This window comes from Pollutimonas harenae (assembly GCF_004153685.1).
In the GTDB taxonomy this organism is placed as follows: Bacteria; Pseudomonadota; Gammaproteobacteria; order Burkholderiales; family Burkholderiaceae_B; genus Pusillimonas_C; species Pusillimonas_C harenae.
This window is the reverse complement of sequence record NZ_SDQD01000002.1, coordinates 1206296-1256821: the sequence shown is the minus strand read 5'-3', so window position 1 is coordinate 1256821 and position 50526 is coordinate 1206296. Positions and strand designations below refer to the sequence as shown.

Below are 50526 nucleotides of genomic sequence, written 5' to 3'. Positions count from 1 at the left end.
GTCTGTGAAAGTAGGTCATCGTCAGGCTCTTATTGAAAGAAAAACCCCCGCACTACTCGTGTGGGGGTTTTTTATTGCCCGCCAAAAACACAATACAATTCCCTCTTGTAAAATAGACGTTTCCGCACGCTAACCGATAGCCATGCCCTCAGCCATAGTTCTGCATCAGAGCGGAGCTCCCGAGAATCTACAATTCGAACCCGTGACTGTTCGTGATCCTTTACCGAACGAAGTCCGGCTCAGGCATATGGCTGTCGGTGTCAATTTCCACGACATATACGTACGTTCTGGTTTGTATCAGACTCTCGCTCTTCCGGGTACGCCTGGTATTGAGGGCGTTGGTTTTGTTGTGAGTGTGGGTGCCGGGGTTCAAAACTTGAAGGCAGGAGATCGTGTCGCCTACATCTATACAGGCTACGGTGCTTATGCCGAGGAGCGTGTGCTGCCCGCCGATGCAGTCATCCGTGTTCCTGACGGCATAGACGATCATGTCATCGCTGCCTCTTTGCTGAAAGGGCTGACTGCCCACGTTTTATTGCGTCAGGTATATGCCGTCAAGCCCGGAGACTGGGTGCTGGTCCATGCTGCCGCAGGAGGCGTTGGTACCTTGCTCAGTCAGTGGGCAACTCATATGGGAGCTCAGGTGATAGGTACCGTGGGTTCAGCACATAAAGTACCGCTGGCAGAGCGCAACGGATGCGCTCATATCATTCAGTATCGACAAGAAGACTTTGTCACTCGGGTCAAGGATATTACTGGTGGTGCCGGGGTGCAGGTGGCATACGATGCAGTCGGTAAAGACACATTTTTCGGGTCTCTTGAGTGTCTGGCATCATGCGGGCATCTGGCTAACTATGGACAGGCGTCGGGCCCGGTGCCACCATTTGAAGTATCGACCCTATTTGCCAAGTCGAACTCTGTGTCGCGACCCAGTGTGTTTCATCATCTGCGCTCAGACGAAAAAAGACAGGCTGCCGCAGTGGCTTTTTTCGAAGCCTTGAAAAGTCGGGCGCTGAAGCCTGACAACATTACACCCTTCCCCTTGGCCAACGCTGCGCAGGCACACCAGGCTATGGAATCCAGATCTCGGCATGGGTCAGTCATATTAACGATATAAGCTCACGATGAGCTATGTACGGCATCGCCATGCCTGGAGTGGCACATGAGGTGACGAGGAATAACGGACTGTTTCACCTGCGCAAGGTACGATCATGGATTCATACGCAAAGATTTTTGTATCCAAACTTCAAGGGGAAAATGATGTCTCGATCCTTACGCGCACTGCTGGTGGGTTCCGCTGTTTGTCTAGCCGCATCCACACCTGCTTCGGCAGACTTGCTGGGTGATCTGAGCAGTAAAGCCAGTGAAAGTCTTGGCGGCGGTAGCCAGGGTGCGGCTACGGCTGGTGCAGGCTTGGGCTCCATGGGTAATCTGGGATCATCGCTAGGTTTGCCCAGCCTCGGAGGCGACATGGCTAGCAATGCGGCTGGAGTTTTGCAGTATTGTGTAAAGAACAAACTGGTCAATGCAGGTAGTGCCGAGAATATTAAAGGGCAGTTGATGGGCAAGCTTGGCATGGAAGACTCATCGGCTGAGCAGGACAGCGGCTACCAGCAAGGCCTGGGTGGCGTGCTCTCGGGGAGTGATGGTTCAAGCCTCGATTTGAACAAGCTCAAAGGTGATTTAAAAGAAAAAGCTTGCGATTACGTCCTGGATAACGCCTCTTCCTTGCTATAGTCGTTTTTTCGTGGTGCTGCGCGTATTGGTAATAATTCAGCACCCTAAATCTCTAAACTTCAGTACACTCAGTCACTTCGAATCACTGTACGACGTCATGTGCCGTCGGACTCTTCATGAACCTTGGACTGAGCCTGTTGCTGCTTGCTGCACTGATCGTCGCAGCTGCTTTTTTTTCGATTTCTGAAATCGCGCTTGCAGCTTCACGCCGGCTACGTCTTAAACAGATGGCAGACGACGGAGATCTGCGCGCCGAGAAAGTCTTGCGTGTGCAGGAGCAGCCCGGCCACTACTTCACGGTGGTCCAGATTGCTGTCAATGCTTTGGCCATTCTTGGTGGGATCGTGGGCGAAGGGATGCTGAGTGGATATGCCACCGATCTGTTTGCCCGATGGATGCCCGCCGCGACTGCGGCAACACTGGGTTTTCTGGCGTCCTTCCTGCTGATCACCTCAACCTTCATCATACTGACAGATCTGATTCCCAAACAGGTTGGTATGGCCGAGCCCGAACGATTTGCAGTGCGTGTGATTGAGATCATGCGTTTCCTGATGAAGGTCTTCAAGCCATTCGTCTGGTTTTATTCCCGGCTGTCGGAAGTATTGATCCGATTGCTAGGGCTGCCTTATCAGCGCGATGACCGCGTTACTTCGGACGATATTCTTGCCCTGGCAGAAGCCGGCGCCCGTTCGGGGGCTCTTGCTTGGGGAGAGCAACAGGTCATTGAAAACGTGTTCGAACTGGACACCCGTACTGTTCCCAGTGCCATGACGCAGCGGGACCGCATTGCGTGGTTCCACCTAGATGAGCAGGAAGACATCATACGCGCCAGAATTGCCGCTGAGCCCTATGCCACCTATCCGGTCTGCAAGGGTGACCTGGACCACGTGATTGGCTATGTCGATGCTCGAGTCCTGTTTCAGCGCCTTCTTAATAGCCAGTCGATATCCTTGCAAAACCAGTCACTGATTCAGAAAGTATTGGTTATTCCCGACCGCCTGACGCTGGCCGAGGTGCTGGCCCAATTTCGGCAGGCTGGTGAAGACTTTGCTGTTATTGTCAACGAATATAGTCTGGTCGTTGGTGTCGTGACACTCAATGATGTGATGAGCACCGTCATGGGCGATCTGGTGTCACCATGGGATGAAGAGCAAATCATACGTCGTGATGAAAACTCATGGCTAATTGATGGGGCGGCGCCCATACAGGATGTTTGCCGGATGCTTGAGATCGACGACATACTGGTGGAAGACGATTACGAAACGCTGGCTGGCTTCTTGATGACCATGCTGCGACGGATACCCAGACGCACGGATACCGTGAGTTGGGGTGGTTATACCTTCGAAGTCCTGGATGTCGATACCTATCGGGTCGACCAAGTGCTGGCTAGCCGAATTGCTTCTGAGCAGGCGGCAAAGCCAGGAGTCTGATGAAAGAAGGCCGCTGCTATGGAGTAGGGTGAATCATTTAATGCAGAACCCAGCGCGTGCGGCACTTATCCGGATGCTTTATGTGTGAGTAGGCTGGCGGCTATTGGGCAGCACAAAAACCTTGTCAAAGAGCAAGGTGAAAATGAATGTATAAAGCAGGAAAAACAGCAGAAGCGCAGCCACCATCGTGAATGCTTTGTACGCTCCTACGTTGTACCAAAACATGTATAGAGGCAATGTGATTGCAAGCAGCCCACCTTCAAAGCCCATTGCGTGAATGGAACGGACCAGCAAAGTTCGGTCAGTGGTTCCGCTTCGCCTCTCCCAGGCTTCAAAGAGCGTGTTATAGATATAGTTCCACGCTACGGCAATCGCCGAAACGGCAATCGCGATAGGTAGTGATTGTTGAGCGTTTCCACCGCTAAGAGCGGCCAACATCAAGGTTGCAAATAAGACTGCCAGAATCTCGAACAGCGTCACGTAGAGAACGCGCCGTTTGATCGGGGATAGGTAAAACAAAATAACTCCAAGTAAGAGGGCCTGCATGGGCTCGCATCAAGAGCCGGACCGTCCCGGTTATTGCTTATTATTGAGATGGAGGTTTTCTCATGCAGAGCCACGGTTTCCGCCTGCAAGACTAAATTTTAACTTAATCGGCGGCTTCTTGTTGCCTCTGCCGGGATGCTACGACATCAACGTGCGTTCTTGCGTCACGTTTTGTTAGGGACATGGGCCTCATGGCGGTTTAAGGTAAGATGCTTTTCTACATTCACAAGGAGACGCTTATGAGTTATGACAAGGTTGATTGGTCCGAAGCTCCCGAGGCTGCGCAGTGGTGGGCAGTAGATGGGGAAGGTTTTGGTTACTGGTTGTGTGAACCCAGGGCAGATGACTTTTCGCTTGATTGGGTTCAAGAGAGTTTTGATGCCCCCACGTTCGACTATGACGGTGACTGGCGCCAATCGCTTACCAAGAGGCCATAGGGCTCAATGTGGAGATTAAAGGGATGCCAGGAGGAATGCTAGCAAGATCGAGCGTGAAAGGCGTCGCTAAACTATCGAGCAAGCACATAAGCGAAGTTTTTTTGACGAGCTCTCTCGTCCAGGAATTAGGCCTGTCCGCCCTAGATGTGGGCACGAGGGCTTTATTGCGCTGCTCGACGATGCGATGCCAATGCTGATAAACCGCTAGCCATAATTGCCAGCGAATCCAAAAATTGCCGTACCGCAATTGGTGTTCTTCCGGCCAGCGCAGTGTGGGACGAATAACGGACCATACAATCTTGTCAGTTAAAACCAAGACATTTGAATATGGATTATTGCCTTGAGCGAACTAGATACACCTCACCGAATTACTGATCTTCAAGCCCTTGAGGCGCTCTATGGCTCTCCTGCGTCAGCCTCCCTTAAGAAAGAGGTGGATTACATTCACCGTTATTACCGCAAGCTGGTCGAGGCCTCGCCTTTTGTCGTACTGGCGACTAATGGCCCCGATGGATTGGACGCCTCACCCAGGGGTGATCCCACTGGCTTTGTACGGGTTTGCGATGAAGAAACCTTGCTGCTTGCCGATAGACGCGGAAACAACAGAATAGACAGTCTGCGTAATATTATTCATGACCCAAGGGTGGCACTGCTTTTCCTTATACCCGGCGTAGGCGAAACGTTGCGGATAAATGGCGAGGCAACGATTTCCACCGACCCGACATTGCTCGAACAGTTCTCCTTGCAGGGCAAGCTGCCTTCGACCGTGCTGATCATCAAGGCCAAGAAAGTGTTTTTTCAATGTTCGCGAGCCATCTTGCGCTCACGGCTTTGGGATCCAGCCTTGCATGTGGAGCGTGCTTCATTGCCAAGTACCGGGACCATCCTCGAGACCTTGAGCAATGCGGAAATCGATGGGAATAAGTACGATGCCGACTTGCCCGAGCGCGTGCAGAAAACTATGTATTGAGTGAGTCGTTTAGTCGCGTCGTACAGCCAGGCCGTGTCGCCTACAATCTCGCTATGGCGAGTAAGAAGAAGTCCGTAGTCCGTAAACGACGTAGCAGCAGCAAGAAAGTCCAAACCAGTCGCTTCAAGCGGTTTTTCAGGGCGCTGGCAGTTTCAGCCGTTACATCATTTGGCGCAGCCAGCTGCGTCCTCAATCCGCAACTGCGCGAGCAGATCCCGCTCGAACCCATGCTGTCGCAGCTTGGGCTGCCAGGTCATGAGCAGATCGCGCCCCAGGTGGTAGCCACCGGGCCGCAAGTACAGACCAACTTCGCTCAATGTCGCCAGTTCTTTCCGAACGGCCGGCCACCGATAGTACCTGCGGGCCGGGCGCTGCGGGAGTTGTGCTTCTCGTCGTTTGCCATTCTGCATAGCGGCGAGACCAAAACGCCGGTGTTCGTGGTCCAGCGATTGAACCGCCGAATGCTGCTGCAGGGCAAAGGGATAGAACGCACAGACCGGTTCTATCCCGAAGCACGTCTGCCATCAGCCGAACGCGCCGAGCTCGATGATTATCGTGGCTCTGGCTACGCACGCGGTCACATGGCGCCTGCCGGCGACATGCACACCAGCGACGCCATGGCGCAAAGCTTCAGCCTGGCCAACATGGTGCCGCAGGATCAGCGCCAGAACTCAGGTCCCTGGAGCACGATCGAGCAGGACACACGCAAGTACATCTTGCGGGCGAGGGGAGACGTATACGTGTTCACGGGGCCGGTATATACAGCGAGGTCGGAGGCAGTAGGAGCAGGGCGGGTGGCGGTACCGACGTACCTGTACAAGGTTGTCTATGATGCTACGACCGGACGGTCATGGGTGCACTGGCAAGCCAATAGTCCGGCTGCGAAGGTTGGTCCGCCGATAAGCTACGAGGAGTTTGTGAGGCGTACAGGGAAGAACCTGCTTAATATTCGATAGTGCTGATTGCCACTTACCTGCCGGGGCACTACTCCGGCGTGTATTAGAACGATTGAAAAGGTGGCGGTAAGTGGCTCGCCAATTCCCTCCATGAGCTACAGCGGTGTTGGTGAGTGATGTTGCCGAATCTGATTCGTCAGGGGTAAATTGACGCTTTGAGCTCTCAGTGGAGGCAACGCCATGAAACCGAGCATTAGCGTCATTACTCTGGGTGTCGAAGATCTGGGCCGCGCAGTAGCTTTTTATCGCGATGGACTTGGCCTTGAAACGGAAGGCATCATTGGCCAAGAGTTCGATCACGGAGCCGTCGCTTTCTTTAAGCTCCAATCAGGTGTGCGTTTGGCAGTCTGGCCGAGATCCAGTCTCGCGCATGATACGGGCTTGCCGGCAGGCGAGCCTTGCGCAACTGAAATAACGCTAGGGCATAACGTATCGTCAAAAGCTGAAGTAGACGAGGTTATGCGCGAGGCCGAAAGCGCGGGAGCCACTATCCTCAAGCCGGCAGGCGAAATATTCTGGGGCGGCTATGCTGGATATTTCCAGGACCCCGACGGTCATGTATGGGAGCCTGCCTGGAATCCCGCCTGGGAATAAGGATTAGCGTGCCGGTTGCCGCCCGGCAGATCACACCTTCCTGCATCAGTCGGCAGGGCCTGTGACCGGCTTCCCGTTTCCGGCGCTCTCTCGCCGGGGTTGTAATTGATGGCCCTACCCGCACTCAAGCGGGTAGGGGTGGCCTTGGTTTGGCTGGCCGGGCAGAAATATAATGACTATGGACTCATGCATGAGGAAGGCCGATGATCGACCATACCGGAATCAACGTTTCGAACCTCGCAAGGAGTGAGGCCTTTTACCGCGCCGTCCTAGCTGCTCTGCACTACGAGGCGCGGAAGGCTGAAAGCGATCTTGTGATCTTCGGGTCGAAACTCAGAACGACTGGGGACGATCCAGCCGGAGACTTCTATATCGCTACAGGCGACCCGCTGACACCTCGATCACACGTTGCCTTTCGTGCGACAGATCGGTCGCAGGTAGATGCGTTCCATAAGGAGGCGTTGGCTGCCGGAGGTCGAGATCACGGTGTGCCTGGTCTACGGCCCGAATATCACGAGCATTACTACGCTGCGTTCGTGCTTGACCCAGATGGGTACAACATTGAGGCCGTGTGTCACGTCGAACCGAGATAGATCTTTGTGGAGCTGGCATGGGCGGACGACCGGGCCTGGCTGGACGGGCCGAAGGGAATACGGGCTTTATTCTGTGATCTGGCTTATGCTGTCATGTTGGCTGCAGGAAATGCAGCAGCATATCAATAGGATTGAGTTGCTATGGAAAAGAAAGATGATGACCAGGCGGTCGATAAGCCTGAAGTAGCAAAGCCGGCAAGCTCCAGGCCCGCGCTGAAACAACCCCGATGGCCCGGCCTGGGCGGCAATTCAGGCATGAAAAACTCGAAATCAGTACATGGCCGCGTGCCTACAGGCAGAGGATCGGCACGAGGCCGGTAGGGCCGGGTTACTTAGGCTGAGCTACCGGAGCAATTGGTAACTGGGTAGGCGTTGGATCGGGTTGCGGGATACGCATCAGCTATTCATAGACTCACATGGGTCTGCAGGAGTGCAGCCAACCATGTTGCCAAAGTTGGGCGAACTTCCAAAAGAAGCGGATTGGCAAGGCGTGGATCAGGAGGCCGAGGCCAGAGTCCTTAAATTTCCCTTGGAGCTTGAGCACGGACAGAGAGGGATTAGGTTTCACTGGGAGATTGTGAGCCCAGATGAAGCTGTGATGTATTGTGTAGAGCTGGCGGGCTCCCTTGGTCTTCAGGCGCTTGCAATTGCCGATACATTGAGGCGGCGCTATGGGTTAGAAGCGCTTAATCTGGCGATAGATTGGAATTTTCGTGAGAGCCTGGGCCGCCCAAGCCGCTAGGCCAGTAGATTGGCATTCATGAAAAGTGTTTACAAAGTGCTTACATGGCGCCAGAACGCAAAAAGGCCAACTCCGAAGAATTGGCCTAAGTGCTTGAATTTCTTGGCTCCCCGAACTGGGTTCGAACCAGTGACCTGCGGATTAACAGTCCGTCGCTCTACCGACTGAGCTATCGGGGAATTAAAGAAGCGAAACTATAGCATATTTTTTCACTGCAGGGCAAATCAAGGGCGCGCTACATACACGCCTTTTTGGAATGCGACGGGCCGTATCGCCCGTCCAGCACGTTTTCGTCATGATCTAGTGAGCGCCCGATGCGGCTCCTGCCGTCGCATTCGAGCTGGGCCGCGCAATCCAGATCAGTGCAATCAGCAGTAAAAATAGAATTGCCGAGGCATAGAAGATATCAGTTGCCGACATGGTGAAGGCCTGTTCATTGATCAGGTTGTTGATGATGGCTGCTGACTGCTCATGGCCAAGTCCTCGCTGCTGCAGGCCACCCATGATGGCGTCGAAAGCTGGCTCACCTGGGCGGGCGGCTTCAGTCAGCTGGGCGTGATGCAGTGTTGCCCGATTTTCCCATAGGGTTGTGGTGATCGATGTGCCAAAGGCGCCGAAAAGCAAGCGCACAAAATTGGACAGTCCGGCCGCTGCAGGGATCCGATGCGGATCCAGCCCCGACAGGCTCAGGGTGGTAAGCGGTATGAAGAAGGTGGCCATGGCTGCACCCTGTATGAAGGTGGGCAGCATGATGGTATAGATATCAACCTGAGTATTGAAGTCTGATCGCATGTAGCTGATCAGCGAAAAAACCAGAAAGGCAAAAGTGGCGATGGTGCGTGGATCGTACCGCGACAGCATTTTGCCGACGATGGGTGACATGATGATGGCCAGGATGCCAACTGGGGCCGAAGCAATGCCGGCATCGGTGGCGGTATAGCCCAGGGTACTTTGCATCCACAGGGGCAGCAGCACGACCGTACCAAAGAATACGCCGTAGCCCACCGAGATGGATATGACGCCGGCAGTAAAGTTGCGGTGGGCGAACAGTCTCAGATCGACCACAGGGTGTTCGGCAGTGAGCTCCCAAATGATGAAGAACGCCAGGGCGATGATGGCAACAATAGCCATGACGGTGATGGTCGTGCTGGCAAACCAGTCCAGCTCTTTGCCCTTGTCCAGCATAAGTTGCAGGGCGCCTACCCATACGATCAGCAACGCCAGGCCCATGGTGTCTATAGGCAGTTTGGCGCGTGCTGTCTCGCGGTGCTTGTATAGCTGCCACGCGGCCCAGCCTGCCAGCAACCCGACCGGAACGTTGATATAGAAGATCCACGACCAGCTGTAGTTATCGGATATCCAGCCGCCCAGTAACGGGCCGGCTACGGGGCCGACCAGAATGGTCATGGACCATAGCGCGAGTGCCATGCCCGCTTTTTCTCTGGGATAAGTGCCTAGCATCAAGGACTGCGACAACGGGATCATGGGGCCAGCTACCGCGCCTTGCAGCACCCGAAAGGCCACCAAAGATTCCAGGGACCAGGCGAAGCCGCATAGCCACGATGAGATCACGAACAGCATGACCGACATGACAAACAAGTGTACTTGGCCGAAACGCTGAGTGAGCCAGCCTGTCAATGGCACTGTGATCGCGTTGGCAACGGCAAACGAGGTGATGACCCAGGTGCCTTGCGTAGCGCTGACGCCCAGATCGCCGGCTATGGTTGGAATGGACACATTGGCGATCGATGAGTCCAGTACATTCATGAAGACCGCCGCCGACAGGGCGATGGTACCGAACACCCGTGCACGTCCCTCCAGGGGCGGATGGCTTACCGGAGCGGCTGCCGGTGTTTCACTTACGCTGTCGGTTTGGCTCATGAACTCAGGTTGTCACTGATGATGCGTTCGATCAAAGTATTGGCGCCATCGCCGTTGTCTTTGAATACGGTGGTCTTGAAACCACTGTTCATGACGGAGGCATCGGTTTGCTCCGGTTCGGATAAGTCCACTTCCACATGCATGGACAAACCAACGCGCAAGGGATGGACGGCGAGTTCTTCGGGATCGAGCGCGATGCGCACGGGAATGCGCTGAACCACTTTGATCCAGTTGCCGCTGGCGTTCTGGGCAGGCAGCAGGGCGAAGGCGCTGCCCGTACCGGCCGCAAGGCCTTGTACGGTGCCGTGGTAGACGACGCTGCTGCCGTACATATCAGCAGTCAGGGTGGCGGACTGTCCGGCCTGCATGCGTTGCACCTGGCCTTCCTTGAAGTTGGCCTCGACCCACACTTGCTGTAGGGGAACGATCGTCATCAGTGGAGTGCCGGGCGCGACATGCTGACCTACCTGTACAGACCGTTGGGCAATCATGCCGTCCACGGGAGCGGGCAGCCGGGTACGTGAGTTCGCGAGCCAGGCCTTGCGCAATTGGTCGGCGGCCTGCATGACGTCTGGATGGGCTTTTATGCTGGTGCCCGCGGTCAATGCCAGATTGGTCTGCAGCTTGGCTTGCGAGGCGGCATGAGAGGCCTTGGCCTGTGCCAGGCCTGACTCTGCAGCCTTGACAGCGGTCTGTGCGTGCAGAATTTCTTCTCCGCTGACGCCACCCGAGCTGGCCAAGGTCTGGCGGCGCTTCAGGTCATTGCGTGCTTTGGCCAGGTCAACCTCGGCACGCTTGATATTGGCAAGCTGCATTTCAATATCGGCTTCCAGTGCACTGTTCTGAACAAAAACCGTACGTGTCCTTCTGACGGCCTGGGCCAATGCGGCCTCGGCCTGTTGCAAGGCAATCCGGGTGTCGCTGTCGTCCAGTTCAAGCAACAAGCTGCCTTTGCTGACTGTCTGGGTGTCGTCGGCGCCTATGGCGATCACAGTGCCAGGAATTTGTGATGTGACCTGTACGAGGTTGCCGTGTACATAGGCGTCCTCTGTGTCTTCGTAGCCTGATGCAAAGATGACCCACCATATTGCATAGGCCACGCCGATAACAATAAAAATGGCGGTGGCCAGGATGAGCAGGGGTTTGCGCCGGGATGTGGCTGCGTTCTTTGTAGTCATGGCAATTCTCGTGTTTCAAGGCGTCGCGCTAGGGATGCCGTAGCCACCGCCCAGGGCAGTGGCCAGCTGGGCATCAAGCTTATAGGCGCGGGTTTGCATATCGGTATTCAAAATGGCTTGTTTCTGTACTTCGTTCTGGGCCTGCAGGACTTGTACAAAGTTGCCCAAGCCGGATTTGTAGCGTTTGACCGCAATTTCGTAAGCCGAGGTGATGGCGCGCAAGCTTGCACTCTGATCCAGTGTTTGCTGCTGCAAGGCTTGAATGGCGCTGGTGGCATCGGCAACTTCTCTTATTGCGGTCAACAAGGTCTGGTTGTAGTTGGCGATAGCGAGGTCACGTTCGGCCTGTCGTGCATCGAGTTGGGCGTTGAGCGCCCCGCCATGGAAAATCGGCAAGGTGATGGCTGGACCGACGCCGTAAGCCTGACTGCCGCCATCAAGCAGATGGCTCAAGCCCAGCGACATGAAGCCCGCAAAGGCTGACAGGTTCACGTTGGGGTAGAACTCAGCCTTGGCTGCCGAGATATCGCTGGCGCTGGCTTCCGCTCGCAGTCGTGCGGCCACGATGTCTGGCCGGCGCCCCAGCAACGCCAGGGGAATATTGGCGGGCACGTTGCCGGGTACTTGCGCCAGCTTGGCGCGCTGAATCTCCTGCCCACGCTGCGGACCGGCACCCAGCAATGCGGCAATCTGATGACGCAGCAGGTCTGCATTGGTCGTGGCTTGGCTGAGCTGTACGCGTGCGGCCGATACGGCTGAGTCGGCCTGATTCGTTTCGACTTCGGTGTCCAGACCTGCCACTACACGCTGGCGGGTGATGTCCAGTACGTTTTCAAGCTGCATGACAAGCTGGCTCAGTACTTTTTCCTGGGCCAGCGAGTTTTGTAGATTGAAATAGCTTTGCACTACTGCACTGACCAGCGTATTACGTGCCATTTGTGCGTCGGCCTGAGTGGCCTGCTGCCGGGATACGGCGGCTGCGTAATAAGATCGGTTGCGACCCCATAAGTCCAGGTCGAAACCAAGGTCCAGCCGCAAACTGGTATCGGTCTGCATGGAACCTCCAAAAGGAGGGGGGTAAATGTAGTTTTCCGAGAAACGTTCACGCGTGAGCTGATAGCCGACATTGGCCTGCGGCAAACGCACGGCGCGGGCTTGGCCTACGGCTGCGTTAGCAAGGCCAAGACGTGCTTGTGCGGCATCCATGGAGGGGCTATTGGCGAGTGCTTGTTCGATCAGCTGATTCAGCTGCGGGTCGCCGTAGCGGTGCCACCATTTTTCGGTGGGCCAGGTGATGACACTTTCTTGCAGACCCAGCTGCGCAGCGTCTGTCTTGCTCACGGTTGGCTCGCCAGGCTTGATGGCCGCACATCCGGACAGGAGGGCGGCAAGCACAAGGGATAGCAGTAATTTCATGCGATTTGGCGGTAATGAGAAATAAGAAGAAATGGCAATGGGAGTTTTGCTTACAGCAAGCTGAATATAATTGACTAGTCTGTATCTGCCTAGGCAATTATATAGCGAATTTAATTAAATTTTCCAATTCAGGTGTACCGATGTGTAAAGAGCCTCAGGACTCGCTCGCCGATGAGGGCGTATCAACAGGAAAATCGCCGTTTGACAGCATGCGTTCAAGCAAGCTGATCAGGCTATGTATTTCTCCCTTGCTGAAGCCTTGAAGGTGGGTGTTGAGGCTAAGGGCAATCGCCGGCAGGATCTGCTCAGCGACCAATGTGCCATTGGCGGTCAGCTCGATTCTGACTACACGGCGGTCATCGGGACAGCGCTGACGGGTAATGAAGTTTTTGGCTTCCAGCCGATCCAGGGTGCGTGTCATGGCACCGGTATCGACATGACTATGGCGTGCGAGCTCGGCGGGGGTATTGATACGGAGATGATGAATCATGACCAAAGGGCGCCACTGCATGGCGGTCAGGCCTAGAGGTGACACGTGCTGCTCTATCATTCGGTTTAATGAGCCCTGGACGCGCTTGATCAATATGCCGACGTTGTTGTTAGGCGCTAGCGAAAGGGGGCTGGGAGTATAAAAAGCCTGCTGCTTGCCAATTGCTGGGGCCGTCTTGGTTTTAGAGGTGCTGTCGGAGGATGCGCGTTTGCTCATCAGTGCATTCTAGTGCTGTTTATCTGCCTAGGCAAATACCTGGGATACATAAAGGTGTGCTTGCGGTGTGGTGTCACGACCAAGTAGGCGCCCATTCAGGATGTTTCAGGCAAAATAGCACTTTCGCCTTTTTTTCCGAGTCTGCAGCATTTTATGAAATCAACGTCCAGTGGTATCGAGCAGTCCAGAAGCCAGGAGTTCTGGATGGGGTTTCTGCTAGCAGGCCTCGGTGCGGTCTTGTTCTCGGCCAAAGCCATTGTTGTCAAGCTGACCTATCGCTACGGTGTCGATGCGCTGACTGTAATTGGCTTTCGCATGATGCTGTCTTTGCCCTTTTTTGCCGCTGTCGCCTTTTTCCAGGCGCGCAAGGCAAAGCGAGGTAAGTTGCCCATACTCACCACCAAGGAGTGTCTGCAGCTGATTTTTCTGGGTTTTATTGGCTACTACCTATCCAGTTATCTTGATTTTCTGGGGCTGCAATATATTTCCGCGGGGCTGGAGCGGCTAATACTGTTCTTGTCACCCACTTTTGTGCTGCTGATTTCGGCCATCGTCTTGAAGCGGCAAATAGGCAAAGGGCAGTGGGTAGCGCTGGGCCTGTCCTACCTGGGAGTCGTGTTTGTTTTTCTGCAGGACTTATCATTCAGCGGCAATGAGGTCATGCTGGGAGCTTTGTTTGTAGTCATGGCAGCGTTTTCGTATGCGTTCTACCTGATCGGTTCAGGGGAACTCATCAAGCGGGTAGGGGCTACCCGGTTGGTGGCTTACGCTATGTCGGTGTCAGCCATTATCACTATGGTGCATTTCTTTGGGGTGCATGGGCTAGGTGGCCTGGACCAGGCTTGGCAGGTCTACCAGCTGTCGATGATCCATGCCGTATTCAATACCGTGCTGCCCACTTTCATGATCATGTGGGCAGTGGCCAGAATCGGAGCACCCATGACGGCGCAGCTGGGCTTGCTGGGGCCGGTGTCAGTGTTGTTTCTGGCCGCCTGGTTGCTGGGTGAACCTCTGACCGCCATGCAGTTGCTGGGGACTGCATTTACTTTGGCGGGTGCGGTCGTCTTGAGCCGTCGCTAAGACCAGTGATCGTGCTGCCTTGGGACCATGCCTAGCTTGCCCCGTGAGGCATTTTTTCTTTCGCCAGCTCCATCAATTGTTCTATTTCTTCACGGTGGATGTCGTGGGTGATAAATCCCGAGGCGTTCTCAGGCATGGCGAGTCGTTCGGGATTGGCCAGCGTCTGGCGGATGTCTTGCAGGCCGCTGTCCCAGTGGCCACGCATGGTGGCCAGCCCGAACTCAAAGTCTTTATAGTGCTTTTCGTAAGTCTGGTTGCGGTAAATTAGGTGAACGACGTTGTAGCGCTTGCTGCAGGCCAGATCTTGCGCCATACGGCAATAAGGGTTGGTGGCGCGAGCCTCTTCCGGTACTTCTGCAAGAATATGTTCCAGTATATGGCGCAGATATTGCGACCAGCGCAATTGATCGGTCACCATGCGAGTGCGACTGGAGTAGCGGATGTCTTTCATGCGGTCAGACACTTCACTCATGTTTCCGGGGGGGCGGCCGCGGGCGCTCCATAGATCGACCTGAAAGGCCAGTGTGTCGCGCATGGGGCGTGAATCCAGGACCTCGGTCAGTGGTGTGTTCGATACCAGCCCACCATCCCAATAGAATTCACCATCGATTTCAACGGCGGCAAAGGCAGGCGGCAAGGCGCCCGAAGCCATGAAATGCTCGGCCCTGAGCTTGATTTTGGTGTTGTCGAAATAAACCAGGTTGCCATTGCGCACATTGACCGCGCCCACCGATACATGCTGTGTTTGGGCGTTGATGCGGTCAAAGTCGCATAAGCGTTCGAGTGTGCTTTTCAGTGCGCTGGTGTCGTAATAGCTGGCGGTTGCCGGGTTGCCAGGTGTGTTGGATGGCGGCGGCGGAAAGCGGGGCTGAAAAAAGCCACTCTGCCCATTCAGCAGCGCGCTGCCGGCGTGCAATGCGCTCAGGGTTTGGCGCATGGTGTCATTAAGGTTGAATAGCGTCTGTTCAATGAACGGGTTCGGAGCTGGCCAGAAATTCGGCTGACATATGGTTTCCCAAAACTCAGCCAAACGGGCAACGCGTGTTTGTGGAGGATTGCCGGCAATGATGGCGGTGTTCAGTGCACCGATGGAAATTCCAGCCAGATAGCTGGGTTCTATGTCGGCTTCCTGCAAGCCTTGAAAGACGCCCGCCTGATAGGCACCGAGCGCGCCGCCGCCTTGTAAAACCAAGGCTATTGTTTCGTAGGGTGGCAGTCCTGTCGGTACGTTTTCGGGTAGATTGGCATTTTTCAGCGCGGCTTCGTCCGTGCTGGCCTTGGTAGGCATGCGTCGGATGCTACTGCGCTTGCGTGTGGCTTGCGCCGCGCTACGACGGGTGCGTTTCTTGCTGATGGCGGGAAAAAGCTCGAGTTGCAGAGTCATTGAGGTTGTCCTGTTTGCGGTTGGGGCTTGGACGCTTCTTTGCTCATCATACTATCGGAAGTTTCAGACAGGCTGGCGACAAAGGCATCGATCAGGGCACCGCGGTAACGTGATTTGTGCAGAACCAGCGACAAACGCCTTTGCAAATCAAGAAATGGTGTGTCGAGCACCTTCAGCCGTCCTGTCGACATGGATTCGATGGCGGCCGCATAGGGCAGGCAGGCGATGCCCAAGCCTGCGATGACAGCTTGCTTGATGGCTTCGACTTGTCCGAGCTCCAGCAGTATCTGACCTGGAGGCAAAGAGTTGAGTACATGCTCGGCCTGTACCCGCATGGCCGAGCCGCGCTCGCGCAGTATCCATTTTGCACCCTTGAAGTGTCTTGGCTTCAGCGTGGATTGCTGTGCCAGCGGATGGGCGGGGGCGGCGCAAACGACCAAGGCGTCGTCACGCCAATGCAGGACTTCGAGCTGTGGGTGATTGACCGGGCCTTCTACACAGCCAATATCAATGCGGTGTTCAAGCAGTGCCATCGTGATGGCATCAGTGTTTTCAACGCTGACTTGCAGTGATACCTGAGGGTGTTGTGCAATAAAGGGGCCCAGTAGCTCTCCTGCCAGATAATTGCCTATGGTATTGCTGGCGCCGACATGAAGATCGCCCGTCAATTCTTTTGGCTGTTGGTTGGTCTGGCGCAGCATTTCCTGGACGCGCTCAATGACTTCCTGCGCCATGGGTAGGACTTCTTTGCCGCGAGAGCTTAAGCGCAGACGGCCGCGTTCGCGATCGAAAAGCTGAGTTTCGAGCTGGCGTTCCAGTTCGGCCAGCGCCATACTGACGGCGGGCTGTGTGACAAACAGGCGCTCGGCGGCGGCGCGTACCGTACCGGCCGAGGCAATTGCAACGAAGACTTCCAGTTGTTTAAGGCTGATTCCTAACATCAATAAAGTTTATAGCATAAATAAATATTAATGAATTTATTTATGATTTGCCAGCTTTTAAAATAGCTTTTGGTTATTTGCATATTTTTGAAAGCACGCCTATCTATGCCATCAACAGCTGCGACCGTATCAACAACACTTGCCAAGAGGCCGGCCATCAGTCAGCTGGATGCCTCTCCGCGTACTCCGTCTCCGCTTTATGGACTGGCGCTGGCGGTGGTGGTAGGCGTCTTCGCCATGATTCTGGGACGCTGGATCCCTATCATTGGCGGACCGGTATTTGGGATCTTACTGGGCATACTCATACGCAATACCGTAGGTGTGGGGCCTGTATTCAGGCCCGGTCTGCAGTTTGCGTCCAAGCAGATATTACAGTGGTCGATTATTGCTCTGGGTTTTGGCCTGAGCATCCAGCAAGTGGCCAAGACTGGTCTGGAGTCCCTGTGGGTCACGCTGATCACCATTATTGTCGCTTTTGTATCGGCTTACGTACTGGGCAAGTGGCTGGGCATCCCATCCAGGCTTAAAACACTGATTGGTGTTGGTACGGCTATATGCGGTGGGTCGGCCATTGCGGCGGTGACGCCTATTATCAAACCCGAAGACCACGAAACAGCTTTCGCCATTTCCACTATCTTTCTCTTCAATATTGTTGCGGTGCTGGTATTTCCCATGATGGGACACTGGCTGGGTATGTCGGATGCCGGGTTCGGCATGTGGGCTGGCACGGCCATCAACGACACCTCATCTGTGGTGGCTGCCGGATATAGCTACAGTGTGGCGGCCGGCGACTATGCCACCATCGTCAAACTCACCCGGGCAACCCTGATCATTCCTATTTGTCTTATTCTTGCCGTGCTGGTTGCTTGGCGCGAGAAAAAACAGGGCAGTGCAGGCTTTAGCCTGAGGCGTATTTTTCCGTGGTTTATATTGTGGTTTCTGGTGGCTTCGGTGCTGCGTTCCAGTGGGCTGATTCCCGAAGCCATGCATGCCAGCCTGCATTTGCTGGCCCAGTTTCTGATCATCGTGGCCCTGACAGCCATAGGCCTGTCATCCGATCTGCGTCGCATGGCCATTGCAGGCATACGACCTATTTTGCTGGGCCTCGGTGTGTGGGTGGCGGTGGCAGGCAGCAGTTTGCTGGTTCAGCACCTATTAGGTACCTGGTGACAGGCTCGCTTCATACAAACCAGGAAAGCGGGTGCTTGTTGATGGCCACGCCTACGATATACGCGAAAATCAAAATGGCCACCAGCGCTGCTATGGCACGGGTTTTGGGTGTTTTGCCACGTTTGATGGCGATGGTACCTACGCCTATATAAGCGATCAGGGCGACGATCTTGGCCAGGATCCAGGGTTGATTGGCGCCTATCATGGCTGCCAGGGCAATACCAGCCAGCAGTAAGACAGTGTCGACGACATGCGGTAGCGTCTTGACGAGTCGATGCTGCAATAGGGATGAGCCTGTAACCGACCAGTAGGCGCGTATGACAAAGAAAAGAATGCTCAGCACAGCGGCTGTCATGTGCAAATGCTTGATGGCGAGGTAGTTCATGTAGGTGCTGCCTAAATAATAATTGCGGAGTGGACGGATGCTATCGTAGCAGGTCTGTCTCGGTGATTTCCCAGGTGCCGGTTTCGTCCCCTTTCAGGATCAGTTGACGGGAATGATGGGCGAACAGTGTGCTGCGATGGCCTACGCTCAGCAAAATAGTGTCTGGCAAGTGTTCGTGAACCAGCCGATACATGGCGTCTTCCAGACCTTCGTCCATGGCCGAGGTGGCTTCGTCCAGAAAGACGGCATCGGGCCGGGCCAGCAGCAGACGGCCGAATGCCAGTCGCTGTTGTTCACCCAGCGACAATATCCTGCCCCAGTCAGCCGCTTGATCCAGTCGATCTGCCAGGTGCCCCAGTTGTACCAGGCGCAGCATGTCCGCTGCGCGTCCGTCCAGCGTGACGGATTCGTCATCATGATTGCCGGGCTGGCCTTGATTCGAGAGCGTAGCGTTGGATTGCTGCGATAAGCGGGGGCGAGCTTGTACGCCGCTGATCAGGTCATCGAGATTGCTGGGTACCCGATGTGTGCTGGCCAGTGCCGCCTGCTCCTGGTGCTGGATGTCGGCAGGGGTATGGCTTGTGTCGTCGGGCAAACGCTGGGGGTAATAAAGGGCTTCGCGCAGGCTGCCCAGCGGCAGATAGGGTTTCTGTGAGAGGAAAAGCGCCTCGTGTTCTGGCCGGATGATGCGACCTTCGCAGTAGGGCCACAAGCCAGCGATGGCTCGCAGCAGAGTCGTCTTGCCCGAGCCGGAAGGCCCGCGTATTAATAAAGGTTCTCCGGGCAGAACTTCGAGGTCGAGATCCTTGAGCAGCGGTGTGCCGGATGGTGTACGCACGGTAAGACGCTGCAATGCAATGCGTGGACCTTCGGCCAGGACTTCGGGCTCGGGTAGTGCGCGGGCATCGCCAATGGCTTTGGTGAAACCGGTCAGACGATCAAGCGTGGCACGGTAAGTGGCGAAGTCATCGTAGGCATTGCGAAAGAATGACAGATTGTCTTGCAGACGGCCGAAGGCCTGGGCGGTCTGCATCAAGTCACCCAGGCTGATCTGCTTCGAGAAAAAGCGTTGTGCCTGGATAATGAATGGAAACACTACGGCAGCCTGGCTGACCGAAAAGTTGAAGCCCAGGAATTTGAGTGACCGGTATACGATGGCCCAGGCGTTGTTGATGACATTGGCAAACCGGCTGCGCAGTATCGCGCCTTCGACTTTTTCGCCGGCATAAAAGGCAATGCTTTCGGCGTATTCGCGCAAGCGCACCAGTGCATAGCGGTAGTCAGCGTTGAAGCGCTCATTAAGAAAGTTCAGCAAAATCAATGGGCGTCCGATCTTGATGGCAAATACAGTAGCGATCAGTACGTAGGCAAATACCAGGAATACCATCCCGCGTGGAATTTCCACGCCGAAAATCGATAGTGGGCCGGATAAGCCCCATAAGATGAGCGTAAACGCGAAGGTCGACACCAGTGCGTTGATGACGCCCATGCATAGCGACAGTGACATCTCGGCGAAGGTGGTGATGTCTTGCTGGATACGTTGATCAGGGTTGTCGACAGGGGTGTCAAGATATTGGCTACGGTAATAAGCTTGCTTGTCCAGCCAGTTACCCAGTAGTTTTTCGTTCAGCCAGACGCGCCAGCGTATGGTAAAGGCATTCTGTACGTAGAAGTCGAACAATGAACGCAGTACATGTATTGTGGCCAGAATGGCAAACAACAGCATGGCTCCCCAAAAACCCGACTCATCCAGGTCTTGCAGAGCGGTGTACATGGTGTTGTACCAATTCGAGAACAGGACTTCCAGCCGTACCGCACATAGTGTCAGGAATAGAATCAGCGCAAGTGTGGCCAGGGGTTTCCAGCTGCGTCGTGGTGAAAAGTAGCCAGCCGCCAGTGCCCAGAACTGTCGGCCCCATACGGTGCGGCGGGCCAGTAGCCCAATGCAGAAAGTTACCACCACCAGTGTGATGCTATAGGCTTGAATCAGCCATATGCCGCTTTCAATTAATGCTTCAGTCCAGTTCATGCTGTTTCTTTTTAGTCGTTTGCTCTGGCGGTCGCCAACACATCAAAGACCACATTCTGCTTGAAATGTTCCCTGTGTGCGGGTTTGATGGCGCTGTTTAGAATTGATTGAGTGGAATTTTCAGGTAATGCACTCCGTTATCTTCAGGCGGTGGGAACTGGCCTGCGCGGATATTGATCTGTATGGCCGGAAGTATCAGGGCCGGCATTTCCAGGGTTTTGTCGCGGGTATTGCGCATGTCTGTGAATTCGCTTGCACTGATCCCGTCACGAATATGGATATTGCCGGCCCGCTGATCACCTACGGTACAGACTTGCGTGGGAGAGCGGCTGTCGGGAGGGTAGTCGTGACATAGGTATAGCAGGGTGTTGTCGCCCAGGCCCAGCAGTATCTGGATGGAACGATACAGTTGACCGGCATCGCCGCCTGGAAAGTCACAGCGTGCCGTGCCGACGTCGGGCATGAATAATGTGTCACCTATGAACACACCTACCCCGTCAATATGGTAGGCGATGTCGGCAGGGGTATGCCCTGGAACGTGTATGACGCTTGCCGAGAGGCGGCCGATCTGGAACTGGTCGCCGTCGCGAAACAGCTGGTCGAACTGCGAGCCGTAAGGCTGCAGTGCGGCTTTGAGATTGAAGAGGTCGGAAAAGGTGTGCTGTACCTGGATAATATGCTCGCCAATACCGGTTTTTCCGCCCAGTTGTTGCTGGATGTGGCCCGCGGCAGAAAGATGGTCCGCATGTGCGTGCGTTTCCAGCAGCCATTGCACCTGCAAGTTCTTTTTCCTGATGAAGCCTACGATTTTGTCTGCCGAGCTTGTGCTGACTCGACCCGATTTGGGGTCATAATCAAGGACGGAGTCGATCACCGCACAGACGCCGTCTTCCGGGTGATAAACCACATACGAAAAAGTCGAGGTTTGCTCATCGAAGAAGGTTTGAACCTGAGGTGATGTCATAAGGCATCCTTGAAAGAGTGGGCTCACTTTCAAATATTACACTCAGTGCTTGTGCAGCCGGCCATCGTACAGCGATAATTGACCTTCAATTGTTTATCCACGCGAGGACTCCATGCCGTACGTTACGATTTCCGCCACCACAGGCCTTTCCACCGAAAAGAAAAAACAATTGCTGGAGCGCAGTAGCGATGCTGTGGTGCAAAGCATAGGGGCGCCGCTGGCCAGCGTACGAGTGCTGCTGAATGAGCTGCCCGATGGGCATTATTTGAATGCGGGCCAGTTTAATACGCCAGGCCTGATGTTTGTGGTGGACTTTATCGAAGGCCGTACCGAAGAGCAAAGAAATGCGCTGATTGCCGCGCTCAGCAAGACGGGTTTTGAAGTCACGGGTATTCCCGAAAGCGAAGTCCGGGTACGCTTGCTTGATTTTCCCAAAGGCAACATGGGCATGGCAGGCGGGGTCAGTGCAAAAGCCATGGGTCGATAGGAAGGCATGGTTATGGCACAACTCCAGCGGGCACAAGCGTTGGTTGACTTCTGGCTCGAGGCCGGATCACGTGCCTGGTTTGCCAAGAACCCTGATTTTGACGCAAGGTTCAAACAGCAGTTTTTAAGCCTGCATCAGACGGCGGCTCGTGGCGAGCTCGATAGCTGGATGGAGCAGGCAGTGGGTAGCCTGGCGCTGGTGTTGTTGCTTGATCAGTTTCCGCGCAATGCCTTTCGCGGTACACCGGCCATGTTCGTCACCGATACCCAGGCTCGCCAGTATGCTCGCAAGGCTATTGACACGGGCCATATCGAACAGGTTACCCCTCAGCTCTCGCTTTTTTTCTGTGTGCCTTTCATTCACTCGGAAGACATCGATGATCAGCGTTACGGCGTTGAGCTCTATCGTGAGTTCAGCCCCGAAGGCTTGAGCTTCGCCGTCGAGCACTGCGACATCATTGCCCGTTTTGGGCGCTTTCCGCATCGTAATGCCGTTCTGGGTCGTCAGAGTACGGCTGAAGAGCTCCTGTTCCTGGCTGATGGTGGGTTCGCCGGCTAGGTCTGGCCGGCCTGTAAATGCCTATTTCAGCCCCAGCTTCCTGGCGAGCTTGTGTAGATTGCTGCTATCGAGCTCCAGTAGCCGTGCAGCTTGTGCCCAGTTGTTGCTGGCCTGAGCCAACGCTTGCTGTATGGCGTGCCGCTGACTGTTTTCCATGGTGACACGCAACGGAATGATCTTGTGTTCGGTGCTCGGCCGAATATGAGACGTAATTGTGTCTGTCGCGACGCCCGAATCAAGGCTGGAAGTGAGTCTGGGTGTATGCGGGTGATGGTGCAAAGTGAGCAGGTCGTCGAGGTCGGCATTTGTGTTGCTGTTGGGGGCGCCATCATCTTGTGCGGTTTCGTGCGAAGTAGGATCCGTGTCCACGTCCAGAACGTCTGGCTCCAGCGTAAGGATCTGATCGCGAGATGCGCCGCGACTGAGGGTTTTCAGGGAGGCGCGACTGATTACGTGCTCGAGCTCGCGTACATTGCCAGGCCAACTGTAGTGCAATAACGCTCTTTCGGCCGCATAGGACAGGCGCAGGCCACGCACGCCCAGACGTGCTCGGCTAAGCTCAAGAAAGTGTCCGGCCAGTATCAGTGCGTCGCGCCCACGCTCGCGCAAGGGTGGTATATGGACCGGATAGACGGATAGCCGGTGATATAGGTCGGCACGGAAATTCCCCGCTGAGGTATTTTCCTTGAGTTGTCGATTGGTGGCCGCGATGATGCGGACGTCGGTCTTGATGATCTGGTCGGTGCCCAGTCGCTGGATTTCTCCGTTTTGCAGGGCACGCAACAGCTTGGCCTGCACCGACAGTGGCAACTCGCCGACTTCATCCAGGAATAGGGTTCCGCCTTGCGCAGCCTCGAAGCGGCCCGCGCGGTCGCTGGTGGCGCCTGAAAATGCACCTCTCACGTGTCCAAACAGCTCGCTTTCGGCCAGTGACTCAGGCAGGGCAGCGCAATTGACGTGAACCATCGGCTGCTGGCTGCGCCGGGATCGGCGATGCAAGCGGCGGGCAAACAGATCTTTGCCTACTCCGGTTTCTCCTGTCAGCAAGACGGGGAGATCGGAGTCGGCGACCACATCAAGCTCGTGCAGCAACTGCGTAATGGCATCGCTTGCACCGAGAATTTCGCTTTCATCGACAATTTGCAAGGCGTCATCGACGCTACTGCCCAATAGCTTCAGGCTGCGATTTTCCTTTTCGAGTGCGGTGACCCGGATGGCCGCTTCAAGCAGGAGGGAGTAACGCTGCAGCTCAGCTAAGGCGGCATCGTCGAATGCACCGATTGCCAGTGCGTCCAGCGTGACGATTCCCCAAGGCCGGCCTTCGGTGTATAAGCTCATTCCCAGGCAATCATGCACCGGTAGAGGCACCCCTTTCTTGTCGTCAAGCAGGCCGTCGTAAGGATCCGCCAGCATGCTACCCGGCTCGAACCAGGTTGGTTCGCGTCGCGACAGAATGGTGGCAAAACGGGGGTGCTGAGCAACCACAAAACGCCGCCCCAAGGCTTCGTGAGCCAAGCCGGAAGCGGCTACCAGGCGCAGGCTGTCATCATCCAGGGTGAGCAGGCCGACGGCATCGCACTCGAAATACTCACGCAAGGTATGTACGGCCCTCTGCAGTCTGACGGCATCGGGAAGATCGGTGATCAAGTCGGCAAGTATCAATTGGTCCATGGGGTAATAAAAACCCTATTAGGGTATAAATAACCATTTATAAGTATGGTTAATTATACCCTATATTTATTTTTCCTTTATAAACAGCATCATAAAGCTGGCATGACTATTGCTTTATGAATCGCATGATCAACGTGTAAAAGGATAAGTAGATGAATGCCTCCGAGCCAGCATCGACGCAGCTTGCCGATTGGCGCAACGCTCCCGTCGAAGATCTGGTTGCCTATATCGTAAAGCGCTTCCACGAGCGACATCGTGAACAATTGCCCGAACTGATCCGTCTGTCGCGCAAGGTCGAGCACGTGCATCAAGCCAGCGCGGCTTGCCCGGCAGGCTTGGCAGACACGCTTGATGGTCTTCAGCAGGCCCTGGAAAGCCACATGCTGAAAGAAGAGCAGGTGCTGTTTCCCATGCTGGTGAAGGGGATGGCGGCAATGGCTCGCGGTCCTGTGGCAATCATGCGCCTGGAGCACCAAGAGCAGGACAAAGCCATAGACGATGTCTGGCGCCTTACCGATGGCCTGGCTGTCCCGGACGCCGCATGCGCCACTTGGCGTGCCCTTTACAGTGGTCTGGGAAATTTTATTGACGATTTATCGCAGCACATCGAATTGGAAAACGAAGTGCTGTTCCTAAATGGCTCGAATGCAGCAAAAGGAGCTGAATATGCGCGAGTATAAGAAGTTATGGTGGGTATTGTTGGCCGTTCTGGCCCTTACCTTTGCGGTTCTTGGTTGGAGCGGTGTCGAGGTTTATCGACAAGTACCGCCTATCCCGGAGCAGGTGATCACGACCTCCAACAAGGTGTTGATGACCAAGGAAGAAATTCTCGATGGCCAAACTGCCTGGCAAAGCACGGGCGGCATGCAGGTCGGATCGGTTTGGGGGCATGGCTCTTACCAGGCACCAGACTGGTCGGCAGACTGGTTGCATCGCGAACTGCTGGCCTGGCTGGATTTGGCCGCCCAGGAAGAAGCTGGTGTTCCGTTTGACCAGCTTCATCCCGACAGGCAGGTCATTCTGAAGAACCAGCTCAAGAACGAGTATCGCACCAACACGCTCGATCCTGAAACCGGCATCGTGACGATCACCGACCGTCGCGCGCAAGCCGTGACGCAAACGGCCGACTACTACGTCAAGCTGTATGGCTCTGATCCGGAGTTCCGTCAAACGCGCGATAACTTCGCCATGAAGGAAGATACCTTGCCAAGCCTTGAGCGCCGCCAGGATCTTACCAACTTCTATTTCTGGACGGCATGGGCGGCTTCCACCGAGCGGCCCAACAGCCAGGTCACCTACACCAACAACTGGCCGCATGAGCCGCTGATCGACAACAAGCCGTCGACAGCCAACGTGCTGTGGTCGATTGCCAGCGTGATCTTCCTGATTGCCGGTATTGCCTTCCTTGTCTGGGGTTGGGCCTTTACGCATCGCGAAGAGCCAGAACCGGTCGCACCCAAGAAAGACCCTCTGAGTATTGGCCCACTGACACCTTCGCAGCGTGCACTGGGCAAGTATTTGTTTCTCGTGGTGGCCTTGTTTGTCTTCCAGGTGTTGCTGGGAGGCTTTACCGCCCACTATACGATTGAAGGGCAGTCCTTCTACGGCATTGATGTGTCGCAATGGTTCCCCTATTCATTGACCCGCACCTGGCACTTGCAGACGGCCTTGTTCTGGATTGCCACTGGCTTCCTGGCAGCCGGCTTGTTCCTGGCGCCCATGATCAACGGCGGCAAGGACCCCAAGTATCAGAAACTGGGGGTCGATATCCTGTTCTGGGCGCTGGTGGTATTGGTGGTCGGTTCATACATCGGCAACTTCCTGGCCATCAAACACATCATGCCCGAGCACCTGAACTTCTGGCTTGGTCACCAAGGCTACGAATACCTCGAGCTGGGCCGTATCTGGCAGCTTGTAAAGTTCGCGGGCCTGGCTTTCTGGCTGCTCCTGATGCTGCGTGGCATGTTGCCAGCCTTCAAGAAAGAGGGTGACAAAAACCTGCTGGCTTTGCTGGCGGCCTCCACCATTGCTATCGGTTTGTTCTACGGTACCGGCCTGTTCTACGGTGAGCGTACGCACATCACCATCATGGAGTACTGGCGCTGGTGGGTGGTACACCTGTGGGTAGAAGGTTTCTTCGAGGTATTCGCTACTACGGCGCTGGCTTTCATCTTCTCAAGCATGGGTCTGGTGTCGAAACGCGGCGCAACCGTTGCCAGCCTGGCATCTGCATCACTGTTCATGCTTGGCGGTGTGCCGGGTACCTTGCACCACATGTATTTCTCCGGTACAACCACGCCAGTCATGGCCATAGGTGCAAGTTTCAGTGCGCTTGAAGTAGTGCCCCTGATTGTGCTGGGTTACGAGGCATGGGAAAACTGGCGCCTTAAAGAGCGCGCTCCCTGGATGGAAGCCGTGCGCTGGCCCCTGATGTGCTTTGTGGCCGTGGCCTTCTGGAATATGCTGGGTGCCGGTGTGTTCGGCTTCATGGTCAATCCGCCCATTTCGCTGTACTACATTCAGGGTCTGAACACCACTCCCGTGCACGCACATGCTGCCCTGTTTGGTGTGTATGGCTTCCTGGCCATAGGCTTTACCTTGCTGGTGTTGCGCTACATCGTGCCTGGTTTCAGCTTCAACGAAAAACTCATGCGTACTGGCTTCTGGGGTTTGAATGCAGGTCTGGTGCTGATGATTGCAACCAGTCTGCTGCCTATCGGCCTCATTCAGTTCTACGCCAGTGTGTCGGAAGGCATGTGGTATGCCCGCAGCGAAGCGTTCATGCAGCAACCTCTGCTGGAAACCCTGCGCTGGGTCCGCACATTTGGTGACGTCGTGTTCATCATTGGCGCCCTGGCCATCTTCTGGCAGGTTGTGCTGGGCGTGTTTCGTCCTAAAAGCTACGCGGCTGGGGTTGGTTACGGCGTAACAGTCGGCGCCGAGTAAGGCTGCATTATCGAGCGCCGAGGCGCTTGAGCCATAAAAGGGTCGCCAAAGATGGCGGCCCTTTTTTTATGTTTGTTATTGGCTCTGTTTTATTTTTTGAAATGATATCTTATTCACATACTATTATAATAGTATGCATATAACATATGCTCTGCAGCGTGATTGTGCGGCAGGGTTCTTGCTACTCTCGAAGGAAGTCCATAAGCATGTTTGCAGTTCTTGAGGCCAAGCGTGCAGGCTTGTTGGGGCGTCAACACTGGTTGGCCAATATCATTGCCGGCATTGTCGTGGGCATCGTTGCCTTGCCCCTGGCCATGGCCTTTGCGATTGCTTCGGGCGTCAAACCTGAACAAGGTTTGTACACCGCTATCGTTGCTGGCATTGCTGTCTCGTTGTTCGGCGGAAGCCGCATACAGATCGCGGGGCCTACAGGCGCATTTATTGTAATTTTGTCGGGTGTCGTGGCCCAGCATGGGGTCGATGGCCTGCAAATTGCCACCCTGATGGCGGGCGTCATTCTGCTGTTGTTCGGCCTGGCCCGCATGGGGGCGGTCATCAAATTCATTCCCGCGCCTGTCATCCTGGGGTTTACCGCAGGGATCGGTGTCATCATCTGGGTAAGTCAATGGAAAGACTTCTTCGGGTTGCCCGAAGTCCAGGGTGTGCATTTTCACGAAAAGCTCTGGCAACTGCTGCAAGTATTGCCGCAGTTGGACTGGACGACCACACTTTTAGGCATCGCATCGCTGCTGCTGGTCGTATTTACTTCGCGCATTCCGCGCATGTCACGTGTTCCTGGCCCTCTGTGTGCCTTGGTTTTGATAACAATAGTCCAGGCAGTGTTCCACTTTGAAAGCGTTGCCACCATAGGCAGTACGTTTGGTGAAATACCCCGGGGCCTACCGTCTTTCGAGTGGCCCGCTATTACATTGAGCCGGCTGGTGGAACTGATTGGCCCTGCGTTTGCCATTGCCATGCTGGGCGCCATTGAGTCTTTGCTGTCGGCCGTGGTGGCGGACAATATGACGGGAACCCGTCATAACTCCAATCAGGAGTTGGTTGGGCAGGGTTTGGCCAATGTGCTGGCGCCTTTGTTCGGGGGCATTGCTGCCACCGGCGCCATTGCCCGCACGGCAACCAATATCCGCAATGGGGGTAACAGCCCGATAGCAGGTGTCGTGCATGCTATCTTGCTGATTCTGGTTTTATTGTTCCTGGCGCCGCTGGCAAGCAACATCCCGCTGGCTACCCTGGCGGCCATTTTGTTCGTGGTAGCCTGGAATATGAGCAACTTGCGTCATGTCGCAAGAATGGTTCAGCGAACTCCTCGCGCTGATGTCGTCATTTTGCTGGTCACCTTTTTCCTGACCGTTTTTGCCGACCTGGTGGTGGCGGTCAATATCGGTGTTGTGCTGGCTATGCTGCATTTCATGCGCAGAATGGCTGGAAGTGTGGTCGTGCATCAGCAAGATACCCACTCTTTGCAAAAAGAGCTCGCCCAGGATGGTATCGTCGATGTGCCGCAAGGAGTACTGGTCTATGTTGTTGAAGGGCCTTTTTTCTTTGCCGCCGCCGATGCCTTCCACAAGGCATTAAGCAAGGCTCATGCTGATCCCAAGGTGCTGCTGATTCGACTAGGGCATGTCCCATTTGTAGATGCTACAGGGCTCGAGGCACTGGAAGAAGCCATCATGACGCTGCAGGGCAGGGGTATACGCGTCATTTTGGTGGAAGCCAACGACCGGGTGCGGGCAAAGCTGCAAAAAATGGGCTTGATCAGCAAGCTGGGCAGTGACAACTTTAGCTCCAGTCTGGCTGAGGCTCTGGCTGGTTTGTAGTGCGCGGGCGCGGGCCCCATCGGCCTTTTACGCTGACTTACCCTTGATCTTTGGGTTGATTGTAGCGCCGGCCTTGCTATAGCTAACACCATGCTCGGCCAGGTAATCACGTATCAATTGCCGCACAACCTGCGACGGGGTGATGTCCTGGCTGGCACAAAGACGCTCGAATGCTTTTTTCTTGTTGGGGTCGATAAGCACCGTCAGGCGGGCTGTCTTGCTTTCCATGGCTGCTTAAAATCAATAATGTTAAGCAAATTATAATGTAATGTGCTTGGTGCGTGCGACATGCACCAGAGATACCGGCCTTTATGGCAGCTGTTTTACTTGTTGTTCCAAAGCATGGCGCAGAGCGGATATCCATGGCTTCGTCCCGGATTCCCGATAATCTGAAATAGCGTGCAAAGAGGCTACCCGTTCACTGTCGTAGCATTTGTTGCTGCCCAGCATTTGCTCAAAGTGATTGGCTAGCGTGCAGAGCTCCCTCATGTTGGCTTGTGCAAGTATCAAGGCGTGGACCAGAACGATCTGGTGATTTGAGCCCGATGCTGCTGTTGGGTGTCTGCGCCACATTTGTGCCGTGCCGGCAATTTTACGTGCCTGGGTACCTTCACCCACCGCCAGGTTATAGCGGCCATCACAAAATGACCCTTCCACCGCCTGCGGGTGCGAGGCTATGCCAAATGCTTGCAATGCGGTGCTGATGATGTTGCAAATCAACTGGTAAGCGGCATCGGAGTGATCGAGCGGCTTGCCGTGTACTGAGTAAGCCAGGCTCAGATTGATGATGCCGGGCCCCTGAGGCACGATACCCCCTCCCGAGTGGCGTACTGTCACAGGCCAGCCGGCTTGTTCCGATTGCTGGCAGGCGTGCTCAAAGTCGACGTAGCGTCGATAGGTGCGGGGCACTACCAGGCCCTGTTCGGCTTCCCAGATGCTGGCGCAGGGGCCTTGCTGTGCCGCCAAGGCAATCAGCGATTCGTCAAAACGGGCATGTTGCGGCTCATGCCCGGTGTAAGACAGCAGTGCGAACGGCATGGGCGTTTCAGATGCGCGCTTGTGCGAAGTCTTCGTCACTCATGAACATATAGCGCACGGCGTCGATCAGGCCCAGTATGATCGCCAGCGGGGTAAAGAGGTAGAAGACAATCAGATAAAAAATTCCCCAGCCTATCTGGCCGAGATAAAAGCGATGCGCTCCAAGCCAGCCCAGGAACAACGCCAGCACAATGGCGATTTTTCGGTGATTGTTGGGTTTTTCGAGCTCATCGCGTTTACTTTTGATGACCCACAGGCTGATGGGTACCGTTAGAGCCAGGGCGATAAGGACTTTGCCGGCATGAGTGTGCACGTAGTCGCGTACGGCATAGTAGATATCAGAGAAGTTTTCGATGGCCAGGCCGGTCAGGTGGGATATCCACACGAAAGCATCGTGGGCGATGGTTTCCCCAAAAGTCAGCGCCACCAGAATAATAATGAAAATGGCGATTGTCAGAATAATTTTTTGCAGCATGTGTTTATTGGGACTCCGGCACCCTGAAAAAGGGCGCAATGATTCAGACACTCATAGTGTAATGAGTTTGTATGTATCAAGTGTGCTGTTTGGTTAGCGCGAGACGCCATAGCGATGTGACTTCAGCCTGTCGCGCCTGGTGCAGTAGGTCTGTGGGGTCTGTAGCCTTGCGGTGCCGGGGCTTGACAGTATGTTGTTCAATGACGCGCAGACCTGCGTTGGCAATGGCCTTGGGTAGAAAGTCGTGGCTGCGCAAACCGAGGTGCTCGGCCAGGTCTGACATGATCAGCCAGCCTTCGCCGTCTGCGCGTAAATGCGCGGGCAAGCCCTGCAAGTAGCCAAGCAGCATCTGGTTGTCGGGGTCGTAGATGGCATGTTCAATGGCCGTGGTGGGTCGGGCGGGCAACCACGGCGGATTGCAGATAATCAATGAGCTTTTGCCGGTGGGGAATAAGTCGGTTTGCAGCAGCTCGATGACATTCCCAAAGCCCAGACGATCGATGTTTTCGCGAGCACAGGCCAGTGCTTTGGGATTCAGGTCTGTTGCCATGACTTTGCGTACACCGCGCTGTGCCAGCACTGCAGCCAGCACACCGCTGCCCGTTCCAATGTCAAAGGCGAGATCTGTAGCGGGCAAGGGCGCTTGTGCCACCAGGTCTATGTATTCGCCACGATTGGGTGAAAAGACACCGTAGTGCACATGGATGTTGCCGGGCAGACCGGGGATGGCAACCCCCTTCTTGCGCCACTCATGGGCGCCGATAAGGCCTTGCAGAGCGCGTAGAGGCAGCAGGAATGCGGCGTCGACATCACCCAGGGCGGCGTGGCAGGCTTCTTGTGCAAGAGGGGCACGTTTCAGGTGTATACAGGCCTGGGCGTCCAGCTCTATCAATAGGCGGTTCAGTAAGGCTGTGCGCTGGGACTGCTGTTGTCGATGGCGATTGAAGAGATCGTGCGGTGTTGTCGGTTCAGCTTTGATCTTGCGTTTTCTTTTGGAAGCGGGCGTGTTGTCTATTCGACGTGCAAGCGCTTGCAGCAGTTGTCGGGCATTTTGAAAATCGCCGCGCCATAGCAGCGATGTTCCTTGGCTGATCAGCCTGTAGGCTGCGTCGGCGCTCAGGGTATCGTTCGCGATAACAAGACGCGAGGGTACTGGCCCTTGCGTATCGGAAAGCCATAGAGCCTCCCGTGGATCGTCATGTTCCATCCACGAGACGACACTTGGTGCGGGAGGTTGGGCTATAGGCATGATGAGACGGGAGACCCGGTATGGAATTCGTCTATTGTAGGTGAATAATTATGCGTCTTTCTTCAAAGATACTATTTAGTTGCTTTTATACATATAAGCTACTAATTAATAGCTTATATATTGTGTTTAATTTAAAATTAAGCTACTATTAATCATCTTTTAGTATAAAAAGAGTATTTAAATGATCAATAACCTGGCAACAGAGCTTGAAACCATACGGAAAGCGTCAGGGTTGACGCAGGGTGAGCTGGCCGAGCGGGCAGGTTTGAACCGCATGACCGTGCAACGAATGGAGAGCGGCGTGCTTGACCCTCGCATATCCACAGTGCTTGAAATGGCGCGAGCCATGGGTATGGATCTGATGCTGGTGCCGCAATCCTTGCGCCAGGAGGTTCATGGTTTTATTCAGTCTGGCGGCCGAATTCTGGGCCAGCCCGCTGGGGCAGACGCACCGGCATCTGTTGTTGAGTTGCTTTCATCAGAGGCCAACGGCTCTGGCAAAAAGAGCAAATCATGAATACCTCGATCAAGTATTTGCGCATGTACTTGCATTTGCCGACTCGTGAACGGCGGCCTATTGGCTATTTATCGCAGTATGGTGATATTTTGCGCGTTTCTTTTGATGCTGAATATATCAATGATGCGGCGCGTCCGGTTCTATCCCTAAGCTATCAGGGGGCCAACGAGGCGTCCACCCGCGATATTCTGACCTCCATGCGTGATGCCAGGCTGGTGCGCAACGATGGACACCTTCCTGTATTTTTTCAGAACCTGCTCCCCGAAGGGCATAACCGGGAACGATTGGCACGCGAGCGCGGTTGCACGGCGGACGACGAGTTCGAACTGCTGGCAGCAGCCGGGCATGATTTGATGGGGGCGCTTGAGGTTGAGCCAGTCTCCGCCGATCTTGGCGTGCCTGATGCGGTCAGACACTGGCATACTGCTTTGGGACTGGATGTGCTGGAACCTGGCTTTGTTGAAATGCCCGTAGAAGATGCTGCCTCATTGCCCGGTGCAGTGACCAAGTTTTCGGCGGTTCAGGAAGGGCGTCGTTATATCGTCAAGCGCCGTGGTCAGGCAGGGTCGTTCATATTGAAGCTGCCCACTACACGTCATCTCGATCTGGTGGAAAACGAATACACTTGTTACCAGCTTTGTGCGGCCCTGGGTCTGGATTGCGCAGCGGCATCGATAATCTCGCGCAGCGATGCTGATTTGCCAGCTGACTTGCCTTTTGACCATATCCTGGCTGTAGCCCGTTTTGATCGTGGCCCTGCCGGGCAGCGCATTCATATGGAAGAGTTTGCGCAGGCCTTGCAGTACGAACCTCGTCATAAATATGGCAAGGACATGATCGCCGACTACGCTGCGATGCTGCGCGTGCTTGATCGATTGTCCGGCAGACCAGTGCAAGACCTTCGATCATTTGTCGAGCGGCTAGTGGCGTTTATCCTGATGGGAAATACAGACGCACATTTAAAGAACTGGGCCCTTGTCTATCCGGATGGCATCACGCCTCAGTTGGCGCCTGTTTATGATCCGGTATGCGTGACTGCATTCTTTGGCAGTGTGGCTGGCACCGACTATGGCATCAATCGGGCCATAGACAGAACGGTATCCCAGTTTGGCTGGGATGATCTGGAGGCACTGCTGAAGACGGCGCAAATCTTGCGTCCTGGCCGCTACCTGACTTTGGCGCAACAGGTGGTCAGGCGTGCGCAGGCCGACTGGCCGGCCTTATTACAAGACGGACCGCCAGCTGTCCGTAATGCGGTCATGGCTCGCCTGAACGGGGGCGTGGCGTTAACGGCAAGCTAAGATCGGCCCAAAAGTGCTGGTCAGGGAAGGCTTAGTCGGCGCAGGTCTGGCGAATAGCGTGTTCCCAACTGTCCATCAAGGCCTGAGCCTCGGCTTTGGGCATTTGAGGCGTAAAACGACGTTCCACTTTCCAGAGCGCTGATAATTCTTCGGTGTCGCGATAAACGCCGCTAGTCAGGCCAGCAAGGTAGGCGGCACCCAGTGCAGTGGTCTCTATCATGGTGGGCCGGAGCACTGGGATACCAAGCAAATCAGCCTGGAACTGCATCAGCAAATCATTGACGCAGGCGCCACCGTCAACACGTAGTTCGGCCAAGGGCGCTGAACCCGCGGCGACGGAGTCGCGGCTCATGGCCTGCAGTAACGCAGTGCTCTGATAGGCAATGCTTTCGAGGGCTGCCCGTGCGATATGCGCCATGGTGGTACCGCGTGTCAGCCCTGTGATTGTGCCGCGGGCGTCGGGTTTCCAATAGGGAGCACCCAGGCCGGTGAATGCCGGTACCAACATGACCCCGCCCGAATCGGGCACGCTTTGCGCCAGGGTTTCGATTTCCCGGCTTTTCTCGAAAGCGTGCAGACCATCGCGCATCCATTGCACTACAGCACCCGCCACGAACACGCTGCCTTCTATGGCATACAGGGCTTGCTGGCCGGTTTGCGCAGCACTGGTGGTCACCAAGCCATTCTGTGAGGTCTGGAAGGTCGAACCCGTGTGCATCAGCATGAAGCAACCTGTGCCGTATGTATTTTTGGCCATGCCTTCGGTAAAGCATGCCTGCCCGAACAAAGCGCTTTGCTGATCACCCGCTACCCCGCATATGGGAATAGCGTGGCCAAGCAGTTCGGCTGCAACGGTACCAAATTCGGAACCCGAGGGCTGCACCTTAGGCATGAGGGCGGGCGGGATATCCAGCATTTGCAGCAGCTCGGGATCCCATTCATTGTTGTGCACATTGAACAGCATGGTGCGAGAGGCATTGCTGACGTCGCTGACGTGTTTGCCACCTTGGGTCAGTTGCCACATCAGCCAGCTGTCTACTGTGCCAAAGGCCAGCTCGCCTTTGGCGGCCTGGCTGCGTGCGTCGGGTACGTGGTCCAGTATCCATTTGAGCTTGGTGCCTGAAAAATAGGCGTCTACGCGCAAGCCGGTTTTGTTGAGAATGACCTGGTCCAGGCCTTGTTCGCGCAGCACGACGCAGGTAGGCTCGGCGCGCCGATCTTGCCAGACAATGGCGTTATATAGAGGAACGCCGGTTTTCTTATTCCATACGACGGTGGTTTCACGCTGGTTGGTAATACCGATAGCATGTATGTCGCTGGCTTCCAGGCCGGCCTTGGCAATGGCTTCCCGAGCTGTACTCAACTGGGTTTGCCAGATTTCCATGGGGTCGTGCTCGACCCAGCCTGGCTCGGGATAGATTTGCGTGATTTCCTTTTGCGCCAGCGCCACGATATTTCCTTGTTGATCGAAAACAATACTGCGCGTGCTGGAAGTGCCTTGGTCGAGTGCAAGTAGATAAATCATGATGGCTCTGGATATATGGCTGATCTGGAGTGTACGGGTAACGCCGCTGGCCTACAAGATGGCTAGGCCGCAGCGATATCGCATTGCACCTGGGCGTGGGCCAGCAGATCAGGGAAGGGCTCGGGTGGAGGCGCGTCAGTAAACAGGCGGTCTATCTGCACGAGCTCGGCTACTTTCACCATGGCAGGGCGATTGAACTTGCTGGCATCGGTGGCCAGCCATACTTCACGCGCGTGCGAAATAATGGCTTGAGAAACTTTCACTTCGCGGTAGTCATAATCTCGTAATGATCCGTCTGCTTCAATGCCTGAAATGCCGATTAGTGCGATGTCTACCTTGAATTGCCGGATGAAGTCGACTGTAGCCTCACCCACAATGCCGTAGTCGCGAGGCCGCACGACACCGCCCGTTACGATGACTTCGCAATTCTGATTGCGGCTGAGTATGGACGCAACATTGATGTTGTTGGTGATGACTCGCAGTCCGGTGTGGTGAAGCAGCGCTTTGGCGATGGCTTCTGTGGTAGTGCCTATGTTGATCAGCAGTGAACAGTCGTTGGGCACTGCGCGGGCAACAGCCTGGGCAATGCGGCGCTTGCCTTCAGCATGCAGGCTTTCGCGTTGACGATACCCAATGTTTTCTATGGTGGAGTTGGGTAAGCGCACGCCTCCATGAAAACGGGTAAGCAGCCCAGCTTCAGACAAGCGTTTCAGGTCTCGCCTGACGGTTTGAACCGTGACGCCCAAATGGAGGGCAAGCTTGTCTACGGTGCTGCTGCTGTGCTCGTGTACATGTTGCAGCAATTTGAGCTGGCGGAGGTTCGGATTCATTCTTCTTGTTCGTCATGGCGACGAAATAACTGTACAACGAAACCAAAAGAACAGAAGCTAGGGTTTTCATCAAGGGAAATATGATAGAAAACGAACAATAATGAGCAGAATAGAACAATAAATGTGAGACAAGTTCATGCAGTTGACACTAGACGGCATCAGCAAGAAGGTGGGTAGCGAGACGTGGCTATATGAAATGAGCCTTAGTCCGCAGCCAGGTGCGGTCACGGTCCTGCTGGGGGCAACCAGGTCCGGCAAAACCAGTCTGATGCGTGTCATGGCCGGGCTGGATGCGCCCACCACTGGCAAGGTTATGGTCGATGGCCGCGATGTAACGGGTCAGCCAGTGCGCAAGCGCAATGTCGCCATGGTGTACCAGCAGTTCATTAATTACCCGTCCCTGACTGTGCGGCAGAATATAGCCTCTCCTTTGAAGCTGCGTGGCGAAAAGAATGTCGACGAAAACGTCCACGCGCTCGCTGTAAAACTGCACATCGATATGTTTCTCAACCGTCTGCCTGCTGAGCTCTCCGGCGGACAGCAACAGCGGGTTGCACTGGCGCGGGCGCTGGCAAAGAATGCACCTTTGATGCTGCTTGATGAACCCTTGGTCAACCTTGATTACAAGCTGCGCGAAGAACTGCGCGAAGAGCTGGGGCAAGTGTTTCGCAGCAGTGATTCGACGGTCATCTATGCCACAACGGAACCGGCTGAAGCCTTGTTGTTGGGAGGCTATACGGCAGTCCTGGATCAGGGGCGTCTGCTGCAGTACGGTCCCGCCACCGAGGTCTTTCATTTGCCCAAATCGCTGAGCGTCGCCCGGGCTTATAGCGATCCACCCATGAATTTTGTGACGGCCACGCCAGCCCCAGGCGGCGTTCAACTGCCTGATGCCGCGCTGTTGTCCTTGACCTGGCCGACCGGAGCGGTGGCTGCACAGCAAACAGTGACGGTGGGCCTGCGTGCCAGCTCCTTGCGATTGCAAGCCCAAGAGGGCGACCATGTTCTGCGCGGTAAGGTGCTGCTGGCCGAGATTTCAGGTTCAGACACTTATGTACACGTCAGCAGCGATATAGGCGAAGTCGTGGCCCAGGCACCTGGTGTTCATCATTTCAATATCGGCGATGCCCTGACCTTATATTTTTCGCCAGCCGCTGCGTTCCTGTTCAATCATGATGGCGATCTGGTGATGGCGCCCAGATTGGCGAAGGGAGCTTGATATGGCGCGTATCGATCTCGACCTGTCGCACTCTTATCTTGCTCATCCGAAAAACGATGAAGATTACGCCTTGCTACCCTTGAAGATGTCATTTGAGGATGGCGGAGCTTATGCCTTGCTGGGCCCTTCGGGATGTGGCAAAACGACGATGCTCAACATTATTTCGGGTTTGTTGACACCGTCTCAGGGTACTGTCCACTTCGATGGTGTTGACCAGACACAAGCGTCTCCGCAGACTCGTAATATCGCTCAGGTATTTCAGTTTCCCGTGGTATACGACACCATGACGGTAGGCCAGAATTTGGGGTTTCCCCTGCGCAATCGCAAGATGCCTGAAGCGCGGATCAAGGCGCGGGTGGGTCAAATTGCTGAAATGCTCGAGATGAGCCATCAGCTTGATCTGCGCGCAGCAGGTTTGTCGGCCGACGCCAAACAAAAGATTTCGCTGGGGCGTGGCTTGGTGCGGGATGATGTGTCGGCGGTGCTGTTCGACGAGCCTCTTACAGTCATCGACCCGCATCTTAAATGGCAATTGCGGCGTAAACTCAAGCAGATTCATCAAGAGCTGAAACTGACGCTTATCTACGTTACACACGACCAGGTTGAGGCCCTGACCTTTGCCGAGCAGATCATGGTAATGTCGCGCGGCCGAGTGGTGCAAATAGGTACACCGCAAGCATTGTTTGAGCGTCCGGCCCATACCTTCGTAGGACACTTCATAGGCTCACCAGGCATGAACTTTCTGCCGATGAGCGTTGATAATGAGGGCGTCACATTGGCCGGACAGAGCGTGATCATCCCTTCCGGCATGCCGGTGGAGCAGGGTGAACTCACGTTAGGAGTCAGGCCTGAGTACACGCGTCTGGCGCCCTTGGGCGAACCTGGCGTTGTAAGCGCCATCGTCGAAAATGTGCAGGACGTAGGTACGCATCAACTGCTGACCGCCCAGGTCGGCTCACGGTTGATACGGGCCCGCTTGGGTGTAGAGCACACCCAGCCCGAGGTTGGATCGGTTGTCGGACTGGCTGTGCTGGTGCCGCAGTCCTGCCTATACAGGAACGAGGAGCTCATCGCATGAGTCAAGACACGAAACCCGTCAATCAGAAAGCCTGGTGGCTGATCCTGCCGGTATGTCTGTGTGTTGCTTTCTCCGCGGTCATTCCTCTGATGACGGTGGTCAACTACTCTGTACAAGATGTGTTTTCACCCACCCGTTCAGTATTTGTGGGTACAGAGTGGTTCAGCATGGTCATGCGCGACGAGGAGCTCCATGCGGCTTTATTACGCCAATTGATTTTTTCTTTGTCGGTGCTGGCCATAGAGATCCCGCTGGGTATTTTGCTGGCATTGTCCATGCCAGCCTCCGGGTGGAAGGCCTCGGCGGTGTTGGTACTGGTGGCTTTATCCTTGCTGATCCCCTGGAATGTGGTGGGAACGATCTGGCAGATTTTCGGGCGCACTGACATAGGGCTGATGGGGCGCATGCTGACCATATTGGGCATAGATTACAGTTATGCCAGTAATCCCACTCAAGCCTGGCTGACCGTATTGCTGATGGACGTATGGCACTGGACGCCGTTGGTGGCCCTGCTTGCCTATGCTGGTCTACGTTCCATCCCCGAGGCTTATTACCAGGCCGCCAGCATTGATGGTGCCAGCAAGTTTGCGGTATTTCGCTACATACAGCTGCCCAAGATGCGCGGTGTACTCATGATTGCAGTGCTCTTGCGTTTCATGGACAGCTTCATGATTTACACCGAACCTTTTGTCCTGACAGGTGGTGGCCCCGGCGATGCCACTACCTTTCTGAGTCAGTACCTTACCCAGAAGGCTGTTGGTCAGTTCGATCTTGGGCCTGCAGCGGCTTTTTCACTGATCTATTTCCTGATCATCCTTATGTTCTGCTTCATTTTGTACAACTGGATGCTTAGGGTAGGCACGCAAAGCAAAGAGGCTGGTCATGAGTAACAAGAAGCCCTTCAGAAAGCGCACGATTTTCCTGCTTCTGTATCTGCTGTTTGCGATGTTGCCCATTTACTGGATGGTCAACATGAGCTTCAAGACCAACTCCGGTATTTTGTCCAACTTCTCTTTGCTGCCGCAGCACTTTACGCTGGACAACTACATCACTATCTTCACCGACCCGTCATGGTATAGCGGCTATATCAACAGCCTGATCTATGTGGCACTGAATACGGTCATTTCATTGTCGGTCGCTTTGCCTGCCGCCTACGCGTTTTCGCGCTATCGCTTCTTGGGAGACAAGCACGTTTTCTTCTGGCTGCTCACTAACCGCATGACACCGCCGGCAGTATTCCTGCTTCCTTTCTTTCAGCTTTATTCCACACTTGGCCTGATGGATACATACTGGGCCGTTGCCTTGGCGCACCTGGTGTTCAACGTACCTCTGGCAGTCTGGATACTGGAAGGCTTCATGAGCGGTATACCTCGCGAGGTCGATGAAACTGCATATATTGATGGCTACAGCTTCCCCCGTTTCTTCCTGACGATATTTCTGCCACTTATCAAGTCGGGTGTGGGTGTGGCGGCCTTTTTCTGCTTTATGTTCAGTTGGGTCGAGCTATTGCTTGCACGCACCCTGACCAGCGTGAACGCCAAACCTATTGTGGCGACCATGACCCGCACGGTTTCCGCCTCAGGCATGGATTGGGCGACGCTGGCGGCGGCGGGCACGCTAACCATCATTCCGGGCGCGATCGTCATCTGGTTCGTTCGCCATTACATTGCTAAAGGCTTTGCGATGGGCCGAGTCTAGGTCACGCCAAGGCTGTTCAAGGAGACTGTTATGTTTGGCTGGATGATGTGGACCTTGCCAACTGCCATATTTTTCATATGCATCGCCCTTATGCTGGTGGGTATGACCGTTTGGGAACTCAAGAGTCCCACTACGCTGCGCAAAGGTCTGCTGCCCATGGCAACTACCCGGGGCGACCGCTTGTTCATAGGTTTGTTGATTGCCGCATATATCAACCTGGGCTTTTTGGGCTTGGCCGAAACCATGGCAGGCTGGTTCAGCCTGGAGCAGGCGCCTAGTGTGTGGATCAGTTTTGTAGTGTCGATGTTGGTGCTTGCGTTTATCTTGCGCAAGGGCTGAAAGGGTATTGCCGCGCAAGCCGATCATCCCCCGGAGCGCGTGGCGGAATAAAAAAATGGGGACCGAGTTACCTAGGAGACAGCAATGTTATTTCGTCGTACCGCATTGGGGTTAGCCATCGCATGCCTGCTATCAGGCCAGGCTTTTGCCGGAGAGGCCGAGGCCGAGAAATGGGTAGATACCGAGTTCCAACCCTCTACGCTGAGCAAAGACCAGCAGATGGCCGAAATGAAGTGGTTCATCGAGGCCGCCAACAAACTGAAAGAGCAGGGCGTCAACGAAATATCGGTGGTGTCCGAAACAATTACCACCCATGAATACGAGGCCAAGACGCTAGCCAAGGCGTTTGCAGAAATCACCGGCATCACCGTCCACCATGACCTGATCCAGGAAGGTGACGTGGTCGAGAAGCTGCAAACATCCATGCAGTCTGGCCGGTCCATCTACGATGGCTGGGTGTCCGACTCGGACCTCATCGGTACGCATTACCGTTACGGCAATATGCTGTCGCTGACCGACTACATGAATGGGGACGGCAAGCAGTGGACCAATCCCGGCCTGGATATCAAGGATTTTATTGGTACATCGTTCACCACGGCTCCTGATGGCAAGTTGTATCAACTGCCCGACCAGCAGTTTGCCAACTTGTACTGGTTCCGTGCCGACCTGTTCAACCGGCAAGACCTGAAAGACAAGTTCAAGGCCAAGTATGGCTATGAACTTGGGGTGCCGGTCAATTGGACGGCCTACGAAGACATCGCCAATTTCTTCACCAATGATGTCAAGACCATAGATGGCAAGCCTATATACGGGCACATGGATTATGGGAAGAAAGATCCATCACTGGGATGGCGGTTTACCGACGCATGGCTATCCATGGCTGGTACTGCCGACAAGGGTACCCCCAATGGCATGCCGGTAGATGAATGGGGTATACGCGTTGCCGACGACAAATGCACGCCGGTGGGTGCCTCGGTATCGCGCGGTGGCGCCACCAACTCGCCCGCGGCCGTCTACGCATTGACCAAATACATAGACTGGATGAAAAAATATGCGCCCAAGGAAGCGCAAGGCATGACATTCAGCGAATCGGGCCCGGTGCCGGCCCAGGGCCATATTGCTCAGCAGATATTCTGGTACACCGCCTTCACGGCGGACATGACCAAGAAGGGCTTGCCTGTCGTGAACGAGGACGGTACGCCTAAATGGCGCATGGCGCCGGCTCCGCATGGCCCGTACTGGAAAGACGGCATGCAAAATGGCTATCAGGATGTGGGCTCATGGAGCTTCTTCAAAGATCATGATCCCAAGAAAGTGGCGGCTGCCTGGTTGTATGCGCAGTTCGTGACGTCCAAAACCACATCGCTCAAAAAATCGATAGTGGGGCTGACCTTTATTCGCGATAGCGATATTCATAGCGAATATTTCACCAAGAACGCAGACAAATATGGCGGTCTGATCGAGTTTTACCGTAGCCCTGCGCGTGTGGCCTGGACCCCAACCGGTACCAACGTGCCCGATTATCCCAAGCTTGCACAGCTGTGGTGGAAAAACGTGGCAACCGCCATTACCGCCGAGAAAACGCCTCAGCAAGCCATGGATAACCTGGCCGAGGAAATGGATGCCATCATGGCCAGGCTGGAACGCGCCGGCATGAGCCATTGCGCGCCCAAACTCAACAAGAAAAGCGATCCATCCAAATGGCTCAGCGACACGCAAGCCCCCTGGAAAAAGCTGGACAACGAGAGCCCCAAAGGTGAAACCGTTGCCTACGAGGCCTTGTTGAGTGCATGGAAAGAGGGCAAGGTACGGTAAAATCAAGCCTTTTTTCATGACTACACAAGCTTCTCCCCAAGAGTCCGGGCGCCCGCAGTTGTTGCAGGCGCTGGCCGGACTGGGCCAGGTCGATCTGGCCATCATCGGCGGCGGTGCAACCGGTCTGGGCGTTGCGCTGGACGCCGCCCAGCGCGGTTTGTCTGTGGTCTTGCTCGAATCGCATGACTTCGCCAAGGGTACTTCGTCACGGGCGACCAAGCTGGTGCACGGGGGGGTTCGGTATCTCGCCCAGGGCAATATTGCCCTGGTGCGTGAAGCCCTGCATGAGCGTGCCACTTTGCTGCATAACGCGCCTCATCTGGCCAGGCCGCTGCCTTTTGTGGTGCCAGGTTATAAATGTTGGGAGGTACCGTTTTACGGTGTAGGGCTCAAGGCCTATGATGCCCTGGCTGGCAAGGCGGGCCTGGGCTCAACCGAGTTTCTGAGTTCCCGCCAAACACTTCAATGCATGCCTGGCGTCAAGCAACAGGGCTTGAAGGGGGGCGTCAAGTATTGGGATGGTCAGTTCGATGACGCACGGCTGGCCTTGGCGCTGGCGCGTACTGCGGCTGCGCAAGGGGCGCTGATCATCAATTATTGTCCTGTTACCGAACTGATCCACGAGCAGGGCAAGGTCGTGGGCCTGAGGTGCACCGATAATGAGTCCGGCCAGGCCTATACTGTCAATGCGCGCTGCGTAGTGAATGCTACTGGCGTCTGGGTCGATCATATCCGCCAGAAAGATGGCGATGCCGGCGAGCGTCCGGTGCAACCCATGGTAGCACCCAGCCAGGGGGTGCATTTGGTTGTCGACAGTGATTTTTTCCCTGGCGACCACGCTTTGCTGGTCCCCAAAACCCAAGATGGGCGGGTGCTGTTTGCTGTGCCATGGCTGGGCAAAGTCATATTGGGTACCACCGATACACCACGCCATGATTTATCGCGCGAACCAGATGCCTTTGTCGAGGAAGTCAATTTTATTCTGGGTGAGGCAGGCCGCTATCTGAAGCGGGCGCCTACACGTGCCGATGTCAAAAGCATATGGGTAGGCTTGCGTCCCCTGGTGCGTCCGCCCGACAACGAAGGCAATAACACCAAGAAAATCAGTCGTGAGCACACCGTGCTGGTCAGCCCCAGCGGGCTCGTCACGGTCACGGGCGGTAAATGGACCACTTACCGTGCCATGGCTGAAGATACCCTGCAAAAATGCATGGACAGCGCCTTGCTGCAACATCTGCCACCTTCACGCACAGCTGATCTGCCTTTGGTCGGTGCAAGCGCCGGCCGCAAGTCCATGACTCAGGCTCCAGGCTTATTGTCGTATGGGGCCGAAGCCTCTGTCGTTCAAAGCCTGCCGGGTGCCGAGACCGAGTTGGCGCCGGGCTTGAGTGTAGCCATGGTGCGGTTTGCTGCGCGTTACGAATATGCCCGTACCGTGGAAGACGTATTGGCCAGGCGCACTCGCTTGCTGTTCCTGGACGCAAAGCTGGCTGAACAACTTGCTGCTGCCGTGGCGGCAATCCTGCAGGAAGAAACCGGTGTGGATCCCCAACTGAACGACTTTCTGACCATAGCAGCTCATTATCAATATGTGCCGGTCTGACCTTGTACTACATCATGAGCTGAATAGGGTTCCGGCCGACTCGTAATGCTTGTCGTAGTAGGGGTTACTCAAAGAGTCGATACGAACCCGGCCGCCCGACGAAGGGGCGTTGATGAAACGTCCCCCGCCGAGATAGATTCCCATATGGGAAAACGACCGGTTCAGCGTATTGAAGAACACCAGGTCACCCGCCTGCAATTGCGCTTTGCTGATAGGCCGGCTTAGCCGGGCAATGGCAGCAGTATTATGCGGCAGTACCTGACTGGCCGCGTGCTTGAAGACATAGGCCACCAGACCGCTGCAATCGAACCCTGTTGCCGGTTTGCTTCCGCCATAGCGATAGCGGGTTTCCATCAAGCCCATTGCGGTCAGCACGACGTCGCCGCGCTGGGCCGGATCGACTGCAATGGTGGAGGCGGGTGCCGCAGAGGGGCCCAAAGAATGCGAGCCAGGTCCAGCACAGGCGGCAAGAAGCAACAAGCCCGGCAGCGAAAACAACAGACGGTTTATTCGATTGGACAGCAAGGCAAGATGCGTCATGGCAGCGTTTCCATGGGCGGCTTCAAAGCCAGTACTGTATATTGTGTCATATATAATTCAAGAAATTGCGGTATGTTCCTTGATTAATACAGAAAATCACAAATACTGAGGGTTCATGAAAGTTACGGTTTTCGGCATTGGGTATGTGGGGCTGACGCAAGCTGCCGTACTGGCCGAAGTGGGTCACGATGTGATGTGCGTCGATGTTGATGAGGCAAAAGTTGAACGACTCAAGCAAGGCCAAATACCTATTTTCGAACCCGGGCTTGGCCGGCTGGTGCAAGATAACCACGCAGCGGGGCGCCTGAACTTTACGGTTGATGCCGCTCTGGGTGTACATCACGGTGACGTGCAGTTCATAGCAGTTGGTACGCCGCCCGATGAAGACGGTTCCGCCGACTTGAAGCAAGTGCTTACGGTGGCCCGGACTATCGCCCAGCACATGGAACAGCATCGCATTGTCATCGATAAGTCGACGGTGCCTGTGGGCACAGCAGACAAGGTATCCCTGTGTCTGGCCGACGTCCTGGCCCAGCGAGGGCGTACCGACCTGACGTTTGATGTGGTGTCCAATCCTGAGTTTCTGAAAGAGGGGGCTGCTGTGGCTGATTGCATGCGCCCCGACCGCATTATTATTGGCACAGACAGTCACCACGCCGAAAACATCATGCGCGAACTGTACGCGCCTTTCAATCGTAATCACGAAAAAATCATCGTGATGGACGTGCACAGCGCCGAGCTGACCAAATACGCTGCCAACTGCATGCTGGCCACCAAAATCAGCTTTATGAATGAAATGGCCAATTTGGCCGAGAGGCTGGGCGCCAATATTGAAATGGTGCGCCAGGGCATAGGTTCCGATCCTCGCATCGGCTACGATTTCATCTATGCGGGTGTCGGGTATGGTGGGTCATGCTTTCCAAAAGATGTTCAAGCCCTGATACGCACGGCCGATGGTATTTCCTTTGATGCCAAAATCCTGAAGGCGGTCGAGGCGCGTAACAATGAGCAGAAAAAGGTGTTGTTTCAAAAGCTGCATCAGCACTATCAAGGCAAGCTGCAAGACAAAACCTTTGCGCTCTGGGGGCTAAGCTTCAAGCCCAATACCGATGACATGCGCGATGCGCCTAGTCGTGTGCTGATGGAAGCCCTCTGGGAGGCTGGCGCGAAGGTGCAGGCCTATGACCCGGAAGCCATGAATGAGGCGCGACGCCTGTATGGTGATCGCACTGACACGCTGGCCTTGTGTGACAACAAAGAGGCTGCCCTGAAGAACGCCGACGCACTGATCATCGTGACTGACTGGCAAGCCTTCAAGGCGCCGGATTTTGATTGCATCAAATCGCTGCTTGCCCAAGCCGTAGTATTCGATGGTCGTAATCTGTTTGAGCCCGCCAGAATGAAAGCGCGCGGCTTTACCTATTACTCTATCGGCCGTCAAACATAAAAAAAACGGCTCATTTCTGAGCCGTTGGCAAGGCCGGGCGATGAACCGGCCTTTTTCATTTCTGTACTGTTGGTCAGTACAGCACTTCCGGTAGCCATAAGCCGATACCGGGGAACATATACAGCAGCACGATGGCGATGATCTGTATGCCCATGAACGGCAGCATGCCTGCAAAAATCTGGTTCAGCGTCACGTGTGGTGGTGATACGCCCTTCAGATAGAAGGCCGACATGGCCACAGGCGGCGACAGGAATGCCGTTTGCAGGTTCAGGGCTACCAGCAGACCAAAGAACAGCGGGTCGATCTGATAGTGCGCCAGCAGTGGCAGGAAGATAGGCATGAAAATCACGATGATTTCAGTCCATTCCAACGGCCAACCCAGCAGGAAGATGACGATTTGCGCCAGAATCATGAACTCTACGGGAGTCAGGTTCATGCCCAGCACCCAGTCGTTGATGATTGCTTGTCCACCCAATAGTGCAAAGGCTGCCGAGAAGATGCTGGATCCGACGAAGAGCCAACATACCATGGCGCTGGTCTTGGCGGCCAGATACACCGACTCTTTCAGCATGGGTAGATTGAGTCGCCGATAGGCCAGCGCCAATAGCAAGCCACCGAATGAGCCCATGGCTGCTGCTTCTGATGGTGTAGCAAAGCCAAACACAATACTGCCCAGCACCGCCAGAATCATGAGCGCCAGCGGGAAGAACGAGCTGAGCAGCATCTTGAAGATTTCAAGGCGGGCAAATGTGAAGATGGCGTAGAAGATCAGCAGAAGAACCGTGCCGACTGCCAGGGTGATCCAGAACGACATTGGGGCGTCCGGTGCGGCGATCGTTTTGGTTCCGGCTTCATCAGTTGCGGGTTCCGTTCCTGCATCGGCACCCAGCGCCTGGGCGCCCAGAGGTTCAGACAATGAGGCTGATCCTGGGGGTTCAGCCAAGCCTCCCGAAAACTCACTGGAATTATCTTGTGAGAAAGAGCCCATTTCCACCAGCCCACTGTCCAGGACGGGGTCGGGCGTGGTCACAATGGAGTAAGTCAGTGCCATGGCGGATGCAAAAACCAGGGCAGGCAACAGGGCAATGAACAGCTGCTTGAGCAAAGTGCCCATAGGCACGCTGGCATTGCGCTTGCCTTTGATGGCACCGAGAAGGCCAGGTACAGCACGGTTGCTGATGGTGCTCTTGATACTTTGAGCAAACTCGGGCAGTGTGACGCGACGTTCTTCTTCAGACAGCGGCGGAGCCGACTTGGGGCTGATCTTGGCGACGATCATGATGTACAAGACATACAGCAACGCCAGCATGAGGCCAGGAAAGAAGGCGCCGGCATACAGCTTGACGACCGATACCCCAGCCACAGCACCGTATACGATCAGCAGCACTGAAGGCGGGATCATAATGCCCAGGCAGCCACCTGCGGTAATGGCGCCAGCCGTCAGACGTATGCTGTAACCAGCCTTCATCATGGCGGGCATGGCCAGCAAGCCCATCAATGTAACCACTGCGCCAACAATACCGGTTGCCGTGGCAAAGACTGCGCAGGTAATGACAGTAGCGATAGCCAGCGACCCAGGCATGCGGGCCATGGCCAGGTGCATGCTTTTGAACAGCCTCTCGACCAGATTGGCACGTTCAACCAGATAGCCCATGAAAATGAACAGAGGCACCGCGATTAGTACGTCGTTGGTCATGACGGCGTAGGTGCGCAGCACCATCAGGTCCAGCGTTTGCTCGATGGCGATCTGTGGGCCCATGCCCCGATAGGCCAGGTAGGTGAACATTACCCCCATGCCCATGAGGGTAAAGGCGGTGGGAAAGCCTAGCATGATGGTGGCCACGATCAGGCCCAGCATGAGCAGGCCCAGGTGGCCGTTGGTAATGTCTGCCGGCGCAGGCATTAGCACAAACAGAGCTACGACGACGGCCAATAATATAGAGAGGCCAAACCATATCTCTTTTCTCATGGTTGCTTCCCTTTCTCTTGCTCGACCGCGATGCCGTCGAGTGTATTGATTTCTTCAGTATCTACGTGCACTAGTTCTCTGAGTTTTTCCACATTAACTTCTTCGACGTCTTCCTCTCGTTTGGTCCAGTAGCCTTGTTTCAGGCACTTGACACAATAGACCACCTCAACAAAACCCTGGAACAACAAAGCGATTCCTGCCAGGGGAATAATGGCTTTGAAAGGATAAATTGGGGGGCCGTCGGCGGTGATGGTGGAGTGTTCATTGATCATCCAGGACTCGGCAGCGTAGGTGTAGCCAGCCCAAACAAGAGCAATGACGCCAGGAAAGAAAAATAGAATATATAAGGTCAGGTCTAATCCGGCCTGCAGGCGGGGTGGGAAAAAACCGTAAAGCACATCGCCGCGTACGTGTCCGTTCTTGGATAAGGTATAGGCGCCTGCCATCATGAATAAGCCGCCATACATCATGTTCATGGCATCAAAAGACCATGCGTGCGGGTTGCCCAATGCGTAGCGTGAAAAAACTTCGTAGGTGACGAACAGTGTCAATGCCAGGACGAGCCAGCCGAACAGCTGACCGATCCAGGTATTGAACCGGTCTATGGTCAATAAAAATTTTTGCATGGTGAACCTGCTGGGGAGGAAACAGCAGGGACGGATCTGGTACCTGAGACGCCCCTGCGTAGCCGATTAAAAACACCACCCATGTTGCCTAAGGGTGGTATTGTTGGGAGCGTATCGGCTTAGCCCTTGTTTTGGGCCGCTTTGCGGTAGTGGTTGTAAGCCATGCGCCGATTATTGTTGGTGTCCATGTCCCAAGCGACTGCTCGTTTGGCGAAGGCTCGTTGCGATTCTTCGATTTTCTTGAACATGGCGTTGGTTTTGGCTTTTTCGTCGATGATCTTGTCCCAGACCACAAGCTGTTCTTGCAAGATGGCATCGGGTGTCTTGTAGAACTTGACGCCGTCTTCTTGCAGCTTGATGTAGTCTTGCGAATAGCGGTCTACCGCTTTCCATGACATGTCGGCCGAGGCGGCTTCGACTGCGTTGGCAATAATGGCCTTCATTTTGTCGGGCAAGGCGTTGTACTTGTCTTTATTGAAGGTGATTTCAAAGGTTTCCGACGATTGGTGGAAGCTTTGCAGCATGCACACTTTGGACACATCGGGGAAACCCAGCAGACGGTCGGACGAAGCGTTGTTGAACTCGGCGCCGTCAAGCAGGCCGCGATCGAGCGCTGGTACGATTTCACCGCCGGGCAGGGCGTTAACCGCTGCGCCCATGGCTGTAAACAAGTCAATGGCCAGGCCGTTTGTACGGAACTTCAGGCCTTTGAGATCTTCTGTCTTGGTGATGGGGTTTTTGAACCAGCCGAATGCCTGGGTGGGCATAGGGCCACTCAGGAAGGTGACAACGTTGCCGCCGATTTCAGCGTAGAGCTCGTCGAGCAGCTCTTTGCCGCCACCGTATTTGTGCCAGGCCAGGACCATGTTGGCGTCCATGCCGTAGGCGGGACCCGACGAATACAGTGCCAGGGCGTTTTGCTTGCCGTAGTTGTAGCCCAGCACCCCATGGCCGCCGTCTAGCGTACCTTTGGACACCGCGTCGAGCAGTGCGAAGGCGGGAACTACAGCTCCGGCTGGCAAGACCTCAATCTTGAGCTCGCCGCCCGTCATGTCGTTGACTTTTTGGGCGAAGTCAAGGGCGTACTCGTGAAAGATGTCGACGGTTGGCCAAGTGCTTTGGAACCTGAGGTTGGTGGGTGCCTGTGCGCTGACAATCGATGGAAAACCCATGCCTACTGCGGCAGCAGTACCGGCTGCTGCGCCACCCAGGAACTGGCGGCGCGATGACTTGGACTGGATGGACTTGGCGTCCACTTTTGCACTACTTTTCATTTGTGTCTCCTGGCTTTTATGCGATGACGTTTTGTTGATTGCAACTGAATACAAACTCCCAACTGCCGGTGCTTTTATAGGCTATACAAATACTCACGTCAACAAGTTGTAAGGTTCCGGAATTTGCGCCGGGAGCTTTGTATTAAATGGTTTCGTTTTCTTTAAAACTGAGTATCTATGCGGGTTTCCATAACCATCGATACTAATCTATTTTAGGTTTAAAATAAATTTTGGTGTGCTTTGAGCAGGGTTATCACGTAGTAATCTCTGTCTGTTTTTTGTGTGTTCGAGAGGCCTGCACACCGTATTTTGCTTTGGTTCTGAAACCGGTTTACTTCGTTTTGGGGTATCGACCCCATTGATCAAACAGACCACTGGTACCCTTTTTGTGTGAACTGGGCTAGGATTCGGCCACATAAAGTATGTCTGCTTGTTCGTTCAACAGGAGGGGGTGGGCAATGTACGAATCAAAAGATAAGCCTTTATTGAATTCGCGGGATTTCACGTACCGGATTTTGTCGCATGTAGGCTTGGCATTGCTTGTCGTAGGATTCACGCTATCCATAGGTGTGCTCGGACACCTGTTGCTGGAGCCGGTCGAGTGGCACGATGCCGTCCTGAACACCGCGTTGATTCTTTCGGGGATTGGCCCGTATATTGTGCCCGCCAGCGTTATGGGAAAGCTCTTTTTTTCTTTGTATAGCATTCTGGTAGGCTTGGTTTTCGTTGCCACGCTGGGTCTCGTGCTGGCACCGCTTGCCCATCGCATCATCCATAAGTTTCACCTTGACGAGAGCGACGAGGATTAAGCATGCGGTCTGGTCAACTCCTTGAGCAGCGGCAGGCCAGCTTAGCATCAGGTATGCTGATGGCAGCGGTGTAGTCTCCAGCGCCAGCGTGTAAACTCCCAGGTTTTTGTCTTTATGCCATGGTGCAAGAATCTGCTCGACGCACAAGTTTCAGCGGGCCGGCGCTCGTACGCCTGCTGTCGCGCCTGAATAATGCCGATATAGCCGAGCCTGTCTCGTCTCTTTCCGATCGCTTGAGTCAATGGCTGGGCTGGTCTGATGCGATTGCATTGGGGGCTGCGTTGAGTAACCCTGCGTCGGCAACCCCTCAGGCGACAGCCGAGCTGGACGAAGATCAGGAATATGCCCGTGTTTGCAAAGCGCTGAGTGATGCCATAGCCGCTGTCAACATCCCCGCACCTGCAAGACATCGTGGCAGGCAGTCATCTGTTGCTCAGCAGGGCCAGGCCGTCCCAATGGACGCCATTGAGTTTTCGACTTACCGTCAGCGCTATATTTCATTGCAGCAAATCATGGAGACACGCTGCACCGAATT

At 54.9% G+C, this 50526-nt stretch carries 49 protein-coding genes and 1 tRNA gene (1 of these 50 running past the window's edge); 28 read left to right on the top strand and 22 right to left on the bottom strand.

The features are described from left to right. Positions 1 to 142 precede the first annotated feature (142 nt). The 3 genes from ERD84_RS12780 to paeA all read left to right on the top strand — a co-directional run bounded on the left by ERD84_RS12780 (position 143) and on the right by paeA (position 3167). A complete protein-coding gene (locus ERD84_RS12780) occupies positions 143 to 1117 on the top strand; it encodes a quinone oxidoreductase family protein (protein WP_130039972.1) in 975 nt (324 codons plus the stop codon). A gap of 143 nt (positions 1118 to 1260) precedes the next feature. After that, complete coding sequence (locus ERD84_RS12775) at positions 1261 to 1737, top strand: DUF2501 domain-containing protein (RefSeq protein WP_167667410.1); 477 nt, start codon at positions 1261 to 1263, stop codon at positions 1735 to 1737. A 116-nt stretch (positions 1738 to 1853) separates the two neighbouring features. Beyond that, complete coding sequence (gene paeA, locus ERD84_RS12770) at positions 1854 to 3167, top strand: polyamine export protein PaeA (RefSeq protein WP_130039970.1); 1314 nt, start codon at positions 1854 to 1856, stop codon at positions 3165 to 3167. Positions 3168 to 3245: 78 nt separating this feature from the next. On the opposite strand, the gene ERD84_RS12765 is transcribed toward paeA, so the two are convergent. Beyond that, positions 3246 to 3713: a PACE efflux transporter gene (locus ERD84_RS12765; protein WP_130039969.1), complete on the bottom strand. Its 468-nt coding sequence runs from the start codon at positions 3711 to 3713 to the stop codon at positions 3246 to 3248. Positions 3714 to 3952: 239 nt separating this feature from the next. Between ERD84_RS12765 and ERD84_RS12760 the strand changes: the two genes are divergently transcribed. The 6 genes from ERD84_RS12760 (at position 3953) to ERD84_RS12730 (ending at position 8005) form a co-directional block, all read left to right on the top strand. Next, complete coding sequence (locus tag ERD84_RS12760) at positions 3953 to 4150, top strand: hypothetical protein (protein WP_130039968.1); 198 nt, start codon at positions 3953 to 3955, stop codon at positions 4148 to 4150. A 340-nt stretch (positions 4151 to 4490) separates the two neighbouring features. Continuing rightward, on the top strand, positions 4491 to 5120 hold the full coding sequence (locus tag ERD84_RS12755) for a pyridoxamine 5'-phosphate oxidase family protein (RefSeq protein ID WP_130039967.1): 630 nt from the start codon (positions 4491 to 4493) through the stop codon (positions 5118 to 5120). Positions 5121 to 5173: 53 nt separating this feature from the next. After that, entirely contained in the window at positions 5174 to 6076 is a 903-nt protein-coding gene (locus ERD84_RS12750) for a DNA/RNA non-specific endonuclease (RefSeq protein WP_130040060.1), read from the top strand. Between the two features lie 180 nt (positions 6077 to 6256). Beyond that, entirely contained in the window at positions 6257 to 6670 is a 414-nt protein-coding gene (locus ERD84_RS12745; protein WP_130039966.1) for a VOC family protein, read from the top strand. A gap of 203 nt (positions 6671 to 6873) precedes the next feature. After that, positions 6874 to 7263, top strand: coding sequence for a VOC family protein (locus ERD84_RS12740; RefSeq protein WP_130039965.1), 390 nt, complete (start codon positions 6874 to 6876; stop codon positions 7261 to 7263). A gap of 442 nt (positions 7264 to 7705) precedes the next feature. Next, complete coding sequence (locus ERD84_RS12730; protein ID WP_130039963.1) at positions 7706 to 8005, top strand: CYTH domain-containing protein; 300 nt, start codon at positions 7706 to 7708, stop codon at positions 8003 to 8005. A gap of 103 nt (positions 8006 to 8108) precedes the next feature. Here the strand turns inward: ERD84_RS12730 and ERD84_RS12725 are convergent. The 5 genes from ERD84_RS12725 to ERD84_RS12705 all read right to left on the bottom strand — a co-directional run bounded on the left by ERD84_RS12725 (position 8109) and on the right by ERD84_RS12705 (position 13186). After that, a tRNA-Asn gene (locus ERD84_RS12725) sits at positions 8109 to 8184 on the bottom strand. Between the two features lie 121 nt (positions 8185 to 8305). Next, positions 8306 to 9886 carry a DHA2 family efflux MFS transporter permease subunit gene (locus tag ERD84_RS12720; protein ID WP_130039962.1) on the bottom strand — a complete coding sequence of 527 codons (1581 nt, stop codon included), beginning with the start codon at positions 9884 to 9886 and terminating at the stop codon, positions 8306 to 8308. After that, positions 9883 to 11064, bottom strand: a complete 1182-nt coding sequence (locus ERD84_RS12715; RefSeq protein WP_130039961.1) for an HlyD/EmrA/EmrK family protein — start codon at positions 11062 to 11064, stop codon at positions 9883 to 9885. The genes ERD84_RS12720 and ERD84_RS12715 overlap by 4 nt, the downstream gene beginning before the upstream one ends. A gap of 15 nt (positions 11065 to 11079) precedes the next feature. Beyond that, the gene (locus tag ERD84_RS12710) at positions 11080 to 12480 is read right to left on the bottom strand and encodes an efflux transporter outer membrane subunit (RefSeq protein ID WP_130039960.1); all 1401 of its coding nucleotides are present in this window, start codon (positions 12478 to 12480) and stop codon (positions 11080 to 11082) included. A 154-nt stretch (positions 12481 to 12634) separates the two neighbouring features. Further along, positions 12635 to 13186: a MarR family winged helix-turn-helix transcriptional regulator gene (locus ERD84_RS12705; RefSeq protein ID WP_130039959.1), complete on the bottom strand. Its 552-nt coding sequence runs from the start codon at positions 13184 to 13186 to the stop codon at positions 12635 to 12637. Between the two features lie 153 nt (positions 13187 to 13339). On the opposite strand from ERD84_RS12705, the gene ERD84_RS12700 reads away from it, so the two are divergent. Continuing rightward, positions 13340 to 14266 (top strand): DMT family transporter, encoded by a 927-nt coding sequence (locus tag ERD84_RS12700; protein WP_130039958.1) that lies wholly within the window; start codon positions 13340 to 13342, stop codon positions 14264 to 14266. A gap of 31 nt (positions 14267 to 14297) precedes the next feature. On the opposite strand, the gene ERD84_RS12695 is transcribed toward ERD84_RS12700, so the two are convergent. Together ERD84_RS12695 and ERD84_RS12690 are read right to left on the bottom strand one after the other, a co-directional pair. Then, positions 14298 to 15554, bottom strand: a complete 1257-nt coding sequence (locus ERD84_RS12695; RefSeq protein WP_130040059.1) for a DUF3734 domain-containing protein — start codon at positions 15552 to 15554, stop codon at positions 14298 to 14300. A 92-nt stretch (positions 15555 to 15646) separates the two neighbouring features. Next, positions 15647 to 16591: a LysR substrate-binding domain-containing protein gene (locus tag ERD84_RS12690; protein WP_130039957.1), complete on the bottom strand. Its 945-nt coding sequence runs from the start codon at positions 16589 to 16591 to the stop codon at positions 15647 to 15649. Positions 16592 to 16696: 105 nt separating this feature from the next. Here ERD84_RS12690 and ERD84_RS12685 point away from each other — a divergent pair, with 105 nt between their 5' ends. After that, complete coding sequence (locus ERD84_RS12685; RefSeq protein WP_209019829.1) at positions 16697 to 17761, top strand: YeiH family protein; 1065 nt, start codon at positions 16697 to 16699, stop codon at positions 17759 to 17761. A gap of 10 nt (positions 17762 to 17771) precedes the next feature. Here the strand turns inward: ERD84_RS12685 and ERD84_RS12680 are convergent, their stop codons facing one another. The 3 genes from ERD84_RS12680 to ERD84_RS12670 form a co-directional block, all read right to left on the bottom strand. Continuing rightward, complete coding sequence (locus ERD84_RS12680) at positions 17772 to 18146, bottom strand: SirB2 family protein (protein ID WP_130039956.1); 375 nt, start codon at positions 18144 to 18146, stop codon at positions 17772 to 17774. Positions 18147 to 18186: 40 nt separating this feature from the next. Beyond that, positions 18187 to 20175 carry an ABC transporter ATP-binding protein/permease gene (locus ERD84_RS12675; protein ID WP_130039955.1) on the bottom strand — a complete coding sequence of 663 codons (1989 nt, stop codon included), beginning with the start codon at positions 20173 to 20175 and terminating at the stop codon, positions 18187 to 18189. A 97-nt stretch (positions 20176 to 20272) separates the two neighbouring features. Next, positions 20273 to 21139, bottom strand: coding sequence for an MBL fold metallo-hydrolase (locus tag ERD84_RS12670; RefSeq protein ID WP_130039954.1), 867 nt, complete (start codon positions 21137 to 21139; stop codon positions 20273 to 20275). A gap of 112 nt (positions 21140 to 21251) precedes the next feature. Between ERD84_RS12670 and ERD84_RS12665 the strand changes: the two genes are divergently transcribed. After that, entirely contained in the window at positions 21252 to 21626 is a 375-nt protein-coding gene (locus ERD84_RS12665; protein WP_130039953.1) for a tautomerase family protein, read from the top strand. 12 nt (positions 21627 to 21638) lie between these two features. Further along, on the top strand, positions 21639 to 22184 hold the full coding sequence (locus ERD84_RS12660; protein WP_306669570.1) for a DUF924 family protein: 546 nt from the start codon (positions 21639 to 21641) through the stop codon (positions 22182 to 22184). A 21-nt stretch (positions 22185 to 22205) separates the two neighbouring features. On the opposite strand, the gene norR is transcribed toward ERD84_RS12660, so the two are convergent. Then, complete coding sequence (gene norR, locus ERD84_RS12655) at positions 22206 to 23855, bottom strand: nitric oxide reductase transcriptional regulator NorR (RefSeq protein WP_130039951.1); 1650 nt, start codon at positions 23853 to 23855, stop codon at positions 22206 to 22208. Between the two features lie 152 nt (positions 23856 to 24007). On the opposite strand from norR, the gene ERD84_RS12650 reads away from it, so the two are divergent. The 3 genes from ERD84_RS12650 (at position 24008) to ERD84_RS12640 (ending at position 28639) form a co-directional block, all read left to right on the top strand. After that, positions 24008 to 24535, top strand: coding sequence for a hemerythrin domain-containing protein (locus tag ERD84_RS12650; RefSeq protein WP_130039950.1), 528 nt, complete (start codon positions 24008 to 24010; stop codon positions 24533 to 24535). Next, positions 24522 to 26801, top strand: a complete 2280-nt coding sequence (locus ERD84_RS12645; protein ID WP_130039949.1) for a nitric-oxide reductase large subunit — start codon at positions 24522 to 24524, stop codon at positions 26799 to 26801. Before ERD84_RS12650 ends, ERD84_RS12645 begins: the two co-directional genes overlap by 14 nt. A gap of 206 nt (positions 26802 to 27007) precedes the next feature. After that, positions 27008 to 28639 carry a SulP family inorganic anion transporter gene (locus ERD84_RS12640; protein WP_130039948.1) on the top strand — a complete coding sequence of 544 codons (1632 nt, stop codon included), beginning with the start codon at positions 27008 to 27010 and terminating at the stop codon, positions 28637 to 28639. 27 nt (positions 28640 to 28666) lie between these two features. Here ERD84_RS12640 and ERD84_RS12635 read toward each other — a convergent pair whose 3' ends face one another. The 4 genes from ERD84_RS12635 to ERD84_RS12620 all read right to left on the bottom strand — a co-directional run bounded on the left by ERD84_RS12635 (position 28667) and on the right by ERD84_RS12620 (position 31401). Further along, positions 28667 to 28867 (bottom strand): ribbon-helix-helix protein, CopG family, encoded by a 201-nt coding sequence (locus tag ERD84_RS12635; RefSeq protein WP_130039947.1) that lies wholly within the window; start codon positions 28865 to 28867, stop codon positions 28667 to 28669. A gap of 81 nt (positions 28868 to 28948) precedes the next feature. After that, positions 28949 to 29677 (bottom strand): lipoyl protein ligase domain-containing protein, encoded by a 729-nt coding sequence (locus ERD84_RS12630; RefSeq protein ID WP_130039946.1) that lies wholly within the window; start codon positions 29675 to 29677, stop codon positions 28949 to 28951. A 7-nt stretch (positions 29678 to 29684) separates the two neighbouring features. Next, positions 29685 to 30152 (bottom strand): TM2 domain-containing protein, encoded by a 468-nt coding sequence (locus ERD84_RS12625; RefSeq protein WP_130039945.1) that lies wholly within the window; start codon positions 30150 to 30152, stop codon positions 29685 to 29687. Between the two features lie 76 nt (positions 30153 to 30228). Then, positions 30229 to 31401: a methyltransferase gene (locus ERD84_RS12620; RefSeq protein ID WP_130039944.1), complete on the bottom strand. Its 1173-nt coding sequence runs from the start codon at positions 31399 to 31401 to the stop codon at positions 30229 to 30231. Between the two features lie 181 nt (positions 31402 to 31582). Between ERD84_RS12620 and ERD84_RS12615 the strand changes: the two genes are divergently transcribed. Beyond that, positions 31583 to 31918: a helix-turn-helix domain-containing protein gene (locus ERD84_RS12615; RefSeq protein ID WP_130039943.1), complete on the top strand. Its 336-nt coding sequence runs from the start codon at positions 31583 to 31585 to the stop codon at positions 31916 to 31918. Continuing rightward, positions 31915 to 33219 carry a type II toxin-antitoxin system HipA family toxin gene (locus tag ERD84_RS12610; protein ID WP_130039942.1) on the top strand — a complete coding sequence of 435 codons (1305 nt, stop codon included), beginning with the start codon at positions 31915 to 31917 and terminating at the stop codon, positions 33217 to 33219. The genes ERD84_RS12615 and ERD84_RS12610 overlap by 4 nt, the downstream gene beginning before the upstream one ends. Positions 33220 to 33250: 31 nt before the next feature. On the opposite strand, the gene glpK is transcribed toward ERD84_RS12610, so the two are convergent. Together glpK and ERD84_RS12600 are read right to left on the bottom strand one after the other, a co-directional pair. Then, positions 33251 to 34744: a glycerol kinase GlpK gene (gene glpK / locus ERD84_RS12605; RefSeq protein ID WP_130039941.1), complete on the bottom strand. Its 1494-nt coding sequence runs from the start codon at positions 34742 to 34744 to the stop codon at positions 33251 to 33253. A 62-nt stretch (positions 34745 to 34806) separates the two neighbouring features. Beyond that, positions 34807 to 35574 carry a DeoR/GlpR family DNA-binding transcription regulator gene (locus ERD84_RS12600; protein ID WP_130039940.1) on the bottom strand — a complete coding sequence of 256 codons (768 nt, stop codon included), beginning with the start codon at positions 35572 to 35574 and terminating at the stop codon, positions 34807 to 34809. Between the two features lie 136 nt (positions 35575 to 35710). Here ERD84_RS12600 and ERD84_RS12595 point away from each other — a divergent pair, with 136 nt between their 5' ends. The 7 genes from ERD84_RS12595 to ERD84_RS12565 all read left to right on the top strand — a co-directional run bounded on the left by ERD84_RS12595 (position 35711) and on the right by ERD84_RS12565 (position 43326). Beyond that, positions 35711 to 36793, top strand: a complete 1083-nt coding sequence (locus tag ERD84_RS12595) for an ABC transporter ATP-binding protein (RefSeq protein ID WP_130039939.1) — start codon at positions 35711 to 35713, stop codon at positions 36791 to 36793. A 1-nt stretch (position 36794) separates the two neighbouring features. Continuing rightward, on the top strand, positions 36795 to 37871 hold the full coding sequence (locus tag ERD84_RS12590; RefSeq protein WP_130039938.1) for an ABC transporter ATP-binding protein: 1077 nt from the start codon (positions 36795 to 36797) through the stop codon (positions 37869 to 37871). Further along, positions 37868 to 38761 carry a carbohydrate ABC transporter permease gene (locus ERD84_RS12585; RefSeq protein ID WP_130039937.1) on the top strand — a complete coding sequence of 298 codons (894 nt, stop codon included), beginning with the start codon at positions 37868 to 37870 and terminating at the stop codon, positions 38759 to 38761. The genes ERD84_RS12590 and ERD84_RS12585 overlap by 4 nt, the downstream gene beginning before the upstream one ends. Continuing rightward, entirely contained in the window at positions 38754 to 39569 is an 816-nt protein-coding gene (locus ERD84_RS12580; RefSeq protein WP_130039936.1) for a carbohydrate ABC transporter permease, read from the top strand. The genes ERD84_RS12585 and ERD84_RS12580 overlap by 8 nt, the downstream gene beginning before the upstream one ends. A 30-nt stretch (positions 39570 to 39599) precedes the next feature. Further along, positions 39600 to 39908: a DUF2160 domain-containing protein gene (locus tag ERD84_RS12575; protein ID WP_130039935.1), complete on the top strand. Its 309-nt coding sequence runs from the start codon at positions 39600 to 39602 to the stop codon at positions 39906 to 39908. Between the two features lie 84 nt (positions 39909 to 39992). Beyond that, entirely contained in the window at positions 39993 to 41723 is a 1731-nt protein-coding gene (locus ERD84_RS12570) for an ABC transporter substrate-binding protein (protein ID WP_130039934.1), read from the top strand. 16 nt (positions 41724 to 41739) lie between these two features. Next, on the top strand, positions 41740 to 43326 hold the full coding sequence (locus ERD84_RS12565) for a glycerol-3-phosphate dehydrogenase/oxidase (protein WP_130039933.1): 1587 nt from the start codon (positions 41740 to 41742) through the stop codon (positions 43324 to 43326). A 12-nt stretch (positions 43327 to 43338) separates the two neighbouring features. Here ERD84_RS12565 and ERD84_RS12560 read toward each other — a convergent pair whose 3' ends face one another. Beyond that, entirely contained in the window at positions 43339 to 43866 is a 528-nt protein-coding gene (locus ERD84_RS12560) for a C40 family peptidase (protein ID WP_130039932.1), read from the bottom strand. A 115-nt stretch (positions 43867 to 43981) separates the two neighbouring features. Between ERD84_RS12560 and ERD84_RS12555 the strand changes: the two genes are divergently transcribed. Further along, on the top strand, positions 43982 to 45313 hold the full coding sequence (locus ERD84_RS12555; protein ID WP_130039931.1) for a UDP-glucose dehydrogenase family protein: 1332 nt from the start codon (positions 43982 to 43984) through the stop codon (positions 45311 to 45313). Between the two features lie 73 nt (positions 45314 to 45386). Here ERD84_RS12555 and ERD84_RS12550 read toward each other — a convergent pair whose 3' ends face one another. The 3 genes from ERD84_RS12550 to ERD84_RS12540 form a co-directional block, all read right to left on the bottom strand. Beyond that, positions 45387 to 47282: a TRAP transporter large permease gene (locus ERD84_RS12550; RefSeq protein ID WP_130039930.1), complete on the bottom strand. Its 1896-nt coding sequence runs from the start codon at positions 47280 to 47282 to the stop codon at positions 45387 to 45389. After that, on the bottom strand, positions 47279 to 47908 hold the full coding sequence (locus ERD84_RS12545) for a TRAP transporter small permease subunit (protein ID WP_130039929.1): 630 nt from the start codon (positions 47906 to 47908) through the stop codon (positions 47279 to 47281). The genes ERD84_RS12550 and ERD84_RS12545 overlap by 4 nt, the downstream gene beginning before the upstream one ends. Positions 47909 to 48027: 119 nt before the next feature. Beyond that, positions 48028 to 49182, bottom strand: coding sequence for a TRAP transporter substrate-binding protein (locus ERD84_RS12540; RefSeq protein ID WP_130039928.1), 1155 nt, complete (start codon positions 49180 to 49182; stop codon positions 48028 to 48030). Positions 49183 to 49640: 458 nt separating this feature from the next. On the opposite strand from ERD84_RS12540, the gene ERD84_RS12535 reads away from it, so the two are divergent. Continuing rightward, positions 49641 to 49991 carry a two pore domain potassium channel family protein gene (locus tag ERD84_RS12535; RefSeq protein ID WP_130039927.1) on the top strand — a complete coding sequence of 117 codons (351 nt, stop codon included), beginning with the start codon at positions 49641 to 49643 and terminating at the stop codon, positions 49989 to 49991. Positions 49992 to 50110: 119 nt separating this feature from the next. Then, positions 50111 to 50526: the 5' portion of a DUF3348 domain-containing protein gene (locus ERD84_RS12530; protein ID WP_218948053.1), read on the top strand. The gene runs 334 nt beyond the window's last position; the window shows 416 of its 750 coding nt (coding positions 1–416); it begins with the start codon at positions 50111 to 50113; its stop codon lies off the right edge, out of view.

Excerpts from the sequence above, each read along its gene's own strand:
- ERD84_RS12780 (WP_130039972.1), top strand. The coding sequence starts at position 143 with ATGCCCTCAGCCATAGTTCTGCATCAGAGCGGAGCTCCCGAGAATCTA.
- ERD84_RS12775 (WP_167667410.1), top strand. The coding sequence starts at position 1,261 with ATGTCTCGATCCTTACGCGCACTGCTGGTGGGTTCCGCTGTTTGTCTA.
- paeA (WP_130039970.1), top strand. The coding sequence starts at position 1,854 with ATGAACCTTGGACTGAGCCTGTTGCTGCTTGCTGCACTGATCGTCGCA.
- ERD84_RS12765 (WP_130039969.1), bottom strand. The coding sequence starts at position 3,713 with ATGCAGGCCCTCTTACTTGGAGTTATTTTGTTTTACCTATCCCCGATC.
- ERD84_RS12760 (WP_130039968.1), top strand. The coding sequence starts at position 3,953 with ATGAGTTATGACAAGGTTGATTGGTCCGAAGCTCCCGAGGCTGCGCAG.
- ERD84_RS12750 (WP_130040060.1), top strand. The coding sequence starts at position 5,174 with ATGGCGAGTAAGAAGAAGTCCGTAGTCCGTAAACGACGTAGCAGCAGC.
- ERD84_RS12745 (WP_130039966.1), top strand. The coding sequence starts at position 6,257 with ATGAAACCGAGCATTAGCGTCATTACTCTGGGTGTCGAAGATCTGGGC.
- ERD84_RS12740 (WP_130039965.1), top strand. The coding sequence starts at position 6,874 with ATGATCGACCATACCGGAATCAACGTTTCGAACCTCGCAAGGAGTGAG.
- ERD84_RS12730 (WP_130039963.1), top strand. The coding sequence starts at position 7,706 with ATGTTGCCAAAGTTGGGCGAACTTCCAAAAGAAGCGGATTGGCAAGGC.
- ERD84_RS12720 (WP_130039962.1), bottom strand. The coding sequence starts at position 9,886 with ATGAGCCAAACCGACAGCGTAAGTGAAACACCGGCAGCCGCTCCGGTA.
- ERD84_RS12715 (WP_130039961.1), bottom strand. The coding sequence starts at position 11,064 with ATGACTACAAAGAACGCAGCCACATCCCGGCGCAAACCCCTGCTCATC.
- ERD84_RS12710 (WP_130039960.1), bottom strand. The coding sequence starts at position 12,480 with ATGAAATTACTGCTATCCCTTGTGCTTGCCGCCCTCCTGTCCGGATGT.
- ERD84_RS12705 (WP_130039959.1), bottom strand. The coding sequence starts at position 13,186 with ATGAGCAAACGCGCATCCTCCGACAGCACCTCTAAAACCAAGACGGCC.
- ERD84_RS12700 (WP_130039958.1), top strand. The coding sequence starts at position 13,340 with ATGAAATCAACGTCCAGTGGTATCGAGCAGTCCAGAAGCCAGGAGTTC.
- ERD84_RS12695 (WP_130040059.1), bottom strand. The coding sequence starts at position 15,554 with ATGCCTACCAAGGCCAGCACGGACGAAGCCGCGCTGAAAAATGCCAAT.
- ERD84_RS12690 (WP_130039957.1), bottom strand. The coding sequence starts at position 16,591 with ATGTTAGGAATCAGCCTTAAACAACTGGAAGTCTTCGTTGCAATTGCC.
- ERD84_RS12685 (WP_209019829.1), top strand. The coding sequence starts at position 16,697 with ATGCCATCAACAGCTGCGACCGTATCAACAACACTTGCCAAGAGGCCG.
- ERD84_RS12680 (WP_130039956.1), bottom strand. The coding sequence starts at position 18,146 with ATGAACTACCTCGCCATCAAGCATTTGCACATGACAGCCGCTGTGCTG.
- ERD84_RS12675 (WP_130039955.1), bottom strand. The coding sequence starts at position 20,175 with ATGAACTGGACTGAAGCATTAATTGAAAGCGGCATATGGCTGATTCAA.
- ERD84_RS12670 (WP_130039954.1), bottom strand. The coding sequence starts at position 21,139 with ATGACATCACCTCAGGTTCAAACCTTCTTCGATGAGCAAACCTCGACT.
- ERD84_RS12665 (WP_130039953.1), top strand. The coding sequence starts at position 21,252 with ATGCCGTACGTTACGATTTCCGCCACCACAGGCCTTTCCACCGAAAAG.
- ERD84_RS12660 (WP_306669570.1), top strand. The coding sequence starts at position 21,639 with ATGGCACAACTCCAGCGGGCACAAGCGTTGGTTGACTTCTGGCTCGAG.
- norR (WP_130039951.1), bottom strand. The coding sequence starts at position 23,855 with ATGGACCAATTGATACTTGCCGACTTGATCACCGATCTTCCCGATGCC.
- ERD84_RS12650 (WP_130039950.1), top strand. The coding sequence starts at position 24,008 with ATGAATGCCTCCGAGCCAGCATCGACGCAGCTTGCCGATTGGCGCAAC.
- ERD84_RS12645 (WP_130039949.1), top strand. The coding sequence starts at position 24,522 with ATGCGCGAGTATAAGAAGTTATGGTGGGTATTGTTGGCCGTTCTGGCC.
- ERD84_RS12640 (WP_130039948.1), top strand. The coding sequence starts at position 27,008 with ATGTTTGCAGTTCTTGAGGCCAAGCGTGCAGGCTTGTTGGGGCGTCAA.
- ERD84_RS12635 (WP_130039947.1), bottom strand. The coding sequence starts at position 28,867 with ATGGAAAGCAAGACAGCCCGCCTGACGGTGCTTATCGACCCCAACAAG.
- ERD84_RS12630 (WP_130039946.1), bottom strand. The coding sequence starts at position 29,677 with ATGCCGTTCGCACTGCTGTCTTACACCGGGCATGAGCCGCAACATGCC.
- ERD84_RS12625 (WP_130039945.1), bottom strand. The coding sequence starts at position 30,152 with ATGCTGCAAAAAATTATTCTGACAATCGCCATTTTCATTATTATTCTG.
- ERD84_RS12620 (WP_130039944.1), bottom strand. The coding sequence starts at position 31,401 with ATGCCTATAGCCCAACCTCCCGCACCAAGTGTCGTCTCGTGGATGGAA.
- ERD84_RS12615 (WP_130039943.1), top strand. The coding sequence starts at position 31,583 with ATGATCAATAACCTGGCAACAGAGCTTGAAACCATACGGAAAGCGTCA.
- ERD84_RS12610 (WP_130039942.1), top strand. The coding sequence starts at position 31,915 with ATGAATACCTCGATCAAGTATTTGCGCATGTACTTGCATTTGCCGACT.
- glpK (WP_130039941.1), bottom strand. The coding sequence starts at position 34,744 with ATGATTTATCTACTTGCACTCGACCAAGGCACTTCCAGCACGCGCAGT.
- ERD84_RS12600 (WP_130039940.1), bottom strand. The coding sequence starts at position 35,574 with ATGAATCCGAACCTCCGCCAGCTCAAATTGCTGCAACATGTACACGAG.
- ERD84_RS12595 (WP_130039939.1), top strand. The coding sequence starts at position 35,711 with ATGCAGTTGACACTAGACGGCATCAGCAAGAAGGTGGGTAGCGAGACG.
- ERD84_RS12590 (WP_130039938.1), top strand. The coding sequence starts at position 36,795 with ATGGCGCGTATCGATCTCGACCTGTCGCACTCTTATCTTGCTCATCCG.
- ERD84_RS12585 (WP_130039937.1), top strand. The coding sequence starts at position 37,868 with ATGAGTCAAGACACGAAACCCGTCAATCAGAAAGCCTGGTGGCTGATC.
- ERD84_RS12580 (WP_130039936.1), top strand. The coding sequence starts at position 38,754 with ATGAGTAACAAGAAGCCCTTCAGAAAGCGCACGATTTTCCTGCTTCTG.
- ERD84_RS12575 (WP_130039935.1), top strand. The coding sequence starts at position 39,600 with ATGTTTGGCTGGATGATGTGGACCTTGCCAACTGCCATATTTTTCATA.
- ERD84_RS12570 (WP_130039934.1), top strand. The coding sequence starts at position 39,993 with ATGTTATTTCGTCGTACCGCATTGGGGTTAGCCATCGCATGCCTGCTA.
- ERD84_RS12565 (WP_130039933.1), top strand. The coding sequence starts at position 41,740 with ATGACTACACAAGCTTCTCCCCAAGAGTCCGGGCGCCCGCAGTTGTTG.
- ERD84_RS12560 (WP_130039932.1), bottom strand. The coding sequence starts at position 43,866 with ATGACGCATCTTGCCTTGCTGTCCAATCGAATAAACCGTCTGTTGTTT.
- ERD84_RS12555 (WP_130039931.1), top strand. The coding sequence starts at position 43,982 with ATGAAAGTTACGGTTTTCGGCATTGGGTATGTGGGGCTGACGCAAGCT.
- ERD84_RS12550 (WP_130039930.1), bottom strand. The coding sequence starts at position 47,282 with ATGAGAAAAGAGATATGGTTTGGCCTCTCTATATTATTGGCCGTCGTC.
- ERD84_RS12545 (WP_130039929.1), bottom strand. The coding sequence starts at position 47,908 with ATGCAAAAATTTTTATTGACCATAGACCGGTTCAATACCTGGATCGGT.
- ERD84_RS12540 (WP_130039928.1), bottom strand. The coding sequence starts at position 49,182 with ATGAAAAGTAGTGCAAAAGTGGACGCCAAGTCCATCCAGTCCAAGTCA.
- ERD84_RS12535 (WP_130039927.1), top strand. The coding sequence starts at position 49,641 with ATGTACGAATCAAAAGATAAGCCTTTATTGAATTCGCGGGATTTCACG.